Genomic DNA, 56,310 nt, shown 5'->3' with positions numbered 1-56,310 from the left:
GCGCGGACGTCTCCGGGGCGACTCCCAGAACGGGGAGCCGCCCCGGCTGCTCACGCGGAGCCTCATCCGCTGCCGCCGCCGCAGCGACCGGGGTGACCGCATATTGGTTTGCCGCAGGCCGGGGCGGACGGATAGGAAGCTCGCATGCTACGAGGCGGCAAGGTCGGGCTCAGGGCCCGGCACGAGGACGACATCCCGATCCTGCGGGCCGAGCTGTACGACGACGTGGTCAACTCCTCGCGGGCCGAGAGCGGGCCGTGGCGGCCGATCGCGCCCGGCGCGAAGGATCCGCGGCTCGTGGCGGACGACACGGAACAGGGGCACGTCCGGTTCTCCGTGGTGGAGTTGGAGGGCGGCACGCTGGTGGGCACCGCGACGCTGTGGGGCATCGACACCCACCACCGGTCCGCACACGTCGGGCTGGGGCTGCGGCCGTCCTTCCGTGGCAAGGGCTACGGCACCGACGTGGTCGCGGTGCTGTGTCACTACGGCTTCGTCGTGCGCGGCCTGCACCGGCTGCAGATCGAGACGCTCGCGGACAACGCCGCGATGCTGCGCTCCGCCGAGCGCAACGGCTTCGTCCGCGAGGGCGTGCTGCGCTCCTCGGCCTGGGTGATGGGCGAGTTCCTGGACGAGGTGCTGCTCGGGCTCCTCGTCCGGGACTGGAAGCCGGACTCGAAGCTCCAGGTCGCCGCCTCACCCGACCGCGAGGAAGGGCAGGAGAAGGTCGAGCAGGGCGGCCGGGCGGTGCAGCGGGATGATGTGGCCGGTATCGGCGAGCAGGTGTGAGGTCAGGTCGTCGGTGACCGGAGCGAGCTGCCGGGCCAGCGCGTCCCCGACGGGGTGGGCGCCGATCGCCAGGGTGGGGACGGTCAGCCGGGAGCGGGCGGTGGCGGCGGCGATCTGTGCGGCGCCGGTGGGCAGCGCGCGGTAGTAGGAGAAGGCGCAGCGCAGGGACTCGCGGCCGGTGTACGCGGCGACAAAGGCGTCGCGGATCTCGGGTGCGACGCCTTCACCGAGCGTGCCCTGGGCCAGGAACCAGCCGACGTACTCCGCCTCGTGGCCGAGCAGTACGGACTCGGCGAGTCCGTACCCGGCGTCCGCCCCGGGCACGGGCGGTGCCGCGGGGGCGGCGTGGAAGCCGAACCACCAGGGCGGGCCGGCCGACAGGAACGACTCCGCGCCGGCGAGCCGGCCCAGCAGCGACTCCATGAGCACCAGGCGGCGTACGAGGGCGGGGCGTTGCAGTCCGAGCAGGAAGGCGGGCGGTGTGCCCGCGTCGATGGCGACCACATCGGCGGAGGTTTCGCCGAGCTCGGCGAGCAGCGCCTCGGCGTCGGCGGCGAGGGTGCCGGCGCCGTATCCGTCCGCGGCCCGCTGGCTCGCGCCGAAGCCGCGCAGGTCCGGGGCGATCACCCGGTGCGCGGGCGCCAGCGCGCCGATCACGTGCGTCCATACCTGCCAGGTGTGGGGGAAGCCGTGCAGCAGCAGGACGGCGGGGCCGTCGCCGGCGAGGGCGACGTTCAGCTCGACGCCGTTCGCGGTGACGCGGCGGGTCTCGATGCCGGCGGACGGCGGGACGGCGGCAGGCGGGAAGGCCGTGCTCATGGCAACTCCGGTGCAGGCATAAGTGGTGGGAGTGGTCACCTTTGGTGACAACCTCACGTTAGGCGACTACGCTGACTCGCCCAAGAACGCACCGACACGTCAGGTGGTGAGCGCGAGGTGACCATCCCACCGCCCGGACACGGGGCCTCGGGCCGCGCGAACGGCCCCCGGGCGCAGGGCCGCACAGCGGAGGGACCCGGCGGGGACGGTCGGCGGGAGGGGCCGGTGTCCGGTGCCCGCGGTGACCTGTTCGACCCGCTGTGCCCGACGCGGCGGCTCCTGGACCGCATCGGCACGAAGTGGATGTCCATGGCGGTGAAGGTGCTGGCGGAGGCCGCGCCGGACGAGGTGCGGTTCGCGGAACTCCAGCGCCGGATGCCGGGGGTGTCGCACAAGATGCTCTCGGCGACGTTGCAGAACCTGGTACGGGACGGACTTGCCGTGCGCCGCGTCGAGCCGACGGTGCCGCCGCGCGTGCACTACCGGCTCACGCCGCTGGGCCTGTCGCTGGACGGGCCGCTCGCCGCGGTGCGCGCCTGGGCCGAGGAGCACATGGCCGAGATCGACCGGGCCAACCGCCGCGCCGACGCCGCGACCGACGCTTCGGCCGCGCCCCTGCCGCCCTCGCCCTGACCGTCGGCTCGATCAGAACGGAACGCTAGGTGGCCTTTTGGGAGGTCGCCGCGTCGGGCTGCAGGTCGTCGAGCGTGAGCCGGTGTGCCGGGGGATCCGGCAGGACGACCTCGTGGCTGACGTGCAGGTCGGCCTCGACGTGGAGCAGTTCGCCGGGCTCCATCCGGCGCCAGTGGGGATTGTCGTCCATGCGCTCGCTGGCGACGACGACAGCGGGGTGGTCGGCGAGGTGCGCCGAGTGGACGCGCATACGGCCGTGGCTTCCGCTGTGGTCGAGATGCCGGCCGCCGTGCTGGCCGCCGGCCGGGCGCTCGAGGACGTACAGGTCGTGGGTGTCCGGGTAGCGCAGCGCCCACAGTTCCCGCGGGGTGATGAGGATCAGGTTCAGGGCGTAGACGGGAAGGTTCGCGGCGATCCACCCGGCGGCCTGCCGGATGCCCGCGGTGACGTCACCGCCGTGCCGCCGGGTCTCCCGGGTGATCAGGGCGAAGAGCCGCTCGGAATCGGTGTCGCCCCGGACCAGGGACCGGTCCTCGCCCAGGTGGTCGTCGAGTTCGCCGAGGCCCTCGATCACCCCGTTGTGGGCGAAGAGCCGCCCGTCCTGTTCGAAGGGATGGGTGTTGCGCATGTCCAGGCTGCCGGTCGAGGCGAAGCGCACATGGGCGACGAAGGTCGTCGACTCCACCTCCCGGGCCTCCTCGGCGAACGCACGGTCGCGGTAGGCGGCCAGCGGTGCCTTGTCGACGTGCGGGACGCCGTCCGCCGCGAAATACCCCAGGCCGGTCCCGTCGGGATCGCGGTGGCTTTGCCGGCTGAGGCTGTCCGGGGCGTCCAGCAGCCAGAAGGTCGCGTGGGTGCGCAGCGGCGCGCTACTGAGGCCGAACAGGCGACACATGGTCCTCTGCCTTCACTTGGAGGCTCCCTGGTAGCCGTGGAGCGCCGAGTTGATCTGCGCCTGCATGTACGTGAGTGCCTGGGCCACGGACAGATTGCCCTTGAGTGCCGCGAACGCGTTCTCCTGAACGGCCGACGTGACACCCGGGTAGAACGGTGTGGCCGGGCGGGTCCTGGCGGTGGCAAGGCTCTCCCCGAGGGTGCGCAGGTAACCCAGAGCGGGATCGGCCAGCAGCTTCGGGTCGGTGTAGAGGGATTTCAGCACCGGGGCGTATGCCCCCTTGACGAGCAACTCACGCTGGATCTGCGGGCTTTCGTAGAACTTCATGAAATCCAGGGCGGTCGCCTTGTGCTTGGAGTAGACGCTCAGTCCGAGACTGTGTCCGCCGAGTGTGCTCACGCCGGGGCCCGATGGGCCGGGCTCGCGGGTGACGGCGAATTTCCCCTTCACCCGCGAGGTGGGGTCATTGGCCGCGAGGTTGTAGACGTACGACCAGTTGCGAAGGAAGAGGAGCTGTCCCGCCTCGAATGCCTTCCGTCCTTGTTCTTCCTGGAAGGTGAGGGCCTCTTTCGGGATGTCCCCGGTGCGGAAACCGTCGACGAGGAAGGACAGCCCTTTCGCGGCGTGGGGCGTGTCCACGTCGGCCCTGCTCCCGTCCGGGGTGAGGATCGTGCCGCCGGCGGAGTAGATCGCTTCGGAGACGTTCACGGTCAGCCCTTCGTACGGCGCGAACTGACCCGCGTAGCAGCCGATGTGATGCGCCCGCGCGATACGGCAGTCCGCGGTCAACTCCGCCCACGTGGTCGGCGGTTTCGGCACCAGGTCCGTCCGGTAGTAGAGCATGCCGCCGTCCGTGGTGCCGGGAGCCGCGTAGAGGGTTCCCCGGTAGGAGGCGGCCTCCACGGACGCGGGCAGCAGGGGCCCGGTGTCGACGGCGAAGGCGCCGGTGAGCGGTTCGAGCCACCGCTGCGCCGCGAACTCCGGGGTCCAGATCACATCGACGCCGACCACGTCGTAGCCGGGGTCCTTGGCCCGGAAGTGCTGGACGAGGTCGTCGTGCTGTTCGTCGGCGTTGTCCGACTGCTCCTTGAGCGTGACCTTCTCGTCCGGGTGCAGGGAATTCCACTGCGCGATGATGGTTTTCAGGACGCCGGTGTTGTCCTTGCCCTGGACATACGTGATCGGCCCCCGGTCGCCGGTGTCCGGCCCGGCGCCGTTTCCGTTCACGGAACGCCCGCACGAGACGAGCAGGCCGCTGACAGCGATGATTCCGGCGAGCCACCACAGACGCCGCACACACATCGTCATACCGTCTCCGAAATCAGCCGGGGCGAGCCCGCTCGCTGCTCGAAATCATTGTGATTTCTCTTTCCGCAGCAGTATGCAGGTGCCGCTCGGCGCGCCCGTATTTCCTCGCCTGCTCGGTGGTGTCGGCGTCAGTCGGATGGGACTCGCCGCACGGGTGGTCCCCGCCGGCGGCTCCGGCACCGGGCGGTGGCCGGAGCTCCGCCGCTCGTGTACGTTAACGATAACGTAGATGATCGGCCGCGATCCGCGGGCATCGGTGCGTTAACGTCAACTCACAGGACGGGTGACATGACCGCAGGACCGCTGACGAAGACCCGGGCGCCGGGGTACGACCCGACGCCGTGCTACCCGCTCGCCGACGGCACGGTCGAGGCCGGTTGGGAGGCCGCCGCTCTCACGCTGCCGGCGGGCACGCGGGTGCTCGCCGTCGACGGGCCGGCCGTACTCGACTGGGCGGCGGTCGCCGGCCGGCTGCACGACGTGCTGAGTGCTCTGCGGCCGCGCGTGGAGATCGTGGACGTGCGTGCGGCCGCCCGGGACTGGGAGACGGTGTGCCGGCTGACCGAGTCGGAGGAGTTGCGGGACGATCCCGACTTCGCACGACTGGCCGGCGGCGCTCTCGCGGACCTGATGGATCCGGACGCTCTGGCCGCCGCGGCCGCCGCGGCCGCCGGGGCCGCCGGGGCCGCCGGGGACGCCGGGGACGGCCTGCGGGTCCTGATCGGGCCCGGCGCCGCCCTGGCCGGGCCGGACGTGCTGTGGTGGGCGGATCTGCCGAAGCGGTACGCCGAAGCGTCGGTCGCGCACGGCACCGGCCGCAACCTCGCGGCCCCGCCCGGGCGACAGCCCACGCTGCGCCGGCTGTTCTACATCGACTGGCCGCTGCTCGACCGGCACCGCGACGCCATGGCCGAGCGCATCGACCGCTGGCTGGACGTCACCGACCCCGCCGCGCCCACGTCGGTCGACGGGGCGGCGCTGCGGGCGACGTGTCGCATGCTCGCCGGCCGTCCCTTCCGTACCCGGCCGACCTTCAACTCCACGCCCTGGGGCGGACACTGGGGACAGGAGGTGCTCGGTCACAACCCCGAGGCCCCGAACACCGCGCTCGGCTACGAGCTGATCGCCCCGGAGAGCGGCGTCCTGCTCGGCGACGGCCCGGGTCGCAGCGTCGAGGTGCCCTTCCAGCTCGTCGTCGCCCTGGCCCCGCGCGAGCTGCTCGGGCCGGTCGTGCACGAGATGTTCGGCACGTCCTTCCCGGTGCGCTTCGACTACCTGGACACGGTCGGCGGCGGCAACCTGTCCGTGCACTGCCACCCGCAGCCGGACGAGATGCGCACCGTGTTCGGCTGGCCCTACACCCAGCACGAGAGCTACTACCTCATGCGGGCGGGCACCGGAAGCAAGGTGTTCCTCGGCCTGCGCGAGGGCATCGGGATCGACGACTTCCGGCGCCAAGCACACGCCGCTGACGGGCACGGCACCCCGTTCGACATCGAGAATTACGTGCAGGCCTTCCCCGCCGAGGCCGGGCAACTCTACCTCGTGCCGGCGGGGACCCCGCACGGCAGCGGCGAGGGCAACGTGGTACTGGAGGTCAGCGCCACCCCGTACCTGTACTCGCTGCGGTTCTACGACTGGCTGCGGCGGGACGCGGCGGGCCGGCAGCGCGCCGTCCACGTCGAGCATGCCTTCCGCAACCTCGATCCGGCACGGTCGGGAGACGCGGTCGCCCGCGATCTGGTCCAGCACCCCCGGGCGCTGGGCGGGGGCGACGGCTGGCGGGAGGAACTGATCGGCGCGCTGCCCGAGATGTTCTTCCAGGTACGCCGGATCGCCGTCGAACCGGACGCCCTCGCCGAGCAGCACACCGACGGCCGCTTCCACGTCCTGACCCTCGTCGACGGGCAGGAGGCGTTGATCACCACGGCGGGCGGGGACACGCACGTCCTGCACTACGCCGAAACCCTCGCCGTCCCGGCGGCCGTCACCGCGTACCGTGTCCACAACCAGGGGCCGGAACCGCTCCGGCTGGTGAAGGCACAGGTGGCATGAGCGCACAGCAGGGACCCGAACAGGCCGTCACCATGCGGGACGTGGCCGAGCGGCTCGGCGTGAGCACCATGACGGTCTCCCGTGCCCTGCGCGGCCGGCCGGGGATCGGCGAGGAGACCCGCCAGCGAGTGCTGGCCGAGGTCGCCGCCCTTGGCTACCGCCCCAACAAGCAGGCGCGCAGCCTGCGTTCGGGCGGCCCGAGCGAGCTGGTCGGCCTGGTCGTCACCAACCTGGCCAACCCCTTCTACGCCCGGCTCGCCATCGGCCTGGAGGAGGTCTGCCTGCGGCAGGGCGCGCGCGTTGTACTCGGCAGCACCGGCGGGGACCAGGCCGTCGAACGCGAGGTCGTCGCCGATCTGCTGGAGCGCGGCGTCGACGGCCTGGTGGTCGTCCCTTCCGGACACGACCACAGCCACCTGGGCGGCGAGCAACTGCGCGACACACCCGTGGTGCTCGCGGCCGGCCCGCCGATGGGCATCGAGGCCGACTGCGTCCTCGTGGACGACTTCGGCGGCACCCGCGCGGCCTGCCGGCAGCTCATCGCCCGCGGCCACCGGCGCATCGGCTTCCTCGGCCTGCCGCCGTCGCTGTGGACGGGATCCGAACGCTTCCGCGGCTACGCCGTCGCGCTGGAGGAGGCCGGCATCGCGCTGGACGAACGGTACGTCAGCCGGCACCGCGGCGACAGCGCGCTGGCCGAGGAGACGGCACGCGCCATGCTCGTCCTGCCGGATCCGCCGACCGCGCTGCTGACCGCCAACAACCGCAATACGGTGGGGGCGCTGCGCGCGGTGCGGGCCGGTGGATACCCGGTGGCCCTCGCGGGCTTCGACGACATCGAACTCGCCGACATGCTGGACGTTCCGCTCACCGTGGTCTCCTACGACCCGGCCGAGGTCGGCCGGGCCGCCGCGGCACTGCTGTACGAGCGGCGCGAGGCCGCTGCTGCCGCCCAGCCGCGGCGGGTGATCGTCGCGACCACTCTTGTCGATCATCCGCGGCCGCGGCAGGTGCGCGATGACTCTTCTTTCTGACCTGGTCCCCGTCCTCGAAGTGGGCGGCTCCCACGTCACCGCGGCGGCCATCGATCTCGGGGCGGCCCGGATCCTGGCGGGCACACGGCGCCGTCTGCCGTTGCGGCCCGACACCGACGCCGAGACCTTCCTCACCGCTCTCGCCGAGGCAGCCGGCGGCCTTCCCCCGGAAATCCGCGATGCGACGTGGGGTATCGCCGTGCCGGGGCCGTTCGACTATGCGACCGGGGTCGCACGCTACCGCGGCGTCGGCAAGTTCTCGGCCCTCGACGGCCTCGCCGTCGGGGAAGCCCTCGCAGAACGTCTGCGCCTGCGTCCGGACCGGCTGCGGTTCCTCAGCGACGCCGTCGCCTTCGCGCTCGGCGCCCGCCGCACCGATGACCCACAGCCCGGGCGGATGGTCGCCGTCACACTGGGAACGGGTGTCGGTTCCGCCTTCCTGGACGAGGGCGCCGCGGTGACGCAAGGCCCGCGGGTGCCCCCCGAGGGGAGGCTGGACCTGCTCACGGTCGACGGCGGCCCGCTGGAGGACACCGTCTCCACCCGGGCCATGGCCGGCCGTTACGCCCGCCGCACCGGACGAACCGTCGACGGGGTACGCGGTCTTGCCGAACTCGCCGGGCAGGGCGACGCGACAGCCCGTGCGGTGGTCGAGTCGGCCCTGCACACGCTCGGTGCCGCGCTCGCGCCGTGGCTGGCCGCCTTCCGCGCCGACGCGCTGGCCGTAGGCGGCTCCATGACTGCCGCCTGGCCGCTGCTCGGCCCTCCGTTCCTCACCGCCCTCGCCGAGCACTCACCCGTCCTGGCCCGGCTGCCGGTCCGCGTCCACCACGACGGCGAGACCCCGGCGCTCCTGGGCGCGGCCCTGTACGCCGCACAGGCGCGCCCTCGAATACACCCGGCCGGGTAGTACTCCGGTGCGGTCTCGCGTTCCATGCGCTTACGACTTGGTGCGCGATTGAGGTTTGGGCGTGCGGGAGCCCGGCGCGCAGGTGGACCGGGGTGACGAGCAGGCGGTCGGTGGGGACCAGGTCGTGCTTCGGGCCGGCACCGGCCTCCCGCTGCCGCTCGGCGCCACGCCGCTCGTGAAGCTCCGACCCGCACCGGGCGAGCCACAGATCGGCAAACGCATCCGGACCAGCACCGGCCCGGGCATCAGGGCCTCAGCAGTCCGCCCACCCACCAGTCGTGCGGCTTGCCGTCGTTGGCGATGCCGCGATTGCGCAGTGTCCCTTCGACGGTGAAGCCGAGTTTCTCGGCGACGGCACGCGAGCCGGTGTTCCCGGCCATGGCCCACCACTCGATGCGGTGGACGTCGAGGGTAGCCCAGCCCCAGTCGCACAGGGCCCGAGCGGCCTCCACCGAGTACCCGCGTCCGCGCTGTTCCTTGACGGCCCAGTAACCGAGTTCCCAGACGCCGCGGCTGACGAGGGTCAGGCAGTACGAGCCGACCAGGGCGCCGGTGTCCTTGCGGAACGCGCCGAGGGTGTAGTCCCTGTCCTCGGCCCACTGAGCGGGCAGCTTCTCGCCGACGAGCTTCTCCGCGTCCGCACGCCGGTACGGCACCGGCACGGGTGTATAGAACTGGATGTCCTCGTCCTGGCAGGCTTCGTACACCGCATCCACGTCGGCAGGTGTGAGGGCCCGCAGCACCAGACGGTCGGTCTCAAGAGTCACCGGATCCATCGCGGCAGTATGACCACCCTCGGCAAGCGGCGACCATCGAATATCCCGACCGCCGCCCGTCGCAACACTCCGGTCAACGGTCATCGCAACACCCCGGATCAGCTGACCCCGAGAGGGAGCCGCACCCACCATCAATCGCGGACCGAGCCGTTGGCTGTGGGTGGGAAGTACCAACTCGGACGCCATGTCTGGTGGTTGCGATCCTCGGTCGGCAGGGGTCAGCCCCTGGCGGTCGAGCGGGACAGGCGGATCGCCGAGACGAGGAAGAAGATCCCGCCTAGCGTCGCGTAGCCGGCGAGGGCGGTCAGCGATGGGTTGTCCTGCGAAGCGCTTCGGACGAAGGACGCGCCGGCCAGCACCGAGATGCCGCCGCTGACGATCATGGCCCACTGGCCGCCGAGCGGCCGGCGCGCGACGCCCACGAGGAGCTGGACCAGGCCGGAGACGATCGCCCAGGCGCCCCAGACGCGCAGCACGTCGGCGGTGCCCGAGGCGCCGGCGATCGCGACGCCGACGGCGGCCAGCGTACTGATGGCCATGTTGGCGTACAGGCCCTTGACCGGCCCCGTGGCACGCGCCGACCTGGCGTCGACGACGGCCGCGACCACGTCGAAGGCCGGATAGACGAACAGCAGCAGCTTGGCCCCGGTGGTGAGGTCGGAGCCGGACACCAGCAGGAGCGCCGCCCACGCGGCGGCGAAGACGAAGCGGACGACGTACAGCCGGCGCAGGGCGGGCATGGTGCCGACGTGCTGGGCGGAGGCGGCGGATGCCATGGGGTTCTCCAGTGAATGCGGGAGGTGTACGGGGATGGGTACGGGACGGGTCGGCCGCCCGGGCCGGGGCAGGCGGGCTCCCCCGGCCCGGGCGGCGGGTGTGTCAGCGGGTGCCCTGGTCCGCCTGCTCGACCAGGTTCGCGACCGCGGCGGGGTGGCTGACCATGACCGCGTGCGAGGAGTTGACCTCGACGGTGTGCGCTCCGGCGCGCTGGGCCATCCAGCGCTCGAGGTCCGGGCTCAGCGCGTGGTCCTGCTTGGCGACCAGGTACCACGAGGGGATGGACCGCCAGGCGGCCGCGGTGGCGGGCTCGGTGGTCGTCTCGGAGTTGGCCGGTTCCTGCGCGTCGGCCATGTCGGCCGCCTGGACCGGGTTGACGTCGGCGGCGAAGGTCTCCCGGAACTGGGCCGGGTCGATGTAGAGGTCGGTGCCGGGGGTTCCGTCCGGCTGCGTGACGGCCACCTGCTGCAGCGGCAGGGGCGGCACCGGGTGGGCGACGGGGCGGGCGGTCAGGTCACCGATCGTCTCGCCGGTGTCCGGCACCAGCGCCGCGACGTACACCAGCGCCTTGACGTTCGGGTCGCCCGCGGCGGCCTCGCTGATGACGCCACCGCCGTAGGAGTGGCCGACCAGGATGATCGGCCCCTTGATGCTGTCGATGAATTGGCGGACGTAGGCCGAGTCGCTGGTCAGGCCGCGCAGCGGGTTGCTCGCGGCCCGGACGGGATAGCCGTCGCCGCGCAGCCGGTCCATCGCCCCGTACCACCCGGCGGAGTCGGCGAACGCGCCGTGCACGAACACGACGGTCGGTTTCGGGCCGGTGGCCGAGTCGTGGTGCGCGGCGGCGTCGGCGACGGGCACGCAGAACGCCGCGGCCGCGGCGAGGGACACACCGACGAACGCGGAGCGCCGGAGCGCGGGACGGACGGCAGGAAGGATCACGGGAACCTCATCTCGAAGTAGAGAGAACGATCGCTCTCGTCGAGCAGCCTGGCACACTCGCGCCGCCAAAACAAGAGAGAACGTTCTGCATCGTAGATAGAGAGACCGTTCTACCTGCTACGATGGGCGACATGACACAGACGGAAGCAGGCACCGGCAGAAGGGTCTCCGAGGCCAGAGAGCGGCTCCTGAGGACCGCCGGGCAGCTCTTCTACGCGGAGGGCATCCACACGGTGGGCGTCGACCGCCTGGTCGCCGAATCGAAGGTCACCAACGCCACCTTCTACCGCCACTTCCGCAGCAAAGAGGACCTGGCCGTCGCCTACATCGAGAGCGTCGACCAGGCGATCCGGACCCAGGTCGGCGCCCTGATGGCCGCGGACCTGCCGGCCGACGGCATCCTGCGGGGCATCGGCGCGGCCCTGGTCGAGCAGATCCGCTCCCCCGGCTACCGCGGATGCACCTTCCTCAACGCGGCGGCGGAATTCCCCGCTCGCGACCACCCGGTCCACCGGGCCGTCGTCCAGCACCGCGCGTGGTTCCTCCAGACGATCACCGGACTGTTCGCCGAGACCGCCGACGCGCCCGCCGAACACGCCGGACGGCACTTCGTCATGCTCCGCGACGGCGCGATGAGCGCCGGCTACCTCGGCGACCCCGTCCAGGCCGGCGAGACCCTGCTGCGCGGCATCGAAGGACTGCTCCGGGTGCACACCGCCCGCGGCCTCGACAAGGACGCCGCCCCCACGCCTTCGGCTGCCGCGCCGATCTCCGACATCGATTGCGCGCCGCCCGTCGCGTAGCCGTACTCGGGTCGCGCCCGGCCGGCACCTTCCGCCGTACCCCCGTCATGGGCGCGGGCTGCCGCTGCTCCAAAGCTCGTCGAAAGGCACGCAGTGCTGGGATTGCTGGGCTTCTACGACGAACTCGGCAGCCGCTCCGGCCGGCCGAACGGATCGATACACGATGCCGTCCAGCCCGTCGGTGAGCCGGACGAGATGGACTTGGTGGCCTACCTGGACGCCGGCCACGTCCTCGTCGAGGTCATGGAAGGCGGACACGACGTCATCACCGGCAGCGTCCACCGGCACTCTTCCGGATGTTCCTCCCTGGTGACCGACGGAGCATGGCTGTGGCGCCAGGACTTCCCGCACTACCTGGAAACCCACCACGTATCGCTGCCCGAGACGTTCCTCGAACACGTCCGCCGCCTGAACTACCGGATGCCCAATATCACCGTCGCGCAGTTCGCTCCGCACTACGACGAGACCATGCCCCTGGTCGGGTGGGCCTCGGCTGTCCCGTGGCGATCGACGGCGACCACGCTCGTACCTGAACCACGAGCAGTGACCAGCAAGGCCCAGTTCGAAGCGACGATGCCGGCCCAGGAGCGAGCCAGGCCCCACGGCAGCCGGGGCAAGCGACGCAAGCCGCGGAGCGCATAGGCACCACCGGCCCAAGAGCGTTCTACGGGCGGGTGGGCGGAAATGGCCGGTGGGTTGGCGGAGGGCGACTGGGAATCACATCGTCCCGCTGTCTTCGGGGCGGCCCATCGGATCCTGGGCACCGGGGCCGAAGCGGAGGACGTGACGCAGGAGGTCTGGTTGCGCGCTGCCGCCGCGGACCTGTCGAAGGCGCGGGATCTGCGGGCCTGTACGAGCCGGAGCCGGACCTGGCGAAGGTCGAACTCAGCAGGGTCCTGGGGCCGATCGGCGTGGAGCACCTGCGTGCCTCGGTGAACACCATCGACACCGACCGGCGGGTGGTGGTGGCCGACGGCGAGGAGATCGACCACGACCGCCTGGTGCTGGCGGCCGGCAGCAACCTCGTTCAGCCCCGGGGCCTGCCCGGCGCCGAGCGGCTTTTCGACATCGACACCCTGGAGGGGGCCCGGCGGCTCACCGACCACCTGCGCGGCCGTAAGGACTGCTCCGCGGTGGTCGTCGGTGCCGGGTTCGTCGGCCTGGAGATCGCGACCGAACTGGCCGCCAGGGGCCGGGTGCTGCTGGTCGACCGGTCGCAGGTGGTCGCGGACCGGCTCGGCCCGGGCCCACGCACGGAAATCGAGGCGGCGCTCGACGAGTTGGGCGTCGAACGCCGCCTTGGTACCTCGGTGACGGAGGTCGGCGACGGTTACGCCGTCCTGTCCGACGGCGCAAGGGTCGAGGCGGACGCGGTGGTCCGGTCCGTGGGGATCAGGGCCAGCGAGCTCACCCGGCGGATCTACGCCGACCTCGACCACCTGGGCCGGGTGCGGGTGGACGCGCGGCTGCGCGCCCTTCCCGAGGTGTTCGTCGCCGGGGACACCGCCGCGACGGCCTTCGACGCCGAGCACACGGTCATGCAGGGCCTGCCAGCACGCCACCCCACTGGGCAAGGTCGCCGGCTACAACGCGGCGGCCGACCTGCTCCGGATACCGCTGCGTGACTTCACCCCCGGCCCGTACGTCACCTGCCTGGACCTGGGCGGCGCCGGTGCCCTCTTCACCCGGGGCTGGGACCGCAGGGTCATGGCTTCGGGCGCCGCCGGCGCGGACATCAAGAAGCGGATCAACCAAGCCATCCAGCCGCCACTCGACGACGCCCAGCAGATCCTCGCCGCCGCCGACCGCGTCTACATCGAACTCCCCTTCTTCCCCCGCGACGAGCAGAAACCCGCCCCCGCCGCATGAGCCCCGCCGCCGAGGTTCACGCCGCTGCGGTGTGGAATTCGCTGGCGCCGCGGAGCGTCGTGCGCAGAATCCGCTGGGTCGCGCGGGGCTGCACCACTGCCGAGTCCGCGCCGTCAGGACGACCACTCGTCGTTGTTCCGGTGTGCGCCAAGGCCCGCGGCCGTGAACTCGTCATCCTCGCCGGCACTGACGCCGAGCGCACGCAGCGCCTGGCGGACAGGGGTTCCTTCAACTGGCACCGGTTCACCTTCGGCAAGGTGGAGCGGTCCAAGGACGAGTTCCCCGTCACGCCAGACCGCCGCGTTCTCCTGGCCCACGCCTCCGAAGTACTCAGCTTCCACATAGGCCACGGGACCGGTCCGCGACCACTCGACCAGCACCTGGTCGAAGCCGGCCGGGAGGCTCCAGAAGGCCGGATGGCGAGCCCGGGACGCATCGGTCAACATCTCCGACAAGGCATCGGTCATGGGCAGCAGCGCCAAACCCTGACGCAAGTCCACGAGGCGGGCGGCAGACACATCACCCGTCAGCGCATCCAGCAAGCCGCGCCCCGCGATCACTGCCTTGAGGTCGTAGCTCAACCCGTCTCACCCCCAAGCGAGTCTTCACGCTGCCGATCCTGGCAGCAAGGGCCGCCCCCATGACGCTCAGAGAAGCACCAGAGCCCGTGAGGGGTCGTGGTGTCGGTGGTGGATGCGAGGATCCCGGCGAAGCCACCCGAGGAGATCGACATGGGCACCTGGGGCACGGGTCCCTTCGACAACGACACAGCTGCGGACTTCGCCAACGCTCTTGACGACGCCGAACCCGACGCACGCGAATCCCTGATCCGAGGCGTCCTCGTCCGGACGGTCGACCGCATTGGCTACCTTGTAGAAGCAGACGAAGCGGTGGCTGCGGCCGCACTGATCGCGGCGCAATGCCCTGGAGGCGAACCCGTCGACACGCCCTACGGTCCGGAGAAACCTCTGCCCACGTTTCCCACCGACCTTCGAACACTCGCCGACGAAGCCCTCGCCCGCATTGCCGGCGACGAGGCCGGGCCGGCCTCGAATTGGGTGGACCCGGAGGACTGGAAACAATGGCAGGCGATGCTCACTCGCCTTCGCGGAGTACTCGCCCCACCGCCGTCTTCCCTCCGTCTCTTCGATATCGAGCCTTGACCTGCTTCGGGACCGAGAGGCATCGAGCCTGGCCGCTTGGCCGAGCGATCGGGGAGCTGGTCGGCCCCATGGCGAGCAGGGGTGACACCGGTGCGCCCAAGTACCACCCCGTGTGAACAGAGCCGGCCCCCTGCCGTGGGGACCCGTACGGCCTCTCCCCCGCTGCCTGGGGCCGGGCCGAACGGGTCATGCCTCACCGAGGAAGCCGGGGGTGGACGGGCCCATTTGGGTGGCGAAGTCGGCTGCGACTCCGAGGACTTCGCGCATCGGGACCGCGCGTCGGCTCGTGGCAGCGAGATCCGCGTGGGCCTCTTCGGTCCACAGGAAGGGGACGACTGAGATGCCCTGGGAGGGGGTCAGGGCGGCGGCCTCCTCGCGCCAGCCGGGCCAGCGCAGGCCGTCGTAGAAGGTCTCCAGGCGGCCCGACAGGAGCCAGGAGACCCAGGCGGAGTGGCCCATCCTCAGTGGCTCCCAGGCGAGGGTGTCGGGGGCGAAGTAGGTCAGCTGGCCCGGCGCCCCCGGGCGGCCCGCTGCCGCGGGGTCGTGGCCGTTCAGGGCGAAGACGCCGCCCACGACGTCGTGGCCGACGACGAGTCCGGCCGCGGGGCGCCAAGCGGGATCGAAGGCCGCGGGAAATCCGTTGACCTGCCCCAGGCTCGGCAGACTCCGGTCGGCCGGCGAACCGCCGCCGAATACGCGTACCCATCCGTCGTCCAGGAGCAGCCCGCCCGTGTTCAGTACGAGGGCGCCGAGCACCGATCGCGCGGTGATCTGGATCTGCAAGAGGCAGCGACGCGCTTCGTCGCGGTCGGCCGGAAGTACCCGCACCGGCACGGGGCCGGCTGCGAGCGCCTCCTGGAGTCCGGGCCACGCCGGATCGTCGACATCGGCCAGCTCATCGATCTCTCGCATTGGAGGATGATCGCACCAGCGCATTCGGCTCCCGCAATCAGGCCGGACCGAACGCCGACGTCACGGGGCATCCGCCGCCTCGACCGGAGCGGCCGGGCGCGGCGGCAGGGGCGAGGACGCGTCCGGGCTGCGGAGGGTGCGGACCTGCGGGGCGAGCAGGGCGGCGAGCGTGGCGGCCACGACCAGGGCCGCGCAGGTGAACAGGGCCCGGTCGGTGCCCCATGCGGCCGCCGCGGGACCGGCCACGAGCAGGCCGAGGGGGGCGAAGGCGAGCGAGCCGAACCAGTCGTAGGAGCTGACCCGGGACAGCGCCTCCTCGGGTACTTCGCGCTGGATGGTGGTGGACCACAGGACGGCGAAGACGTCGGAGGAGACGCCGGCGGCGAACATCGCGGTGGCGGTCGCCCAGACGGGAGCCCCCGCGCCGAGCAGGGCGATCGGCAGGGCCGAGGGCAGGGTGGCCAGGACCGCGACCAGGACCGGCCGGCGGACCCGTACCCGGGCGGCGAGTCCCGCGCCGGCCACGGCCCCCAGCGCCTGGGCGGCGACGATCAGCGACCAGGCGCGGGCGCCGCCGAGGTGGTGACGGACGGCGAGCGGGCCCAGGACGCCGACGTTGGCGTTGAGGGCGGCGACGACCACGGTGTACTGGGCGACGACGGCCCACAACCACTGCCGCGAGGCGAACTCCCGCCAGCCCTCGCGCAGATCGGCCCAGCCGGAGGTGCCCCTGCGCGGCCGGTCCGCGACGCCGAGCCGAGCCGTCAGCACCGCGCTGACCACGAAGGAGCCGGCGTCGAGGGCCAGCGCCCAGCCCGCGCCGAGCCAGGCCACGGTGACGCCGGAGAGGGCGAGCCCGAGCAGCAGCGAGATATTGGTACCGACCCGGAGCAGGCCGTTGGCCTGCTGGAGCCGGTCGGGCGGCACGACGAGCGGGACCACGCCGTCCATCGCCGGGGAGAACAGGGCGGTGGCGGTACCGGCGGCGACGGCCAGCAGGCACATCGCGGTCAGCGGGGCGTGCCGGGTGAGGACCAGGGCGGCCAGGCCGGCATAGGCCGCGGCTCCGATGACGTCGGAGGTGGCCATCAGCCGGGACCGGGACATCCGGTCGGCGACGACACCGCCCACCAGCACGAAGGCGAGCTGCGGCACGGCCTGGCAGGCCAGTACGAGTGACAGGCGTCCGGGGCCGGCGCCGGGCAGCGCCAGGACGGCGAACGCGAGGGCGACCCGCGCGAAACCGTTGCCCAGAACGGAGACGACCCGGGCGCAGGCAAGCAGGACGAACGGCCGGTTGCGCCACAGCGGCGGCCGGTCCGGAGCGGCGGACATGGTCCCGCACTCTACGCAGATGGCGGCGCCTACCTGACGCAATCCGGCCGGGGTTCGGCAAGGAGTACGCCCGGCTGCTCGCGGATCTCAGTCCGGGATGCCAGGTTTCGGACGCCCTTCGGCACGGAGCACGTGCCGCTGCCCGCGGATGTCAGTCGAGGGTGCCTGCGTTTCGGACGGCGTTCAGCACGGTTGCACGCCAACTGGCCGACGGATTCCGGTGCGAGGCGCCGGGGTTCCGGACGCCCTTCGGCAAGAAGTACGCCCCCGCCGCTCGCGGATCTCAGTCCGGGGCGCCAGGGTTCCGGCGGTTCGACAAGAAGCACGCCCCACCGCCCGCGAATCTCAGCCCCAGGTGCCAGGATTCCGGACGCCGTTCAGCAAGGAGCACGTCCGCCCGGCCCGCGCATCTCAGTCCCGGGCGCCCGGGTCCCACCGCAGGGTCATCTCCGGCAGGCCCTCCATGTTGCCGCTCCCGTCGCCGCAGCCGACGACGGCGAAGCCGTGGTGGCGGTAGAAGGCCTGGGCGCCGGTGTTCTGCTGGAAGACGTGGAGGGACAGGCCGGCGGGGCTGAGGTGTTTGGCGCCGGTGAGCAGGAGGGTGCCGAGGCCTTGGCGCAGCACGTCCGGGCGGAGGTAGAGGTGGTCGAGGAGGTCGCCGTCGACGGCCGCGTAGCCGACCGGGCGGGTGCCGCGCAGGGCGACGAGGGTGTGGCAGTCCTTGAGCACGACCTCGCGGACCCACCGGGTCACCTCGTCGTGGGACCGTCTCTGCGGCGGCAGGTAGGGCATGGTCGCCGCCCGGGAGTCCATGTGGATGCGCGCGATGGCCGCCGCGTCGCCGGTCCGCGCGGGCCTGATGAGCGTCTCGTCGCCGGTCTCGTTCTCGCTGGGCATCGCACGGACGCTACAAGCGCGGCCGGACACCGGGCCACCCATTTATTTTGCGGCCGACCCTTTGTTCAAGCTCTGAAATCTCGCCGCACACGCCGGTGCAGCCGAAATCCGACGGCTCTCCGGCGCGCCCTGCACGGCTCGTGGTAAAAGCGGCGACACGGCCGGTACGCGGACCCACCGGGAGGCGCGAGCCCGGGGCCGTCACCTCCCGACGGCCCCGGATCGGCCCTTCCCGACCGTCCGGCGACCAACCGTATTCGGCCACCGCACGGCCGAATCGCCGCCGACCGGGCGCGGCGCGCCCGAGGTCACACCCCCGTACGTTTCCAGTCCGGCGCCAAAGCACACACCATGTAATGCGTCCGGGCCCAGCGCTGCCAGAGGGTCCCGTCCACCGCGACCGGGCCGGCGGCGAATCGGTCGCATTCCACGCATCCTGGGCGCGGTTTCGGACACGATCCGTGGTCGTCGAGAAGGTGGGCGGCCCAGCCGTAGAGAAAAGCGCCCGGGTTGGGAGTGGCCGGATCCCGGAACCGCGCCTCCAGGTCGGCGCACCGCGCACACCCACCCGTCTCGATGACACCGTGTCTCACGAGGCGAGCTTACGTTCCGTGGTCGGGGCGTGTGTGCGTTCGCCGAACACAGCAGGCCAGTCAGCATCGTGACTTGCGTTCAGAATATTGACGCCTCACAGGGTCGAGCGCAGACTGACGCACGTTTGCGTTCATCGGCTGAACGCGAGTCCCCCCACGCATGTGAACCCGCAGGTCCGTACGCCCATTTGGAGAACCTGTATGCGCATGGCTCGTCTCGCGGTCGCGGTGGCGGCAGCCGCCGCTCTGGCCGTGCCGGTCGCGGTACCCGGCGTCGCCGGTGCCGTCACCGGAAACGATTCCGGTGGGTCCAGACCCTGGCTGGACTCCTCCCTCCCGCTGGAGCAGCGGGTCGACCTGCTGCTGGGGCAGATGACCAACGCCGAGAAGGCGAAGCTGATGACCGCGGTGGGTGTGCCGAGCGGTTCGCACGCCACCGGCTACATACCGGGTGTCGACCGCCTGGGCGTCCCCGGGATGCAGTTCACCGACGGCCCGGGCGGCGTACGCGACGGGCAGCCCGCCACCGCGCTGCCCTCGCCGGTGTCGCTGGCCGCGTCGTTCGACCCCTCGCTCGCCAAGGGCTACGGCACCGTGATGGGCACGGAGGCCAAGTCCCGCGGCTACCAGGTCATTTACGGGCCCATGGTGAACATCGTGCGCACCCCGCTGGGCGGCCGCGACTTCGAGACCATGGGCGAGGACCCGGAGCTGGCCGGCGACATCGCCTCGGCGGAGATCCAGGGCATCCAGGCCCAGGGCGTGGCCGCCCAGGTCAAGCACTTCGCGGGCAACAACCAGGAGAACGCCCGCATGACGTCGAGTTCCAACATCGACGAGCGGACCCTGCACGAGATCTACCTGCCGGCCTTCGAGAAGGCGGTCAAGGACGGCAAGGTCTGGTCCGTGATGTGCGCGTACAACAAGGTCAACGGCACCTACGCGTGCGAGAACGCGCAGATCCTGCGGGACATCCTGATCGACACCTGGAAGTTCGACGGGGTCATCGACACCGACTACCCGGCCAACCACAGCACGGTGGCCTCCGCGCTGGCCGGCCTGGACCAGGAGTTCAGCGGCACCACCTACTTCCAGCAGCTGCCCGCCGCCGTCGCGGCCGGGCAGGTGCCGCAGTCGGTGCTGGACGACGCGGCCCGCCGCATCCTGCGGCTGGAGTTCCGCACCGGGCTGTTCGACCCGCAGACGCCGGTGACAGCCGACTTCGAGGCCGACAGCGCCTTCGCCCGCAAGGCGGCCGAAGAGGGCAGCGTGCTGCTCAAGAACGACAAGGCAACGCTGCCGCTGAACCCGGGCACGCTCAAGTCCCTCGCGGTGATCGGCCCGAACGCCGAGACCGCGGTCACCGGCGGCGGGGGCAGCTCCGCGGTGACGCCGTACAAGAAGGTCGACCCGGTCAGCGGTCTGAAGGCCCGGCTCGGCGACTCGGTGGCGGTCACCTCGGTCAAGGCGGGCGGCGCGAACATGCCGCCGATCCCGGCCTCGGCGTTCACCGGGCTCCAGGGTCAGTACTTCACGAACATGACGCTGTCCGGCACGCCGGCCCTCACCCGGGCCGACAGCGCCGTCGACTTCGACTGGGGCACCGGCGCGCCCGCCCCCGGGCTGCCCTCCGACGGCTTCTCGGTGCGCTGGACCGGCACGGTCACCGCGCCGGCCACCGGCTCGTACACCTTCGGCGCGACCAGCGACGACGGCAGCCGGATCTACCTGGACGGCAAGCTGATCGTCAACAATTGGAGCGACCACGGGCCGACCACCGTCAAGAGCACCCCGGTGCAGCTCACCGCGGGCGAGCCGCACAGCATCCGGATCGAGTACTACGAGAACGGCGGCGGCGCCTCGGTGAGCGTGGGCTGGTCCGCGCCTGGCGTGCCCGACCCGACGATCGCGGCGGCGGCGCAGGCCGCAGCCCAGTCGGACGCGGCCGTGGTGGTCGTGGGCGACTCCTCCAGCGAGGGCTCGGACCGCACCACGCTGGCGCTGCCCGGCAACGAGGACGACCTGATCCGCGCGGTCGCGGCGGCCAACCCCCGGACGATCGTGGTGGTACGGGCCGGCGCCCCGGTGCTGATGCCGTGGCTGTCGAACGTGCCGGCCGTACTGGACATGTGGTACCCGGGCCAGGAGGACGGCAACGCGCTGGCCGCGCTGCTGACCGGTGACGCGGAGCCGAGCGGCCGGCTGCCGGTCAGCTTCCCGGCGAGCGACACCCAGACCGCGGTGGCCGCCGCGCCCGGCCGCTACCCGGCCGTCAACGGCGTGTACGACTACAGCGAGAAGCTGGACGTCGGCTACCGCTGGTACCAGGACACCGACCAGACCCCGCTGTTCCCGTTCGGCTACGGCCTGTCGTACACCAGCTTCAAGCTGTCCAACCTGCGGATCGGCCCGACCGACCTGATCCAGACCGGGCACGGCACCGCGCCGGTCCACGTGCTGGTGGACGTCACCAACACCGGACAGCGCAGCGGTTCGGACGTGGTGCAGGTCTACCTCGGCCACCCGGCGGGCTCGGGCGAGCCGCCGAAGGAGCTGAAGGCGTTCGCCAAGGTCACCGTGGCCCCGGGCAGCACGAAGCAGGTGGAGCTGACGCTGCCGGCCGAGAGCTTGCGGATCTGGGACAGCAACGCCCACGACTGGACGGTCCAGGACGGGACCTACCCGGTCTACGTCGGCGAGTCGTCGGCGGACACCCCGCTGACCGGCGCGGTGACCGTGGCCAAGTCGGTGGGCGTGCAGTCCGTGGCCGTCGACGCCCCGGCGACCACTGACGCGGGCAGCACGCACACGGTGAAGACCACCTTCACCAACAACGGTGACGACAACGTGGAGAACCTGTCCCTGGGCCTGAACGTCCCGGCGGGCTGGACCGCGGTGCCGGCCGGCGCCCCCGCGCCGCGCCACATCGCCCCGCACACCTCGGTGAGCGCCGACTGGACCGTGACCGCTCCCACCGACGCGGCGCCGGGCACCGACTCACTGACCGGAACGGCCCATTACGTCCTCCAGGGCGAGCAGTCCAAGACCGCGGACGCGACGACCACAGTGCCGTACGCCTCGGTCGCCGCGGCGTTCAACAACGCCGGCATCAGCGCGGACAGCGACCCGTCGACCGGCAAGCTCGACCCGGGCGGCTACAGCCTGTCCGCGACGCAACTGGCCGCGGTCGGCTACACGCCGGGCGCGACCGTGACGGCCGGCGGGCTGTCGTACCAGTGGCCGAACACCCAGCCGGGCCAGCCGGACAACGTGGCCGCGAACGGCCAGGTGATCCGGATCGGCGCGCAGGGCTCGAAGATCGGGCTGCTGGGCACCGGGATCAGCTCGGCGCACTCGGCGACGGTCCAGGTCACGTACACCGACGGGACCAGCGCGCAGATCGCGGTGGACTTCCCCGACTGGTACAGCAACAAGGCCAGCGGCAACTCGCAGCTCGCGGTGACCACCGCGAACTGGAACCGGCCGCCGACCGACACGCTCGGCAACCACGCGGTGAGCCTGTACACCACGGGCGGCGCGCTCGACCCGTCCAGGACGGTGGCGACCGTGACGCTGCCGGCGGACACCGGGATCCACGTGTTCGCGATCTCGGTGGGCTGAGCCCCCGTGCGGGCCGGCGGGCCGACACCCGCCGGCCCGTCCTGACCTCCACGCCGTTCCGCCCCCCGCCGCCTGTGCGGTCGGGCGGGGCGGCGCGGTCGTCACCGCACCCGGACCTCTTCCTCGCCCTCCTCGGACTCGCCGGGGATGTTGACGTCCCGCACGTTGATGTTGATCTCGACGACCTCCAGGCCGGTCATGCGCTCGATGGCGCTGGCGACCCGGTTGCGGATCTCGGTGGCGGCCTCGGAGATGTGGGTGCCGTAGACCACGACGATGTCCAGGTCGATGGCGGCCTGCTTCTCGCCGACCTCGGCCTTGACACCGCGGGTGGGATCGCTGGTGCGGGCGACGCGGTCGCGTACCGCGCCCATGGCGCGGGCGGCGCCGCCCCCCATCGTGTGGACCCCTTCGACCTCGCGCGTGGCGATGCCGGCGATGGTGGCCACCACCGAGTCCGCGATGGTGGTCTTCCCCGCGATGTCCTTCCCCCTGCTGGTCGAGACGGCGGCGTTCGGGCGCGCGGCGGTGGTGGTCATGGGACACCCCTTCGCTTTCGCTGGAGTTCGCTGTGTTGGCTGCGTTCACTGGGTTCGCTGCGTTCGCTGCTGGATTCACTGCGTTCGCTGGGATTCGCTTGTGGGCCGGCCCCGCATTTCACTCTGCCGCCGGTGGCGCCCGGCCGCCACTTCAGCCCTGTGACGGCTGCATGGCGCGGTGCTCCGACCGCGCCGGGTGAGCGGGGACGGCGGGTCAGCCGGCGATTTCGCGGATCAGCGGGATGGCCCGGGACAGGTAGACGGTACTGAGGGTGATCAGGGCCAGGGCCGCGAGTTCGGGCAGGACCCACCAGCCGGTGCGGATGTGCTCGCCGTACAGGCCGACGCCCAGGCACACGCTGATCAGGGCGTCGCCCAGGGTGAGGGCGGGCTGGGAGGCGGCGATGGGCCCGGCCTGAAGGGCGTTCTCCAGCAGGAAGACCGCGGAGATCCCGCAGACGGCGAAGCCGTACGTCTGCCAGGCGGTGAGGAAGGCGCTGCCGCCGTGCTCGGAGAAGGTGTTCGCGGCCGACTTCATCAGGGCCGCGGTCAGGGCGTTGGCGACGGCCGCGGCGGTGCCGAGCAGGGCGGCGCGCGGGGCGCCGGAGCGGCGGTGCAGCGCGAGGAACACGGCGGTCGCGACGATGCCACCGCAGACCACCACCGCCGGGATCCAGCGGGCCATCGCCGCCTGCTTGGCGCCGCCGCTGGGCGCGGCACTCGCCAGGGCGACGGCCAGCCCCACCACCATGCCGCCCACCGCGATCCACCCGGAGGGCGGCAGCTTGCGGCGGAGCACCGGCATGGCGATCAGCAGGGCGAAGGGCAGCTCGAGGATGAACACCGGCTGGGCCAGCGCGAGCGGCCCGGTGACCAGCGCGAGTGCCTGGAACAGCGCGGCGCCGATCACCCCGCAGATGCCGAGTAGCCACACCGGCTGCCGGACCATGTCCACCAGCAGCCGCGGTCGCAGCGCGTCCTCCGGCGGCACGGCGAGCGCCGCCTTGCGCTGGAGCACAGTGCCGGTCGCGTTGCTGGCGGCGCCCAGCAACGCGAACAGGACACTCAGCACCACCAGCAGTGTGGGCCTCCCGCGGCCTTCGTCCCGGACACCCGCCCGGAACGGATCTCGTGCTGCCCAGCATGGCGCCCCTGCCCCTCCCCCGCGAAACCGGACATGCCGCGGCCCGCCCGGTGGGGTCGGGCGGGCCGCGGTGGGAGGGGGTTCCGGGTCGGACCCGGCGGGTGGGGGCGAGGTCAGCTCGTCCAGCCGGCCGGTTCACGGGGGCTGTCCGGGACGTCGCTGCGGTAGCCGGCGCCGCCGCGGGTGACCGGGCCGCGGGCCAGGCGGTGGGCACCGACGGCGAACAGGGCGGCGAGCAGTCCGCCGCCGCCGGTCCACAGCCAGCGCGGCGACCACCAGGTGCCGGCCCAGCCGCCGGAGGGGGCGACCGCGGGGCCGTTCGCCGACACCACGGGGGCCACCGAGCCGTCCACGGCCTGGCTGCCGGCCGTGCCGTCGGAGGTCACCTGGACCGAGGCGGCCACCGGCAGGCCGAGGTCGGCCGGGGGCAGGCTCAGGTCGGTCAGCCGCACGTAGTAGGCCCCGCGCAGCGGATCGTTGGACCACGGCTCGGCCCAGGAGCGGATGGCGCGCAGGTGGCAGGTGAGGGCGACCGACGTGGCATCGGCCGCGGCGGTACGGGTCTGCGAACCGTAACGGCACGCCTGGCGGCGGCGCAGCCCGTCGTAGACGTCGACCTGCCAGGTGGAGGCGCCGTGCCGGGGCGTGGCGGCCGGGAAGGTCACGGTGGCGTTCACGGTGACGTGCTGTCCGGTGTCGGCCGGGAACGTCCAGTACAGGTAGTCACCGGCCGAGGCGCTGGCCGTACCCGTCTGGCCCTGGCGCAGCACCGTGGCGTTGAGGAAGTTCGTGCCGGCCTCGTTCGGCGGCGTGTCGCTGCCGCCGGCGCTCGCCGAGGCGCTGGGGGTGGCGCTCGGGTCGTCCGCGGCGGCGGGCCCGGCCAGCGCGAGCAGGGCCGCGGCTCCGGCCGCCGCGGCGGCGGACAGCAGGCGGGGGATGCGCATCAGCGGGTCCTTCCGGTGTTCAGGCTCCAGCGGGCGATCCAGCCGGTGATCAGGCCGGCCACCACTCCGGTGAGAGCGAGCAGGCCGAGCAGCCACCAGCCGCGGCCGAGCCCGAAGAAGGCGACGTCGGAGGGCTGGTCGGGGCCGTGCACCAGGTCGATGGACAGCTCCACCGGCAGGCCCGGGACGACCTTGACCGAGGCGGGCGCGGAGAAGGAGTTGCCGACCTCCAGGCACACCGTCTCGGCCGGCGTGCCGGAGTCCGCGTGCGGCTTGGGGTAGCGGATGCCGGCCGACACGGCGTCGGTGCGGCCGGTGCCGGCCTCGTCGTCCCGTACGATCTCGCGTCCGCGCTGGGTGACGCCGCGCAGCAGGACACCGTAGTTCGCGTTGACCACCCGGTCGTCGGAGACGCTGGCCGAGGCGCGCAGTTCCTGGCCCGGCTGCACCTCGACGCGGTACCAGCGACTGGTGGCGAAGGTCTCGCGGTCGGTGTAGATGCCCTGCTTGAGCAGCGGGGCGTCCGCGCAGGACGGCGAGCCCTCGGTGGCCACCGGGGTGACCACGGGGGCGGTGCTGCGGTGGACGAGCTGTTTGACCTTGGTGGTGAGCTGCTGGCGGTGCTCGACGCTGGTGTACGTGCCGCCGGTCGCCTCGGCGATGCAGCTGAGCTGATTGCGGGTGGAGGCGTCGGGGATCAGGCCGAGGGTGTCGATGACCAGGTGGATGCCGCGGGCGGCGATGTCCCGGGCGACGTCGCACGGGTTGAGCGGGGCGCAGGTGTCCTCGCCGTCGGTGATGAGGACCATGCGCCGGGTCCCGTTGCCGCCCTTGAGGTCGTCGGCGGCCTTCAGCAGCGCGGGGCCGATCGGGGTCCAGCCGGTGGGCACCAGGGTGGCCACGGCGGTCTTGGCGTCGGTACGGTCCAGCGGACCGACCGGGTACAGCAGGCGGGTGTCCTTGCAGCCGGTCTTGCGGTCCGGTCCGGGGTAGTCGGCGCCCAGTGTGCGTATGCCGAGGTCGACGCCCTGCGGGACGGAGTCGAGCACGTCGTCGAAGGCCTGCTTGGCGGCCGACATCCGGGATTCCCCGTCGATGTCGCGGGCCCGCATCGAGCCGCTCACGTCGAGGACGAGTTCCACCTTGGGGGTCGGCTGCGGGGTGGCCGGCTCGTCCGCCGCGGCCTGCGCGGGCACCAGGCCGCAGGCGAGTACGGCGAACAGCCCGCCTGCCGCTCCCGCGGTCAACAGCTTTCTGAAGATCATCGGCGGATCGTATTGAAGGTCGTGCCGAATCACGAAAGTCGGCTGGTCAACGGGCTGGCGGTGGAGGCGGGCTGACGGCCGTTCGCACAACTGTCGGGGTCGGCGGTCGGGGTCATGGCCGGCGGCCGGCGGTCCTCGTCAGTGGTCGGCGGTCCTCATCAGTGACGAGTGGTGACCGGTCATCGGAAGACGCCGGTGTGGCCGAGGGAGTAGCGGCCGGGCTGCGGGTAGACGCACAGCCCGTGCGGGCCGTGGCCCACCTTGATCCGGGCCAGCAGCCGGCCGTTGCGCGTGTCGATCGCGTAGACCTCGGAGTTGTAGCGGCCGGACAGCCACAGCACCTTGCCGTCCGCGGACACCCCGCCCATGTCGGGGCTGCCGCCGTGTGGGATGTGCCACTTGCCGACCAGCTTCCCCGTCGCGAAGTCCAGCAGGGAGATCGACCCCTCGCCGCGGTTGGTCACGTACAGCAGCCGCGAGTCCCGGCTGACGTACAGGCCGTGCGCGCCGGCGCCGGTGTGCAGCAGGCGCGGGCGGCCGAAGGTGTCGCCGTTCAGCTCCCACAGGCCGCCCGCGGTCATGTCGGCGACGTACCAGGTGCGGCCGTCCGGGGAGATCTTGACGTCCTGCGGCATGGAACCGGGGTACGGCAGCTTCTGGCGGGCCACGATCGCCATCCGGGCCGTGTCGACCTTCAGCAGGTCGCCGGAGAACTCGCAGCTCACGATGAAGTAGCGTCCGTCCGGCGAGAAGTCGGCGTGGTTGACGCCGTTGCAGCCGGCCGGGACGGTCTTGACCACCCGCATGGTGTGGGCGTCGCGGAACACCAGCTGCCGGTCCTGCGAGGCCATCACCACCGCGTACTTCCCGTCCGGCGTGAAGTAGAGGTTGTACGGGTCGTGCACCGGGACCGGGCGGCCCGCCCTGCCGGTGGCCGGGTCGATCGGGGTGAGGCTGTTGCCGAGGTCGTTGTTGACCCACAGCGTCTTCAGGTCCCAGGACGGCACCACGTGCTGCGGCTCGTGGCCGACGTGCAGGGTGGAGATCACCTTGTACGTCTTCGGGTCGATCACGGTGACCGTGTCCGACAGGGTGTTGGGCACGTAGATCCGGGACGGGAAGCCGCGTACCACCGGGGACAGGGCGCCCGGCCGGTCCGCCGCGTACAGGTCGTGCGGGTTCAGCGGCGGCGGCATGCCGGGCAGCAGGTCCGGCGCGGCGTCCAGGCCGGCCGTGGCCGTGGCGGTGGCGGTGGCGGTGGCGGTCGGCGTACGGGTGGGAGCGGGGGCGACGGTGGCCGCGGAGGCGTGTCCGCCGATGGGGCCCTTGCAGGCGGCGGGCGCGAGCATCGCGCAGGCGGCGAGCAGTACGGCCGCGTACGGGCGGCGGGGGCGGTGCGCGGGGCGGGCGGGATCGGGGCCGGCGGGGGCGGCGGGTGCGGGGGCGGGGTGTCGTACGGACGTGGCGGAACGGGCCGGTGCGGTGTGTCGTACGGGCGCCGTGGGAGGGACGGGGGCGGTGCGGTGGGTGGTTCTGTTCATGACCGGAGCAGCTCCGTGGCGGTGACGGCGCGCAGTCCGCGCCGGTGGAGTCCGTCGAGGATGCCGGGGAGGGCGGACAGTGTCCCCGGGTGGCCCAGGTGCATGCTCACCACGGAGCCCGGGCGGGCCGCCGCGAGCACCGTGCGGCGTACCGCCGCGGGGCCGGGATCGGTGTAGTCCAGCGAGTCCACGTCGTAGGACAGGCAGTGCCGGTAGCCGGCCCGGTGCGCCTCGCGCCGCACCAGCGGGGTGGCCAGCGCGGCCTGCGAGGGGCGGAACCAGGTGCCGATCGACCCGGTGAGCCGGCTCAGCCGCCGGGCACAGTCCTCGATCTCTTGGTACGCCCCGGCCGCGTCCATCGCCGAGATGTCGGTGTGGTGCTGGGTGTGGTTGCCCAGGTCGTGGCCGCCGGCGACGATCCGCCGGGCCATCTGCGGATAGGCGTCGAGCCAGGTGCCGACGGCCAGTACGGTCAGCCGGGCGCCGGTGTCCTCGGCGGTGGCCAGTACCTCTTGGGCCAGGGCGGGGTCGCCCTGGCCGTGGAAGGTCAGGGCGACCATCGGGCGGTTGCGGGGGCCGTTGCGGATCTGCTCGGGCAGGTTCGGCGCGAGCCCGGGCACGCCCGGGGTGGCGGCGGTGGACGCGGGAGCCGGGGTGGCCGGGCCGGTGGGGCGGCCGGTGGTGGGCGTGGCCGTACCGGCGGTACCGGTACGTGCCGAGGAGCCGGTACCGCCGCCGGAGCACGCGGCGAGGACGGAGCCGACCGCGCCGGCAGCGGCGGCTCGGGACAGGTTCCGCAGCAGGCTGCGGCGTTCGACCGTCATGGCAGGGACCTTCACGCATTGCCGTGCCCGGCCGGAGTTCCCGGCCGGGTGCGGCCGGGCGCCTCCTGAACACCGGAGGCGCGACCCGGCCCGCACCTCACAGCGTCTGTCCCCGCGATGCGCGCGTACGCCGAAGTCCGGCGCACCGTCGCGGAATCGGCGGCGACCGTCCACGGCTCCGGCGAGGGCTCCGCCGATGGATCCGCCCCGATGGTCCGCCGATGGAGAACCGGTCCGCACCGTGTTGGACATTCGTGTTGGACATCGCCGACCCCGGCGGTGAGAATGTGCACGATTCACAGCCATCAACAGCTCATCAGGATTTCTGCCCGGTGACGGAGTCGGTGCGGGGCGCGTGTCCCCTCTCCGCGCAAGCACTGGACGGTTCCAGGCGGCGACCACGGGTCGGTATTCGGGCACCGACGACCCAGGTGGGCCGCCCCGCCGGGCAGCGAAAAGGACTCGCCGTGTCGTCGGCGAACTACCGTGCCCTGCTGCGTACCCCGGGCGCCGCTGCCTTCTTCCTGCCCGCATCGCTCGGACGCGTCGGCGTCGCGATGACCGGCATCGCCATCGTCTGGCTCGTGCACAGCCACACCGGCACCTTCGCCGCGGCCGGCCTGGTCAGCGGCGCCTTCGCGGTGACCGACGCGCTCGTGGCGCCCCAACAGGCCCGGCTCGTGGACCGGTTCGGGCAGACCCGGGTCCTGCCGCCCGCACTCCTCCTCCACGCCGTCGCGGTGGCCGTCCTCCTGTCCCTGGTCGTCGCCGATGCCCCCGACGCCCTCCTGGCCCTGGGCGGTGCGCTGGTCGGGGCCAGCGTGCCTCAACTCGGCGCGATGTCGGCGGCACGCTGGGCGGCGCTGCTGCGTACCGGCCGGGCGGCGCAACTGCCCACCGCTTTCGCGCTGGAGTCCATCGGCAACGCGGTGGGCTACCTCCTGGGCCCGACGCTGGTCAGCGCACTCGCCGCAGCCGGGCATCCCGTGGCCGGCACGGTGCTGGCCGCCTCCTTGACGGTGGCCGGCGGCCTGCTCTTCGCGGCGCAGCGCGGCACCGCGCCCCCGCCGGCGGTCGAGAGCGCCGCCCACGCCCGTGCGGACCGGTCGTTGCTGCGCGGGGCGGTCTTCGTACTGATGGGCCTCAATCTCGCCATCGGCGTCTTCTTCGGTGCCATGCAGGTGTCGGTGACCGCCTTCGTCGTCGCGCACGGCGCACCGGGCGCCGCGGCGCCGGTCTTCGCCGTCTCCAACTGCGGTGGGCTGCTGGCCGGATGGCTGTACGGGCTGCGCCGGTGGCGTGCCTCTCCCCCGGCGCAACTGCTGGCGGTGACCGGTGCGCTGACGCTCGGCAGTCTGCTGTTGCTCACGGTCCGCTCACCGTTCGGGCTCGGACTGGTCGTCGTACTCACCGGTGCCACGATCCCGCCCCTTCTGGCGCTCTTCTCCGTGCTCACCGAGTCGGCCGTCCACCCCACCGTCCTCACCCAGGCGTTCTCCTGGCTCGGCTCCGCCGGCGCGGCGGGCTCGGCCGCCGCTGCAGCGGTCTCCGGCTGGGTGATCGACTCCCTCGGCCCACGCGGCGGCTTCGCACTCACCGCCGCGGCCGCCGCCGCGATGACCCTCCAGAGCCTCGCCGCCCTGCGCCTGCTCCAACATCGTGGCCGGCGATGAGTTTCCCCGCCTGCCTCCGTCCTATCTGGCGAACACCAAAGAAGCGGAGGCAAATATGAGCAGGACCACCCACATCACCCATGTGGCCACGATCGGGATCCGAGTCACCGACCAACAGAAGGCAATCGACTTCTACGTCGGTGAACTCGGCTTCGAAATACGCCGGGACGTCCCCTTCGGCGACAAGCGCTGGATCGAGGTGGCCCCACCCGGAGCAACGACGACTGTCGCACTCGTCCCCGAAGGAATCCCGCTCGGCATCCGCCTCACAACCCGCGATGCCGACGCCGACCACGAGGCCCTGCGCGCCCACGGCGTCGACACGGATGCGGAAGTCGTACGGATGGGCCCCGCGGTGCCCCCCATGTTCGCCGTGCGCGACCCGGACGGCAACAACCTCATCCTCATCGAAGGCTCCTGACAGGCGGCATCCGTCTGCCTGGAGAAGCGGGTTGCTACCGACGTTCGCAACGCTGAAGTTCCGTCCGTGATTGAGTCCGACTGGTCCGAAGAGGACGAGGAGAACAACCTCAGCCAGGCGGAACAAGTCTTTCTGGCACATCTTCGCGCGCTGCCAGTGCGTGGCCCCGCGAGCCCGTCCGGTGGAGCGGCGCGAGTGGTGGTCCCGCGACGGACTTACGTACGACTACGTCTTCTCAGACACCGGGACCGGGCTTGTCTGCGGCGGGGCGGCGGGCCCTGAAATGTTCCGCCCCCCGCCGGATCGCATCATTCACGCCCGCGGGAAATCCCCTCACACGGCGGACTGAGGCACCACGGCTCACACGGGCAGCGGACTTCCGACCCAGCGGAGGCCCAGCCGTGGAAGTAGCTCACGCCGTGGGTGCGGTGACAGGTCGCGGGGAGTCGTTCGGGCCGGACCACGCGCACAGGATGCGGATCGGATCGGTGTCAGCAGATAGCCGAGGAGTTCAGTGACGCTCTTTTACGAGGACCTGGCGTACGAAGATCTGTGCGACTGGGCGGGAGAGGAGCACGTGGAACGTGCCGACCCGGACGGTGTCCGTGACTGGGACCTGCCCGACGCGGACAAGGCAGTCCTTACGAGGGTGGGCGTGCCGCACCTCGACCGCCTCGTTTCGCGTACGTATCTGCGCGACGGCAGCTGTCCGATGATCCGGACGGACAGCGGCGGCCTACTTTATCCCCTGGCCGAGTTTCGGCACCCCCGCTTCCCCGACAGGGCCTGGGGTCTCTTCGGAGCGGAGCCTGGGACCGGGGTCGTCCATCACGTCGGAGCCGACGGGGTATCCCGCCGCGCGAACTCCTCCGTAGTCCTGTGGGTGCAGTGTCTGCACCACTGCGGGATCCGAACAGATTCCAGCGACGTCCTGCTCAACCCCGACCGGCGCGAGGAGGAGGACGTACTGACCGAACTGCAACGCCTCAAGGGTGAACTGGGCGAATTCGACCCGGCCGCAATCGGCGACTCCAACGACGGACTGTGGGCCGTCCATTTGGATCGCTGGCTCTGGTAGAAAGCGGCCGCCGCTCGTACGGCCGGGTCGTGGTCTCGCCTGGGTGCGGGGGCGGTCAGATGAAGTAGTGGCCCTGTTCGATGTCCTCGATCAGGCCGGGGTGGGTGGGCTTCCAGCCCAGGAGGTCTTGGGTGATGGTGCTGGAGGCGGGTGCGTCGGTGGTGAGCAGGGGCACGTGGATGCCCTCGTATTCTCCGGCGGGCAGGGAGCGGGCGGGCAGGTTCAGGTGTCGGCCGATGGTCTCGGCGATCTCGCGGACGGGTACGCCTTCGTCGCCGACGGCGTTGAGCACCGCGCCGGCGGGAGCCTGCTCGACGGCGAGCCGGTAAAGAGTCGCGGCGTCCTTCACGTGGACGGCGGGCCAGCGGCTCGTCCCGTCGCCGATGTAGCCGGAGACGCCCTTGGCCCGGGCCATGGCGATGAGCTGGGGGACGAAGCCGTGACGTTCTCCCCGGCCGTGTACCGAGCGGGGCAGCATGACCAGGCAGGAGCGGACGCCGTTGTCCGCGGCCGCGAGGGCGGCGCGCATGGTGGTGATGCGGGCCGCGACGGGTCCGGCGGCGATGAGTTCGTCGCGTTCGGTCGAGGGCCGGCCGGGCGTGACCATGGTTGCGCCGGAGATCACCAGGGGCTTGCCAGAGCCGGCGAGTCCGGTGGCGAACGTCTCGATGGCCCTGGCATCGGTCTGCGTCGCCTGCGTGCCGCGCTCGAAGGCCAGGTGGATGACGCCGTCGCTGTCGAGGGCCCCGGCGCGCAGGGTGGCGGTGTCGTTCAGGTCGCCGCGCAGCACTTGGGCGCCCATGTCGGCGACTGCTGCGGCGGAGGCGTCCGAGCGGGCCAGCCCGAGGACCTGGTGGCCGGCGCCGATGAGTTCGGGGACGACGGCCGAGCCGATCCAGCCGGAGGCGCCGGTGACGAAGATTCGCATGAAAGGTCTCCCTGGTCGCGGTTCAAGTGAGGAAGATGCGCGGCGCAGTCGCCGCGGCCGGAAGGCCGATGCGATCCGGTCGCATCAACCCTAACCCACATATGCGACTGCGTCGCATCGCCCGCCGAAGGTGATGCGATTCGGTCGCCTCGCTTATGCTGTGCCGGTGAGCAGATGGGCACCGGACGCGCGCAAGCGCCTGGAGACCGCAGCGCTGGACCTCTTCGTGGAGAACGGGTACGAGGAAACGACCGTCGCGCAGATCGCGGATCGCGCCGGTTTGAACCGCGCCACGTTCTTCCGGCACTTCGCCGACAAGCGGGAGGTCCTGTTCGGCGGGGAGGACGTGCTGGCCGAGTTGTTCGCCGACGCCATCCGGTCCGCCTCTGCGGATGCGACGCTCACCGAGTACCTGCAGGCGGCGTTCGCGGCCGCCGAGCCCGCGATGACCCCGCAGCGGCGGGCCGAGGCCGCCAAGCGTGTACTGGTCGTCGCGGCGAACAGCGAACTGCAGGAGCGGGGACTGCTCAAGCACGCCCGGATCGCCCGGTCGATCAGCGCCGCCCTGCGCGAACGGGGCACGGACGAGCTGACCGCCCGACTGGGGGCGGAAGTGGGGATGCTCGCCTTCAGGGTCGCCGTTGAGCGCTGGATGACGGCGGACCAGGACGAACCGTTCCCGCTCCATGCCGCAGCGGCCTTGAGCGACCTGCGGGTGCGCGCTGCCGAACTCGACTCCGCGCCCCGCCCTCAGCCTGACGTGGGTTCAGCGAAGTAGGCCGTCTCAGCGGGGAATCACCCGGGGTACGGGACGACGGCCTCCCGGGTGCCGGCCGGGTGGGACAGGACGGGGCCGTCCGGGCCGCGCAGGCGCAGCCGCCAGGGGTGCGGGCTGTCCGTACCGATGTGGAGCCGTCCGCCCTGGCGGCGCACATGGAAGCGCGCGCTCTGTCCGGGGCCGTCCGGGCTCGGGACGACAAGCGTGCGCTCCGCTGCGTCGGCGAAGGCGTGCACCCGCAGTTCGATGCCGTCCGCCCAGGCGGAGACCGGGTGCTGGTCGTCGGCGGCGAGCGGGACGACGGAGTCGGGGCGGGCGAGCAGCGGCAGCGTGTGGAATCCGTGCCGCTCCCGGACCCAGCGCGGGCCGGTGACCTGGTCACCCGTCAGGAAGTTGGTCCAGGTGCCGGCCGGGACGTAGTACTCGACGGTGCCGTCGTCGGTGAAGACCGGGGCGACCAGCAGGTCCTCGCCGAGCAGGTACTGCCGGTCCAGGGCGGCCGCGGCCGGGTCGTCCGGGAACTCCAGCACCATGGCGCGCATCACCGGTACGCCGGTGGTGTGCGCCTGCTGGGCGGCCCGCTGCAGGTAGGGGGCGAGGCGGTGCTTGAGCAGGGTGAACTCGCGGGTGACCGCGACGGCTTCCTCGCCGTAGTCCCAGGGCACCCGGTAGGACTTGCTGCCGTGCAGCCGGCTGTGCGAGGAGAGCAGGCCGAACTGCACCCAGCGCTTGAAGACGGCCGGGGTGGGGGTGCCCTCGAAGCCGCCTATGTCGTGGCTCCAGAAGCCGAAGCCCGACAGGCCCAGGGACAGGCCGCCGCGCAGCGACTCGGCCATGGCGTTGAAGTGCGATTCGCAGTCCCCGCCCCAGTGCACCGGATACTGCTGGCCGCCGGCGGTGGCCGAGCGGGCGAAGAGCAGCGCCTCGCCCTCGCCGCGCTCCTCGCGCAGCAGCTCGAACACTGCCTGGTTGTACAGGTGGGTGTAGTAGTTGTGCATCCGCTCCGGGTCGGAGCCGTCGTGCCAGACCACGTCGGTGGGGATGCGCTCGCCGAAGTCGGTCTTGAAGCAGTCCACGCCCTGGTGGAGCAGGGTGCGCAGCTTGCCGGTGTACCAGTCGCGGGCGGCCGGGCTGGTGAAGTCCACCAGGGCCATGCCGGGTTGCCACAGGTCCCACTGCCACACGCTCCCGTCGGCGCGCCGGACCAGGTGGCCCTCGCGCATGCCCTCCTCGAAAAGTGCGGACTTCTGTGCGATGTAGGGGTTGATCCAGACGCAGATCCGCAGGCCCTGCTGTCTGAGCCGGGCGAGCATGCCCTCCGGGTCGGGGAAGGTGCGCGGGTCCCAGGTGAAGTCGGACCACTGGTACTCGCGCATCCAGAAGCAGTCGAAGTGGAAGACGCTCAGCGGGATGCCGCGCTCGGCCATGCCGCTGACGAAGCGGCCCACGGTCGCCTCGTCGTAGTCGGTGGTGAAGGAGGTGGTCAGCCACAGGCCCAAGGCCCAGGCGGGGGGCAGCGCCGGCCGTCCGGTGAGCGCGGTGTAGCGCTCCAGGATCCGCTTCGGGGTCGGCCCGTGGATCACGAAGTACTCCAGCGACTGGTCCTCGACGCTGAACTGCACCTGGCCGACCGACTCGGAGCCCACCTCGTAGCTCACCTGGCCCGGGTGGTTGACGAAGACGCCGTAGCCGCGGTTGGTCAGGTGGAAGGGGACGTTCTTGTACGCCTGTTCGCTGCTCGTGCCGCCGTCGGCCTGCCAGATGTCCACGCTCTGGCCGTTCTTGACGAACGGGGTGAAGCGCTCGCCCAGACCGTAGACGAGTTCGCCGACGCCGAGCGCCAACTGGCCGAGCATGTGGTGCCGGTCGTCGGCGTCGGTGACGAACCCCGTGCCGCGTGCGCCGGCCGAGGTGAGCACGCGGCCGCCCGCGGCGAACTCCAACTGCCAGGGCGCGGCTGTGTCCACCCGCAGCGTCAGCTCGCCGGAGCGGAGCTCGACGACGGTGCCGTCCCGGCGCACTGTGCCGCTCCCCTCCCCCGCGCCGGGCAGGGCGAAGTCCGGGCCGCGCCGTACCGAGCCCGCGTGGTGGGTGGTGCGCACGCCGATCACGCCTTCGGCGGGCGACCAGCACTCCACGGTGAGCAGCGGGCCGTTGAGGGTATCGCCGCGGCCGGCGATCCGCCGCACCGGCGCGTAGAGCGTCATCCGGCGCCCGTCCTCGCGGATATCCGCGACCTGGGTCGCGTAGTGCGCGGTGCGGCCCGGCCGCATCTGCCAGTGGCCGTCGGTGAACTTCATCAGGCGGGATCCTCCGTGGATGAGGTGGGGGCCGGCGGGTTCACTTGAGGGCGCCGCCGGAGACGCCGGCCGCCACGTACTTCTGTGCCACGACCAGCAGCACCGCGGCGGGTACGGCGGCCAGTACGGCGGTGGCCATCACCGCGCCCCAGTCGTCGACGTGCGCGCCCATGTACTCGTACATGCTGAGGGTGATCGGCTTGACGTCGTCGGTGGTGTTGAGGGTCAGCGCGAACAGGAAGTCGGACCAGGCGAAGAGGAAGGTGAACAGGCCGCAGGTGATCAGCGCGTTGCGGCTCATCGGCAGCACGATCCGCAGGAACGCGGTGAAGCGGTTGGCGCCGTCGACCCAGGCCGCCTCGATCACCTCGTGCGGGAGGGCGGCCATGAAGGAGCGCAGCAGGACGACGGAGAAGGGCAGGCCGAGCGAGGCGTCGGCCAGGATCAGCCCCAGGTAGGTGTTGACCAGGTGCAGGTCCACATAGCTGCTGTAGACCGCGTTGGCGATGACCATGCCCGGCACCATCTGGGTGATCAGGGTGCCGAAGACGATGGTGCGGGTGCCGGGCAGCCGGAAGCGCGCCAGCCCGTACGCCGCGGGCGCGGCCAGCGCCAGGCACACCGCTACCGCGCCCAGGGCGACCAGCAGGCTGGTGAGCAGGGAACTTCCCTGACTGTCGAGCACCCGGCGGAAGTTGCCCCAGTCGGCGTGGACGGGGAACCAGTCGGTCGCGGCGAGGCCGGTACCGGGCTGCAGGGCGATATCGATCATCCAGTAGAGCGGGAAGAGCAGCACAGCCAGGACGAGAACGGCGGCGGCGGTCCGCACGGCGCGCCGGGCGCCGCTGCCGCTCGTGGCGCCGCGGTACGGGGTCCTGCCGCGCGGAGTGCGGTTGACGGGTGTGGCGGACATGGCCTCACTGCTCCCCTGCGAACTCGGCCCGGTTGGCGCGAAGGTAGAAGACGGCGAAGACGGCGCTGATCGCGACCAGGAGGGTGCCGACCACGGCGCCCTGCCCGAAGTCCAGGGACTGGAAGGAGAGTTGGTAGGTCAGCGTGCCCAGGGTCTGGGTGGAGTCGGCGGGCCCGCCGCCGGTGAGCGCCAGGATCAGGTCGAGGATCTTGATGGTGGACATGAAGCCGAGCACCAGCACCACGGTGATCACCGGGCGCAGCATCGGCAGGGTGACCCGGCGGAAGGTCTGCCAGGGCCCGGCGCCGTCCAGCGCCGCCGCCTCGTACACCTCCCGCGGGATCTCCTGGAGCCCGCCGTAGAGGATGACCATGTTGAACGGGATGCCGATCCAGATGTTCACCAGGATCGCGGAGAGCAGCGCCAGGCTCGGGCTGCTCAGCCAGTGCACCGGGGAGTGCGCCAGGTGCACGTCCTGCAGCGCGGTGTTGACGACGCCGGTGTCCTGGTCGAGCAGCTTGCGCCAGACGACCGAGGACACCACCATCGGCACCAGCCAGGGCAGCAGCAGCACGGCGCGGGCGAACCCGGCCAGCCGGAAGCGGCCATTGAAGAACACCGCGAGCGCCAGCCCGATGCAGAACTGCCCGGCGAGCGAGCCCACGGTGAAGACCAGGGTGTGCCAGAGCGCTTGGCCCAGCAGCGGGTTGTCGAGAACGGCCCGCCAGTTGCCCAGTCCGCTGAAGGGCGCGGAGCCGGTGAAGAAGGTCTTCGGCGTGTAGTGCTGGAAGCTCATCAGCACGTTGCGCACCAGGGGGTAGCCGAAGAACGCGGCCATGTAGACGACGGCCGGGGCGACAAAGCCCCAGCGCAGCCAGGCCGCGGTCGGGCGGCGGCGCACGGCCGGGCGCGGCGGGACGAGCGCGGTGGAGGTCGGGGCGCTGGTGGTCATGGGGGGCCGGCTCCTTACTTGCTCGCGGCGTCGACGGATGCCTGGGCCCGCCGCAGGGCCCGCTCGGGCGCGGCGGATCCGGTGAGCACGGACTGGAATGCCTGGGCGAGCGCGGTCTGCACGCCGGGCCAGCCGGCGCCGACCAGCGCGGTACGGGAGCGGGCGGTGGCGACGGCGTCGGCGAATCCGGCCAGCTTCGGGTTGTCCTTGCGGTATTCTGCGGCGGCCGCGGTCCGGGTGGGGATGTTGTTGACCGCCTCGCCCCAGGCGACCTGGTTCCGCTCGGTGTTGAGGCAGTCGATGACCTTCGCCGCGAGCGCCTGCCGGTCCCGGTGGCCGGTCCTGGGGATGGTCATCACGGTGCCGCCGATCGGCGGCTGGGTGCTGCCGCCCGCGGTGGGGGCGGGGATGGTGGCCACGGCCCAGTGGATCTTCGTCTGCGCGTCCAGCGCCGGCACCTGCCAGGGACCGTTGACCATCATCGCCGCCCGGCCGGCCAGGAACTGGTCGTTGACGTCCTGCTGGGTCCAGGTCACGGCGGCGCTGGAGGCGGAGCCGTCGGAGATCAGCGTCTTCCAGAGGTTCAGCGCGGCGGCGCCTTTGAGGTCGTTCAGGTGCGCCTCGTCGCCGCCGCTGGACCAGAAGAAGGGCAGGAACTGGTAGACGCCGTCCGCGTCCGGTGTGGCGCTGAAGGCCATGCCGTAGGTCTTGCCGCTGGTCAGACGCTTGGCGGCCGATAACAGCTCGTCCCAGGTCCGCGGCACCGGGACGCGGGCCCTGGCCAGCAGGTCGGTGTTGTAGACCAGCGCGAGCGAGTTGACCGAGCGGGCGATGCCATAGAACGTGCCCTGGAAGCTGCCCATGGACAGGGCGCCCCGGGAGAGCCCGGCGGTGTCCACGCCGAGCGGCTTCAGCGGCTCCAGCCCGCTGGTGGCGGCGAAGGCGGGCAGGTCGGAGCCGTCCAGCTCCAGGATGTCGGTGAGCGAGTGCGAGGACGCCATCCGCAGCGCCTTGGAGACGACCTGGGTCGCCGGGACGCTGGTCTGGCGCACCTTCAGGCCGTATTCGGCGCCGCAGCGGTCGAAGAACTTCTGGTTCTGCGCGTGCTCGGCGGTGTCGGTCGCGGAGTTGAGCACGGTGAGCGTGTGCGGGTCCGGGGAGGCGGCGCAGCCGGTCAGCGCGACCGCGCACAGGGTGAGGGTCGACGCGACGGCGAGGAGCGCGGCCCGGCGTCTGCCCGGGGTGGGCCTCGGAGTGTGCCTCGGGTTGGGCATGGGTGGGGGCTCCGATCGGTTGCGGCTCTGAACGGGGCGCGGGGTGCCGGGTCGGTGGCGGTGGACGCGGGGTCCGTCCGCGTCATCCGGCGTGCAGCAGTTGGGCGTCGAGGAGTGCCGGGCGGATCAGCCGGTGGCCGACGGCGCCCGGGTCCTCTCCCGCGCCATGCGCCGCGATGGCGGCGACGACAAGCTCGGTGACAGCGGTGGTCATCTCGGTGACGGGCAGTTCGATACGGGGCAGCGGGCGCCCGGCCGTGTCGCCCGGCAGCATGCCGATCGGCAGGACGCACAGGTCCTCGGGGACGCGCAGCCCGCACGCCTCTGCGGCGGCCAGCACGGTCGGCACACCGACGACGTGCTGTACGGCGAGGGCGGTCGGCCGCCGCGGATCGCCCAGCAGCGCGAGCAGTTCCTCGTACAGCGCGTCGGGAGCCGGGGGTTCCAGGAGGCGGACCCGGGTGCTCCCGGCCAGCCGTTCGGCGGCGGCGCCGGCTCCGGCCAGGCCCCGGACGGCATAGCCCTTGCGGCCGGCGACCTCCTCGGCGGCGCAGGGCAGGTAGGCGAGCCCGGTGTGCCCGGCCCCGGCCGCGGCGGTGAGCGCCAGTTCGACGGCCGCGGCCCAGTCCAGGTCGGCGAAGGGCGCGGCACCGGAGAAGTCCTCGGCGCCGTCCGCGCCGCGCCCGCCGGGGGCGCGTTCGGTGCCCAGCAGGGCGAAGGGCAGGCCGAGCTCGCGCAGTACGGCGACCCGCGGGTCGTCCACGGCGACCGCCATCAGGATCGCACCGTCGGCCTGACCGCCGCCGGCCATCCGGCGCAGTCCCGGCACGCCCTCCCGTTCGGTCAGCATCAGCACGTCGTAGCCGTGGGCCCGGGCGGCGTCGCAGACCTCGATGGCGAAACGGCCGTCGGTCGGGCGGTAGCCGTCGCCGCCGCGCGGGAGGGCGAGGGCCAGCACCTGGGTGCGGGCGCTGCGCAGCGTGCGAGCGCTCACACTCGGGTGGTAGCCGAGCTCGGCGATGGCCTCCTCGACCGCGAGCCGGGTGCGCTCCGAGATCCGGCGGGAGCCGGTGAGCACGTACGACACGGTGCTCTGCGCCACGCCCGCCCGGGACGCCACGTCCTTCATCGTCACCATCGCGCCCCGCCTGCTCTCTTTTCGATCGCAACGAGTTGTCGATTCGTTTCGTCGATTCGTTTCGACGAAGTGATCGGTGAGGCTAGCGGGCCGCCTCACCGCGTCACAAGAGCGGTGCACGACATTTCTGCGTCTGGTGGTGGGGGGGCGGCGCGCACGGATGTGAGCGCTTGGGTGCGGCCGCGGTGTTCCCCCTGCTCCGGTGCCGCCTCCGCCCCACCGCCGCATGACATCGGCGAGCGGCGGTGGCGCAGCACACCGCGACAAATTGAATACCGTTTACGGCGGGAGTCCAGCAAGTCATGGGAAAACAACGAGTCGTCACACGCATGAAACGCAAGCTGTATACCGTTCGCGGCTATGACTCCCAAGGTGACAGGCCAGACCGTGTGCGACGAGCGTGCTCGCGCCGTCGTCGCCCGGCTGGACGCGGCCGAGCGCGTCGCGGCCGGCGCACTGCCCAGCGATGACCCGCTCGATCCGAACCGCCGGTTCCGGACCGAGGCGACACGGCCGGAACTGCTCGCGCAGCCCGATGTCGTGCGGCGCAATTGGGCCGCCAACGAGGCCGCGCTGGCCGAGACCGCCGCGCGGATCCGCAGGCACGACCCGGACCGGGTGCTGCTGGTGGGGGCCGGTGACTCGCTGGCCGTCATGACCGCCGCCAGGCTGGCCCTCGAGTCGATGCTCGGCGTGCCCTGCGAACCGATGCAGAGCCTGGAACTGGCCTTCTACTACGCCCACGACGTCACGCCGCGCTCGCTGGTCGTCGCACTGTCCAGTTCGGGCGAGACGACCCGCACCGTGCAGGCCCTGCTCGTCGCGCAGGCCGCCGGGGCGATGACGCTGGCCCTGACCAACAAGCCGCACTCGACACTGGCCGCCGAGTCGACCACGACCCTGCTGGTGGACGCAACCCGGGTGGGTTGGCCGACCCAGTCCTCCACCGCGCCGCTGGCGCTGCTGCTGCGGCTGGCCGGGCTGGTCGGCGTCGCCCGCGGGGTGCCGACGGCCGCCGCGCTGCTGGCCGAACTGGAGACCGTGCCCGAACTGATGGCCGACACACTTGAGCGGGCCGACGCGGTGATCGCCGAGCAGGCGGCGGCCGAACGGGCCGGCCGGATGTTCCTGTTCGCCGGGGCCGGCCCCAACCACGCGTCGGCCGTCGTGGGCGCCGCCAAGGTCAAGGAGTGCACCCCCGACCACGCGGTCGCCGTGCAACTGGAGGAGTTCCACCACTACAACTCCCAGAAGGCGGGCGAGCCGCTGTGGCTGCTCGTGCCGTCCGGCCGGGCAACGGCACGCGGGGTGGACACCGTCCACGAGGCCCATCGCCTGGGCGGCCACGTCTACGCCGTGACCACCGACGGCGAGAGCGCCTACGACGGCATCTCGCGCGACGTACTGCACCTGCCGGCGGTCACCGAGGCGCTCAGCCCGCTGATGTACTTCCTGCCCGCGCAGTTGGTCGGCTACCACCTCGCCGCCCAGAAGTTCGCCTCCGCCGAGTCCCCCGAGTCCGCCCGGTCCGCCGAGCCCGCCGACGGGACCGGCCGTGACTGAGACGACGCCCGGACTGGTCTGCATCGGCAACCTCACCGTCGACGAGTCGGTGCAGCCGGACGGAACGCGCACGCAGGCGCTCGGCGGTGACGCGGTGTTCGCGGCACTCGCGGCACGCCTGGCCGGCTGCCGGGCCGGTTGGCTGGCGCCGCTCGGGACCGACCTGCCCGGCGCGCTCGCCTCCCGGCTGGAGACGGCGGGCCTGTCCCTCGACCAGCCACGGCGCGAACTGCCGACCGTGCGCAACGTGGTCCGCTACGCCGCCGACGGCAGCCGGTCGTGGAGCCTGGTGCTCGGCGACGACCACTTCGACCGTATGTCGGTGTATCCCGCCGATGTGCCACCCGCCGTACTGGCCTCGCGTGGCCTGCTGGTGCTGGCGATGAGCCTGCGCGCACAGCTGACGCTCACCCCGTGGCTGCGGCGCAACAGCACCGCGGACGTCTACCTGGACCTGCAGGAGGACTACCTCGCGGGCCACGAGGCCGAACTGCTCGACCTCGTCGGCTGCTGCGACGTGTTCCTGCCCAGCGAGTCGGAGGCCACCCACCTGGCGGGCGTGGACGACCCGGTCGCCGCGGCACGGCACTTCGCCGCGATGGGCGCTCGGGTGGTTGTGGTGAAACTGGCCGAGCGGGGCTGTGTCGTGGTCGAGGAAGGCGTCGTCACCCAGGTGCCCGCCGAGGTCGCCGAGCCGGTCGACCCGACCGGTGCCGGGGACACTTTCTGCGGCGCGTTCGCCGCCGTGCACCTGGCGACCGGGGACGCGGTCGCCGCGGCTCGTGCCGCCGTCCGGATCGCGGCCCTCGCCGTACGCGGCCCCGGTGTCACCCCGCTGCTGGACGCGGTCGCCGCGGGGGTACGGACATGAGCCGCACGATCATGGTGGTCAACCCGAACACCACCCGCACCATGACCGACGCCGTCGTAGCCGCGGCACGAACAGCCGCGACGCCGGGTACGACGCTGGTCGGGGGCACCCCCACCGTAGGCACCGCTTCGGTGGAAAGCCATGTCGACGAGGTGTGGGGCGCAGTCGGCGTGCTCGAACAGGTCCGCGTCGGTGAGCAGTCCGGTGTGGACGGCTACGTGATCGCCTGCTTCGGCGACACCGGCGTGCAGGCCGCCAGAGAACTGGCGCGTGGCCCTGTCGTCGGCATGACCGAGGCGGCCCTGTTCACGGCTGCGCTGGTCGCCGCCCGGTTCACGATCGTCACGCTGCCGCGCCGCACACGGGAGATGTCCGACCGCGTGCTGCGCGACACGGGACTGTCCCACCGGTGCACCGTGCGGGCGATCGACGTGCCGGTTGCCGACATCGCCGAGGGCGCACTGCACGAACTCGACGCCGTCGCCGCCGAGGCGAGCCTGGCGATCGCCCAGGACGCCGCCGAGGCGCTCGTGCTGGGCTGCGCCGGGCTGGCCGACCTCGTCGGGCCGCTGCGGGAGCGGTTGGGCGTGCCCGTCATCGAGGGCGTCGCCGCAGCCGTGGCCATGGTCGACGGCCTGCTGGCACAGGGCGTCACCACCTCGCGCGCAGGCACCTACGCCGCGCCCGACCGCCGGGAGCCGAGCGCATGACCCACCCCGAACTGTCCGCTGAAAACCCTCCGTCCGTGCTGTTCACCGACGTGCTGGTGTACGACGCCACCGCGCCCGCCGCGGTCATCGGCCCCACCGACGTGCTGGTCACCGGGCAACGGATCGCCGCTGTCGGCCCCGCCCTCGACGGCACCGCGCCCGAGGGCACCCGGATCGTCCCCGGGCACGGTCACCACATGCTGGCGCCAGGACTGATCAACGCGCACTTCCACTCACCCGCCAACCACCTGAAGGGGATGCTGCCCAGCCGACCGCTCGAGGTGTTCATGCTGTACGAGTCGCCGGCCGACGAGGCACTGCGGCCCTCACCGCGCGAGGCGTACCTGCGGACGATGCTGGCGGCCCTGGAGATGCTGCGCGGCGGCACCACCTCGGTGCAGGACGACGCGTTCGTCATGCCCACCCCCGAACCCGACGTGATCGACGCGATCATGTCCGCCTACGCCGACGCCGGCATCCGCGCGACGGTCGCCCTGGACCAGCCGGAGATCCCGGAGGCGGAGAAGCTGCCGTTCCTGGCCGAGATCGCCGGTCCGGAACTGGCCGAGGTGATTCACGGGCCGGCGCCGATGGACCGGGCCGACCTGCTGGACCGCTACGCCCACCTGTTCTCCACCTGGCACGGCGCGGCGGGCGGCCGACTGCGCGGCGCTGTCTCGGTGTCCGCGCCGCAGCGGGTCGGCGTCGAGTACTTCGCGGCGCTGGCCGATCTGGGTGAGCGGCACGACGTGCCGATGTTCGTGCACATGCTGGAGACCAAGGTGCAGCGTGTCCTGGCGGGCGAGCAGCCGCGGTTCGCGGGCCGGTCCCTGGTCCGCTACACCGCCGACCTGGGCCTGCTGCGGGAACGCACCAACGTCATCCACGCGGTGTGGGTCGACAGCGCCGACCTGGATCTGATCGCCGAGGCCGGCGCGACCGTCGCACACAACCCGGTCAGCAACCTGCGACTGGGCAGCGGGATCATGCCCTTCCGGGAGATCCGCCGCCGTGGCATCCCGATCGGTCTCGGTGTGGACGAGGCCATCTGCAACGACGCCGTCGACATGTGGAGCGTCGTGCGCGCGACCGGACTGGTGCACAACGTCACCGGCCTGGACAGCGACCTGTGGCCGTCGGCAGCCGAGGTGCTCGACTGCCTGTGGGCCGGTGGCGCCCGGGCCATGGGCCAGGCCCAGGAGCTGGGGGCGGTCGCCGTGGGCCGGCTGGCGGACCTGGTGCTGATCGACCTGCACGCCACGGCGTTCACGCCGCTCAACGACGTCCGGGGACAGCTTGTGTACTGCGAGTCCGGCGACAGCGTGACGCTGACGATGGTCGACGGGCGGGTCGTGGCCGAGGGCGGCCGGGTGACCACGGTGGACGAGACCGCACTCCTGGCCGAGGCCCGCGAACTGTTCGCCGCTCGGCGCCCGGCGTTGCGCGCGGCGCACACCGCGGCCGACCGGTTCCGGCCGGCGTACCAGGAGATGGTGCGCCGTGCCGCTCAACGTGACGTGGGCATGAACCGGTGGGCAGGGGGCAGCGCGTGACCGGCGACCGCTACGCGTACGCGTCGATCGGCCAGCGGCCGCGCGGCTGCTGGCCCAACCGGCGCCGACTGGCCGTCTACATCGCCGTCGGCGTCGAGGAGTACCGCTTCGGCGACGGCCACGTCGAGGACCTGCTGCCCGGGGTGCCGCATCCGGACCTGGTCAACCGGTCCTGGCGCGACTACGGCAACCGGGTCGGGGTGTTCCGGCTGCTGGACCGGCTCACCGGCCTGGGGCTGCCGCCGACGGTGCTGCTCAACACGATGGTCTACGACACCGCCCCCGCCGTCACCGACGCGGCCCGTGCCGCAGGCGCCGAGATCATCGGGCACGGCATCACCAACTCCGACTCGCTGGCCGACATGACCGAGGCCGCCGAACGCGAGTACCTGCGGGCGGTGGCGGCGCGGGTCAGGGCCGAGGAGGGCACGGCGCCCGGCGGCTGGTCCAGTCCGTGGCTGGCGCACACGCCGCGAACGGTCGACCTGCTCGCCGAGACCGGCTACCGGTACCTGCTCGATCTGCGCCCGGACGACCAGCCGGTGTGGCTGGCCTCGGCAGGCGGACCGGTGCTCGCCATTCCCTACGCACTGGAGCTCAACGACAGCAGCACCATCGTCGGCCGTCAGGCGTCGGCCACCGAGTTCGCCGACATGATCGTGGACGAGTTCGACGAACTGCGGGCCGCAGCCGAGGACCGGCCGCTGGTGATGAGCATCGTGGTGCACTCGTACATCTCCGGCGCGCCGTTCCGGCTGCGGCAACTCAGCAGGGCGCTGAGCCACCTGGCCGCGCACGCCGACGGCGTGTGGTTCACCCAGCCGAGGCACATCCACCGCGCGTTCGCGTCGGCCGTGCCTGCCGCACCGGCCGCGCCCGCCGCCGGCGGCACCACCGAGGATCAGGAGGCCAGCCATGTCCGCCCATGACATGCCGACGCCCGACACCGCGCCGGCGACGGCGACCGGGCCCACGACCGACGCCCTGGCCACGGCCGCCGCCCCTGTGGCGTCGGTGCGGGGACTGACCGTCTCGCTGCGCCGCCAGGGCGTGCGGTCACCGGTGCTGCGCGGCATCGATCTGGACATCGCGCCCGGCGAGATTCTCGGCCTCGTCGGGGAGTCCGGTTCGGGCAAGAGCGTCCTGGCGATGACCATGCTCGGCCTGGTGCCGCGTTCCGCACGGCCCAGGATCACCGGCACCGTGCATACTGCGGGCACCGACATGCTGCACGGGTCGGCCGCGCAACTGCGTGCCGTGCGCCGCACCCGGCTCGGCGTGATTTTCCAGGACCCGATGACGTCGCTGAATCCGACGATCCGCGTCGGCCGGCAGATCACCGAGGTCACCGGCGACAAGGGCGAGGCCATCACCCTGCTGGGTGCCGTCCGGGTACCCGAGCCCGCCAAGCGGATGCGGTCGTTCCCCCACGAACTGTCCGGCGGCCTGCGCCAGCGTGTGATGGCGGCGATCGCGCTGGCCGGCAGGCCGCGCCTGATCGTGGCCGACGAGCCGACCACTGCGCTGGACGTCACCGTGCAGGCGCAGTTGCTGACGCTGCTGGCCGACCTGCGCGACGAGTTCGGATGCAGCGTCCTGTTCATCACCCACGACCTGGCAGTGGCCGCCCAGATCACCGACCGGATCGCCGTGCTGTACCAGGGCCGCGTCGCCGAGATCGGTCGGTCGGCGCACCTGCTGCGCCACCCGACCCACCCCTACACCGCGGGTCTGCTCGGCTCACGCCTGTCGCTGTCCACCCCGCGCGGAGTCGCACTGCCCACCCTGCCCGACGACAGTGTCCCGGTCACCGAACGCCTGCGAGGCTGCGCCTACCACACCCGTTGCCCACTGGCCGTGGACCGCTGCGCGACGCAGCAGCCACCGCTGGAGCAGGTCGAGGACACCGGCGGGCAGCGGGCCTGCTGGCGCGACAGCGGGGCCGTGAGCGACGTGCACGACGCCGTCGTACCCGCCGGGGGGCTGGCCGCGCACGCCGAGCCGCTCGGCGCAAGGGCCGCCGACCCCCCGGGCGTCGCCATCGAAGTGCGCGGGTTGACCTGTCAGTTCCACACCCGGTCCGGGTTCGGGCCGCGGCACACGGTGCACGCGCTGCAGGGCGTGGATCTGGACGTCCGCGCCGGCGAGGCACTGTCCGTCGTGGGCGAGAGCGGATCGGGCAAGTCCACGCTGCTGCGGGTGATCGCCGGGCTGACCAGACCGACCGGCGGCTCCGCCGTGCTGCGCGGTACGGCGCAGATGGTCTTCCAGGACGCCGGATCCTCCCTCACGCCGTGGCTGACCGTCGGCGACCTGCTGCGCGAACGGCTGCGCATCGCGAAGGTCCCCCCGGCCGCGGCCACCGGGCGGGTCGACACCGTGCTGGCCGCCATGGGCCTGCCGTCCTCGGTGCTGTCGGTACGGCCGGGTGAACTGTCCGGCGGCCAGCGCCAGCGCGTCGCGCTGGCCCGCGCCGTCGTCGTGCCGCCGACCGTGTTGCTGTGCGACGAGCCGACCAGCGCACTGGACGCGTCGCTGGCGGCAAGTGTGCTGAACCTGATCCGCGAGATGCGGCGGGAACTGGCGATGACGGTCGTGTTCGTCACGCACGACCTCGCGGTGGCGCGGCTGATGGGCGACCGCATCGCAGTGATGGCGCACGGGCGGCTCGTGGAGGAGGGCGACGCGCAGGACATCGTCACCGCCCCGGCCGATCCGCGCACACGCGCCCTGCTCGACGCCGTGCCCCGTATCGACGGCCCGGCCGACCGCCCGGAGGCGACGCGATGACCGGGATGACCGTGCCGCGCCGCCGTTTCTCCCTGTCGGCCGGCGAGAAGTTCCTGCCCGCCGACCGGATCGTCAACTGGGCACTGGTCGGCGTCCTGGTGCTCACCACGCTGGTCGCGGTGTTCGCCTCGGTACTGGCCCCGGACAACCCGATCCAGCCCGTCGGCGATCTCAACCTCCCGCCGCTGTCGCCGCACCATCTGCTCGGCACCGACAACCTCGGCCGGGACCTGCTCAGCCGCACCCTGATCGGCCTGCGTGCGAGCTGGTTCTCGGCGCTCGCCGTCGTGGTGATCGGACTGCTGTCCGGTGGCCTGCTCGGTGTGGTGGCCGGAGCGTTCGGCGGCTGGGTCGACGGACTGCTGATGCGGTTCACCGACCTGTTCCTGGCGCTGCCCGGCGCGCTGGTCGCCATCGCGGTCAACGCCGCCCTCGGTCCCGGCCTCATCCACACCCTGATCGGCGTCTCGGTCGTGTGGTGGCCGTACTACGCACGGATCATCCGCGCCGAAGTGCGCGGCCTGGCCGGCAGACCGCATGTCGAGGCGGCCCGGCTGGCCGGGGTCGGCCGTCTGCGGCTGATCCGCAGACACATCCTGCCCGGTGTGGTGCCGACCGCGGTCGTCACCGCGAGCCTGGACATCGGCAACGTCGTGGTGCTGCTGGCCGGCCTGTCGTTCCTGGGCCTCGGTCAGTCGGCACCGGCCCCCGAACTGGGTGCCGATGTCCAGAACACCCTCTACCTGCTGCTCGAACAGTGGTGGATCCCGATCATCCCGGCGTTGACGGTCATGCTGCTGAGCCTGATCGCCAACCTGGGCGGGGACGCGCTGCGCAACCTCCTGGAAGGCGACCGGTGAACCGATTCGTCCTCTGGCGCACCGGCGCCACCGCCGTCCTGCTGGCCGTGCTGTCCGCACTCGTCTTCGTGCTCCAGCAGATCTCCCCGGGCGACCCGGCCCGCGCCTACGTGGGGGGCAACGCGTCACCCGCCGCCGTGGCGGCGGCCCACCACCGGCTGGGCCTCGACCAGCCCTGGCTGCAGCGGTACGGCCGCTACCTGTGGCACGCGCTGCACGGTGACCTGGGCATCTCGCTGCGCACCCACCGGCCGGTCACCACCGACCTGGGGCAGTTCCTGCCCGCGACAGCCGAACTCGTGCTGTTCTCCTTCGTGCTGGCCCTGTTGCTGGCGCTGCTGTTCGCGCTGTCCGGCGCGCTGCGATGGCCAGGCACGGGCGTCTACCGGGGCCTGTTGCTGCTGGCCGGAACCGCGCCGGCCTTCCTGCTCGGCCTCGGCGGCATAGTGCTGTTCTACGGCCACCTGCACTGGCTGCCGGAGGCCGGGCGAGGCGTGGACACGAGTTCACCCACCGGGTTCGTGCTCGTCGACAGCCTGCTGCACGCCGACCTGACCGGGTTCGTCGCGGGGCTGCGGCACCTGGTGCTGCCCGGCCTCGCGCTGGCCATCGCCCCGGCGATCAGCATCGGCCGCATCCTGCGCGCCGGCCTGGAACGCGCCTACCGGTCGGACTACGTACGCACCGCCCGGTCCAAGGGCATCCGCGAGATCACGGTGCTGTGGCGGCACATCGTACGCAACTCGCTCGACGCCACGCTGTCCATGGCCGGCCTGCAACTGGGCTTCATGTTCGCCGGCGTGGTGATCGTGGAGGACGTGTTCACCTGGCCGGGCATCGGCTACTACCTCGCGCAGAGCATTCCCCAGTCCGACTTCCCGGCGATCGCCGGGGTGACGCTGCTGCTCGGCGGCGTCTACATCGTCGTCAACGCTGTCGTCGATGTCTTGCAGGCGGTCGCCGACCCCCGTCTCACGGTGTGACCGGCGCTCCCGATTTCCCGATTCACCGCTATTCCCCGGGCACTGAATGGAGATCAGCGTGTCCATCATCCGCATCAGACGCAGGTGGCGCATCGGCACGATGGTGCTGGCCATGGCCCTCGGTGCCGCCGCCTGTTCCGGCAGTGGCAGCGGCGACGCCGGCGCGGGCAGCAAGCCGCCCACCGACGGAGTCCTCACCATGGGCCTGCTGGGCGACATCGGCCAGCCACCGGACCCCGACATCTACTACGCCAACAACGGCACCGCGATCATGATCAACGTGTACGAGGGCCTTGTGCAATACCAGAACAACACCGACCAGGTGAAGATCGCGCCGCGCCTGGCGACGTCGTGGACGGTCAGCCGGGACAACAGCGTGTACACCTTCCACCTGCGCCACGGCGTGACGTTCCACGACGGCACGCCGTTCACCTCGGCGGCGATCGAGCCGTCGTTCCAGCGGCGCGTGGCCGTCAAGGGCGGCGCGGCCTACATGGTCGCGGGCGTCAAGAGCGTGCAGACACCTGACCCGTACACCGCGGTCATCACCCTCGACAAGCCGAACTCGGCGTTCCTGAGCTACCTCGCCTCGCCGTTCGGCCCGAAGATGGAGTCGCCCACGGCGCTCACGAAGTACGCGGGCGGCGACCACGACCAGAAGTACCTCAGCACCCACGACGTCGGCACCGGACCGTACGAGCTGACCTCGGCGGTGTCCGGCACGAAGTACGTGCTCACGCAGTACAAGGGCTACTGGGGACCGAAGTCGCCCATCACCACCGTGAACCTGCCGGTGTACAGCAGCGCGGCGCCGTTGCAACTGGCGCTGGACAACGGTGACGTGTCCGCGGTCGTCGCGGCGCTGCCCTCGTCGAGCCTGTCGCACTTCGCTTCCGACCCGAACGTGCGCAACTACTTCCTGCCGACGCTCCAGTCCTCGCTGCTGACGCTGAACCCGAGCAAGAGCTTCTTCGCCTCGAAGCAGGCGCGGCTGGCATTCCTGCGCTCGGTGGACCAGCAGAAGCTCGTGTCGCAGGTGTTGGGCAAGCGCTCCTCGGTGGCGACCACGCTGTACGCCAAGGGCATGATCCCCGGCGACGCCGACAAGCAGGACATCACCTATGACCCGTCGGTGATGGCCGGCTACGCCAAGAACCTGCCGTCGGGCACCACGATGACGATCGGCTACGCCAACGGCAACCCGAACGCGCAGAACATCGCGGAGATCCTGGTCGCCCAGATGCAGGCCGACGGCATCAAGGCCACCGCGCAGGGCTACGACACCGCCACGGTGTTCTCCTGGCCGCAGCAGCCGACGAAGGGCCCGGACGCGTTCGTCGACGGCAACAACGGCCCGGACGGCGGAGACCCGTACATGTGGGGCCACGTCTTCTGGGACGCCTCCGGCGGCATCGACTACTTCGCGTGCGACGTACCGCAGGTGGACGCGGAACTGAACCAGGCGGTGAAGACCGGGGACACGGCCCTGTACGTGAAGGCGGCCGAGCAGTACTCGGCAGGCGGCTGCTACATGAACCTGTCGTACAACAAGGACTGGATCGTGGCGCAGAAATGGCTGACGGGCGTGCCGCAGTCGCAGAACCTCGGCGCGAACGAACTGAACTTCAGCCTGCTCGGGATCGCCAAGTAATCCGGCCGGTCGCGTGGTCCGCACCGGTGTGGCGGTGTGGTGGTGCGGCCGGAAGGTCGCACCACCAGCCGGTCAGGCCGTGTCCTGAATGCCGCTGTGCTTGGCCAGCACGGCCATCGACTCGGCCCGGTCCCGTTCAATGTGCATGTACGCGACGGACTCGGCCAGCCGTCCGTTGCCGGAGCTGATGGCCTCCAGCAGTTCTTCGTGCCCGGCCAGCGCGTCCAGCGGGTCGAGGCCGGAAGTCAGGTAGAACAGCCACATCATCCGCCCGGACACCGACCGCATCAGCGACCGCATCAGCGCGTTGCCGGTGAGTTCGACGATCACCTCGTGGAAGAGGGTGCTGTTCGCGGCGATCAGGTAAGGGTCGTTGATCGTGACCCCCTGCCGGGAGCGCTCCAGCGCCGCGCGCAGCGGGTCCGGTGACGCGCCCCCGGCGATCTGGCGCGCGGCGAATCGCGCCGCGCCCACCTCAAGGCACAGCCGCAGGTCGAACAGATCGTGGGCGGACCGCACAGTCCAACTGGACACCACGGCGCCACGGCGCGGCAACGTGTGGACGAACCCGTCGACCTCCAGCAGCGGCACCGCCTCGCGCAACGGCACCCGGGACACCTGGAGTTCCTCGGCCAACCGCTGCTCGGCCAGCCGACTGCCCTGCGGGTACCGGCCGCGGATGATGCCCTCGCGCAGCCGGTCGTAGATCTGTCGCGACAGCGGGTCCGCCCTGCGCTGCGTCGATTCCTGCGCCCCCACCGTGCACCTCCGTTCGCGGCGCCGTCCTCGGGTGGCGCAGGGCCATTTTCCCATGGAACGGCAGGCGGCAACGCCCACGGACCGGCGTCATTCGCTCCAGGTGGGGCCCGGCGCAAGTCCGGTCGAATCCGATCAAGGCATCACGGACTTCGCGGAGTTCCACAGCACGCCGCGGTTGATCCGGCCGGGGTGGAGGGCGACCATCGCCTCGTACAGGTCCATTGCCCCCGCGGTCACGCACGCGCCGGACACCCTCAAAAGATCTGCCCACGCCGATCAGTTCGTGTAGACCTCGGCCCGGTCGACACTCACGAACGACCCCTGGGAGCCGGTGGAATGCTCGCCGGTCACGCGGACCCGCAGGGTGTGGCGGCCGTAGGCGAGCCGGGGGCTGACGTACTGGAGGGTCTCGCCGGTGCGGATCGGGCCGTAGAAGTCGACGCGTTGCTCGGGGCCTCCGTCGACGCTCATGGCGGCGATGCCGTTCCCGGTGTCGCGGACGGACAGCAGGGCGATCCGGGTTCCGGTGAAGCCGTAGGTGGCGGTGTTGCCTGCCTGGTCGCTCCAGTGGTCGTCGCCCCAGAAGCACTGGGTGGCGCAGCCGGTCCCGGAATTCCAGGCGCCCGTGTACGCGAGGGTCCCGTCACCGCCGGCACGGCCGTCGTCATTGATCCAGTAGGTGCCTGATCCGGGGTCGCCGGAGGGCAGGTCCTGAGTCGCGCCCATGGCCAGCGGCCGGCCGAGGTCGGGGCTGCCGTCGGCGTTCCAGGTGATCTTCTGAGCGCGGGTCGTGCGGTTGGTGTAGGTGAACACGGATGTGGTCTTCGCGTGGTAGATGATCCAGTCCTGGGTGCCGTCGGGCGAGCGGAAGAAGGCGTGGTGACCGGGGCCGAAGACCCCGTTGTCGTCGGCGCGGGAGAACACCGGCCCGGAGTGCTGGGTCCAGTTGCCGGGCACCAGCGGGTCGGCGCCGTTTGGCAGGGACATCATCCAGATCTGGTAGTCCGGCTTGCCGGTGTCGCAGGTGGAATACGTCATCCAGGACCGGCCGTTGCGGTTGAGGAACTCGGGGGCCTCGCGGACCTCGGGGCAGCCGCCGGCGGCGTCGATGGCGGCGGAGTCACCCGAGACCGTGTACGGGTTCGACAACGGAGCGATGTTGATGCCGTTGTGCTGGTACTGGTTGATGCCGGCGTAGGCGAGATAGAGGCGACCGTCGTGCTTGAGGATGCTGGGGTCGATCGCGTAGTCCGACGCATGGTTGGGCGGGGCGAGTTCGGCCTTGAAGTGGTACGGGCCGGTCGGGTCGTCGCGGTCGGATTCCACGACGTAGATCCTGTGGTGGTCGTCGGTGCCGTCATCGGCGGTGTAGTAGATGTACCAGCGGTCGCCGAACCGGTAGAACTCCGGCGCCCACATGTGGCGGTTGCGCGAGGCGTCCGAATCCGTCCAGACAGTCACCGGGTCGGCGGTGAGCAGGGTGCTCAGAGAAGGTGAGCGCCACATCCGGATGGCGTCGCCCTGGGTGGTGGTCAGGTAGTACGACCCCCTCCAGTACGTCATGAACGGATCCGGGCCCGTGTTGAGCGGGTTGCGGAATGTGTGCGCAGTCGCGGTCGCGGTGCGCGGGACCACCGTGGCGGCGGGGGTGCGCGGGACCACCGTGGCGGCGGCCGAGGAGGCGGAGACGATGCCGAGAAGGGAGACCATGAGGGCTCCGACAACTGCTGCGGTGCGGGGGCCAGCACGCAAGGACGGCTCCTTCCATCGTTGCAAACGCTACGCGGGACGACGGTAAAGACCGGAGACAACGGTGTCAACGAGAAGTGAACAGCGGTGATTTGACCCGCCACGGACCAGCCGCGCCCAGTGGCAGCCCGCGACACAGGCACGCGTCCCCCGCCGCAGATCGCCTCGCCCGAACCGATGAGGTGCGCCACCGGTCGCGGTGGACGCCGGTGGCGACGTACACCCGGGTGGTACGGCTCCCCCTCGTTGCCGTGGAACTCCTTGCTTCCCGTTCACGCGGTGTCGGACGTGCGGGGTTCTTCGGGAACCCGTCGGGAGCGTACGCGGCGGCTCCCATTCGATTACCCAGAACCTGGTCCGAGGTCATATCGTCCCCTGCATGGCGCAGAAGGTAGTGACTCTTTACACCGACGACCTCACCGGGGAAGAGTCCACAGAGATCGACACGTACACGATTCTGGTCAATGGCGCGGGAGTGGAGATCGATCTCACCCCCGAGAGCCACGACAGGCTCATGGAGGCGCTGAGTCCGTTCCTGCACGCCCAGGGTGCCCGGCGAGTGCGCGGCACTTCCACCGGTGCGGTCCGTCGCACGCGCGGGCCGGCGACCGCATCGCCGAAGGGTGCCGACTCCTCGGCGATCAGGGCCTGGGCCAAGGAACAGGGGTACGAGGTCAACGACCGCGGCCGGGTGTCGGCAACCGTACGGGAAGCATACGAAAAGGCCCACTGACGACATCCCCGTCAAGGGCGAGATCAACCCGCAAGGGCCCCGCCTTGCGAGCCTCTCCCCCTCGACCGGGGGGAAGACCGGCCCGTAACCCTTCGCGGCGGCAACCAGACGCATCCGCTGCGGCCGTCAACTCGTTCGAGCCGTGCCCGCATGGGTCATGCCCGTCTCGCAGGTCGCCGAGATGGTGCAGCCCAAGCGAAACACCGTCGATGTGGTGATCGTCGACGAGGCGAGTCAGGCAGGTATGGACGCACTGTTCCTGCTGTGGCTGGCACCGCGCGTCGTCGTTGTGGGGGGGGACGACAAACAGTGCGCGCCCCCGCTTCGCCAGTACGGAGGTGAGCGCCTACCCAGCTGGTGAAGGAATCCGCCTGCCAGGGCAAGACCATAGGCGTCATCACCCTCCAGGGCCCCGTCGGCCAGGTCAAGCTGCCAGGTCAAGCTTCTGGATCAGCTGATCAACGAGCGGATTCCGGCACCGGTACGCGCGCGTCACGGGATCCGTGCGGGCAGTCCTGCGTCGTTCCAGGGAGACGAGCGGCACGTCGTCCTGCTGTCGATGGTCGCCGAGTTGTCTGCGTCGACGACCACCTCTGTTGTCGCCACACCACCACGCGCGACCGTCGGCTCTGGCGCTGCCCCGGCTTGAGCAGCCCGGCCGTCGCCAGCAGGAGCAGCCCGTCGACGGAAAAAGGCCACAAGGCCGCTCTCACCCCGTCTGCGCCCCCCTTGCCGGGCGAACGCCCGCTGGCCCGCTGGTGGACATAGCAGGCGTAAGCGGCTGAGCGATCGCCGGCGGGTCAGGAGGGCGGTCGCTGGACCGCCACCATGGCCACGTCGTCGCTGAGCCGGGATTCCGCGGCGTGGCGGATCAGGTCGTCGCGTACGGTGCGCAGCAGGTCGTCCGGGCCGGTGGGCGGGTGGTCGGCGAGGCGTTCGGTCAGCGGGTAGAAGGCGCCGTCCACGTCGCGGGTCTCGATCACGCCGTCGGTGTAGAGCAGCAGGATGTCGCCCGGGTCCAGGTCGTAGGAGTCCACGGGCTGAACGGCGGGGCCGAGGTCGCCCAGGCCCAGCGGGAGCGCGGGGACCGCCGGATGGAGCGTGAGCACCTTGTCGCCGCGGATCAGCAGCGGCGGCGGGTGGCCGCAGTTCACCACGGTGAGCGTGTCGCCGTCGCCCGACACGTCCGCCACCACGGCGGTGATGAACCCTTCCAGCGCGCCGGGGCCCGCCCGCGGGGCCGCCGGGCCGTCCGGGTCGAAGCGGGGCTGGCCGGCCGCGGCCAGGTCCGCCATGTCCTCGCGCAGGTGCCGGTCGAGATAGCCGGGCAGGTCGGGCAGCGGCACTCTGTGGCGGACCGCCCGGCGGAACGCGGTGAGCAGGAAACCGGCCACTTCGATCGCGCCGAGCCCCTTGCCCTGGACGTCGCCGATCAGCACGCGCGCCCCGCCGTCGTCGGTCGGCACGGCGGCGTAGAGGTCACCGCCGATCGCCGACTCCTCGTCGGCGGCCAGGTACATCGAGGCCACGCTGAGCCGGCCGAGTCTGCCCGGCAGAGGTTTGAGCAGCACCCGCTGGGTCACCGCGGCGACCCAGCGGGCCTGGGCGAGCTGGTGTTCCCGGCGGTCGCGGATCGCCGACGCGGCGACCGAGGCGGCGCTCACCAGGACCACCGTGGCCAGCACGATGGGGAAGTTCGCGCTGTGCAGTTGCCGGTTCTCCTGTTCGGCCAGGACCACGCAGATCACTGTCACGACGGCCACGATCAGGACGGAGAGCGGGGCGAGGAAGACGGCGGACAGGGCGGGGGCGGCGACCAGGAGGTCGCCGAGCGCGATCTTGGGGCCGGCGGCCTCGTCGATGATCAGCAGAGCGACGACCGCGAACAGTGGGACGGCGACCTTGGCTGCGGGGGTGCGCAGCAGCCGTGCCACTCGGGATGCCGCTCGGGGTCGGTTCCCCGTGCCTGTCGGCTCCATGCATCAAAGTTACGTCGGGGCGGGGCGGGGCGCCGTAGGTCTTTTCCGGGGGCCATGGGGTCGGGGCCTCCGGGGTGGGGGTCCGAAATCTCATATTTACGGGCCTGGCGGCCCACACATATAAGTCAGCATTTCGGACCCCCACCCCTCCGGCCCCTCCCGGCCGGGGCGCGTCCGGGGTCCTCGGCCGGTGCCGGACTCCGGCGTCCGGCCTCTGGCCTCAGACGTCCGGCGCCTGTCGGCTGTCGGCTGTCGGCTGTCGGCTG

Annotated in this window: 51 protein-coding genes and 1 pseudogene; 27 read left to right on the top strand and 25 right to left on the bottom strand. The window is 71.7% G+C overall.

What is annotated here, in order from left to right:
- Positions 1 to 144: 144 nt before the first annotated feature.
- Positions 145 to 681, top strand: a pseudogene (locus tag ITX44_RS05825) (GNAT family N-acetyltransferase); the annotation flags it as partial.
- Between the two features lie 15 nt (positions 682 to 696).
- On the opposite strand, the gene ITX44_RS05820 reads toward ITX44_RS05825, so the two are convergent.
- Positions 697 to 1,608 (bottom strand): alpha/beta fold hydrolase, encoded by a 912-nt coding sequence (locus ITX44_RS05820; protein ID WP_205355951.1) that lies wholly within the window; start codon positions 1,606 to 1,608, stop codon positions 697 to 699.
- Positions 1,609 to 1,833: 225 nt separating this feature from the next.
- Here ITX44_RS05820 and ITX44_RS05815 point away from each other — a divergent pair, with 225 nt between their 5' ends.
- Complete coding sequence (locus tag ITX44_RS05815; RefSeq protein ID WP_205355950.1) at positions 1,834 to 2,241, top strand: winged helix-turn-helix transcriptional regulator; 408 nt, start codon at positions 1,834 to 1,836, stop codon at positions 2,239 to 2,241.
- Positions 2,242 to 2,266: 25 nt separating this feature from the next.
- Here ITX44_RS05815 and ITX44_RS05810 read toward each other — a convergent pair whose 3' ends face one another.
- Together ITX44_RS05810 and ITX44_RS05805 are read right to left on the bottom strand one after the other, a co-directional pair.
- Complete coding sequence (locus ITX44_RS05810; RefSeq protein WP_205355949.1) at positions 2,267 to 3,136, bottom strand: class II glutamine amidotransferase; 870 nt, start codon at positions 3,134 to 3,136, stop codon at positions 2,267 to 2,269.
- 12 nt (positions 3,137 to 3,148) lie between these two features.
- Positions 3,149 to 4,438, bottom strand: coding sequence for an ABC transporter substrate-binding protein (locus ITX44_RS05805; RefSeq protein ID WP_205355948.1), 1,290 nt, complete (start codon positions 4,436 to 4,438; stop codon positions 3,149 to 3,151).
- Between the two features lie 294 nt (positions 4,439 to 4,732).
- Between ITX44_RS05805 and ITX44_RS05800 the strand changes: the two genes are divergently transcribed.
- The 3 genes from ITX44_RS05800 to ITX44_RS05790 are packed head-to-tail and all read left to right on the top strand — an operon-like array spanning position 4,733 to position 8,443.
- Complete coding sequence (locus ITX44_RS05800) at positions 4,733 to 6,499, top strand: class I mannose-6-phosphate isomerase (protein WP_205355947.1); 1,767 nt, start codon at positions 4,733 to 4,735, stop codon at positions 6,497 to 6,499.
- Complete coding sequence (locus tag ITX44_RS05795; protein ID WP_205355946.1) at positions 6,496 to 7,533, top strand: LacI family DNA-binding transcriptional regulator; 1,038 nt, start codon at positions 6,496 to 6,498, stop codon at positions 7,531 to 7,533. The genes ITX44_RS05800 and ITX44_RS05795 overlap by 4 nt, the downstream gene beginning before the upstream one ends.
- Positions 7,517 to 8,443 carry an ROK family protein gene (locus ITX44_RS05790; RefSeq protein ID WP_205355945.1) on the top strand — a complete coding sequence of 309 codons (927 nt, stop codon included), beginning with the start codon at positions 7,517 to 7,519 and terminating at the stop codon, positions 8,441 to 8,443. The genes ITX44_RS05795 and ITX44_RS05790 overlap by 17 nt, the downstream gene beginning before the upstream one ends.
- A gap of 245 nt (positions 8,444 to 8,688) precedes the next feature.
- Here ITX44_RS05790 and ITX44_RS05785 read toward each other — a convergent pair whose 3' ends face one another.
- The 3 genes from ITX44_RS05785 to ITX44_RS05775 all read right to left on the bottom strand — a co-directional run bounded on the left by ITX44_RS05785 (position 8,689) and on the right by ITX44_RS05775 (position 10,938).
- Entirely contained in the window at positions 8,689 to 9,219 is a 531-nt protein-coding gene (locus tag ITX44_RS05785; protein ID WP_205355944.1) for a GNAT family N-acetyltransferase, read from the bottom strand.
- 218 nt (positions 9,220 to 9,437) lie between these two features.
- Positions 9,438 to 9,995 (bottom strand): hypothetical protein, encoded by a 558-nt coding sequence (locus tag ITX44_RS05780; RefSeq protein ID WP_205355943.1) that lies wholly within the window; start codon positions 9,993 to 9,995, stop codon positions 9,438 to 9,440.
- A 103-nt stretch (positions 9,996 to 10,098) separates the two neighbouring features.
- On the bottom strand, positions 10,099 to 10,938 hold the full coding sequence (locus tag ITX44_RS05775; protein WP_307795119.1) for an alpha/beta fold hydrolase: 840 nt from the start codon (positions 10,936 to 10,938) through the stop codon (positions 10,099 to 10,101).
- A 122-nt stretch (positions 10,939 to 11,060) separates the two neighbouring features.
- On the opposite strand from ITX44_RS05775, the gene ITX44_RS05770 reads away from it, so the two are divergent.
- The 5 genes from ITX44_RS05770 to ITX44_RS40795 all read left to right on the top strand — a co-directional run bounded on the left by ITX44_RS05770 (position 11,061) and on the right by ITX44_RS40795 (position 13,610).
- Positions 11,061 to 11,741 (top strand): TetR/AcrR family transcriptional regulator, encoded by a 681-nt coding sequence (locus ITX44_RS05770; protein ID WP_205355942.1) that lies wholly within the window; start codon positions 11,061 to 11,063, stop codon positions 11,739 to 11,741.
- Positions 11,742 to 11,834: 93 nt separating this feature from the next.
- A complete protein-coding gene (locus ITX44_RS05765; protein WP_205355941.1) occupies positions 11,835 to 12,383 on the top strand; it encodes a hypothetical protein in 549 nt (182 codons plus the stop codon).
- A gap of 42 nt (positions 12,384 to 12,425) precedes the next feature.
- Positions 12,426 to 12,677: a sigma factor gene (locus tag ITX44_RS05760; RefSeq protein ID WP_372440839.1), complete on the top strand. Its 252-nt coding sequence runs from the start codon at positions 12,426 to 12,428 to the stop codon at positions 12,675 to 12,677.
- Positions 12,653 to 13,366, top strand: a complete 714-nt coding sequence (locus tag ITX44_RS05755) for an NAD(P)/FAD-dependent oxidoreductase (RefSeq protein ID WP_307795118.1) — start codon at positions 12,653 to 12,655, stop codon at positions 13,364 to 13,366. The genes ITX44_RS05760 and ITX44_RS05755 overlap by 25 nt, the downstream gene beginning before the upstream one ends.
- Before the next feature lie 82 nt (positions 13,367 to 13,448).
- Positions 13,449 to 13,610, top strand: coding sequence for a hypothetical protein (locus tag ITX44_RS40795; protein WP_236060140.1), 162 nt, complete (start codon positions 13,449 to 13,451; stop codon positions 13,608 to 13,610).
- Between the two features lie 113 nt (positions 13,611 to 13,723).
- Here ITX44_RS40795 and ITX44_RS05750 read toward each other — a convergent pair whose 3' ends face one another.
- A complete protein-coding gene (locus ITX44_RS05750) occupies positions 13,724 to 14,191 on the bottom strand; it encodes a hypothetical protein (RefSeq protein WP_205355940.1) in 468 nt (155 codons plus the stop codon).
- Positions 14,192 to 14,341: 150 nt separating this feature from the next.
- Between ITX44_RS05750 and ITX44_RS05745 the strand changes: the two genes are divergently transcribed.
- Positions 14,342 to 14,773 (top strand): DUF4259 domain-containing protein, encoded by a 432-nt coding sequence (locus ITX44_RS05745; RefSeq protein WP_205356282.1) that lies wholly within the window; start codon positions 14,342 to 14,344, stop codon positions 14,771 to 14,773.
- Positions 14,774 to 14,959: 186 nt separating this feature from the next.
- Here the strand turns inward: ITX44_RS05745 and ITX44_RS05740 are convergent, their stop codons facing one another.
- From ITX44_RS05740 to ITX44_RS05730, 3 genes are all read right to left on the bottom strand, one after another.
- A complete protein-coding gene (locus ITX44_RS05740; protein WP_205355939.1) occupies positions 14,960 to 15,685 on the bottom strand; it encodes a DUF2625 family protein in 726 nt (241 codons plus the stop codon).
- A 60-nt stretch (positions 15,686 to 15,745) separates the two neighbouring features.
- Complete coding sequence (locus ITX44_RS05735; protein WP_205355938.1) at positions 15,746 to 17,020, bottom strand: MFS transporter; 1,275 nt, start codon at positions 17,018 to 17,020, stop codon at positions 15,746 to 15,748.
- Between the two features lie 411 nt (positions 17,021 to 17,431).
- Positions 17,432 to 17,917, bottom strand: coding sequence for a GNAT family N-acetyltransferase (locus ITX44_RS05730; protein WP_307795117.1), 486 nt, complete (start codon positions 17,915 to 17,917; stop codon positions 17,432 to 17,434).
- Between the two features lie 800 nt (positions 17,918 to 18,717).
- On the opposite strand from ITX44_RS05730, the gene ITX44_RS05725 reads away from it, so the two are divergent.
- A complete protein-coding gene (locus tag ITX44_RS05725) occupies positions 18,718 to 22,131 on the top strand; it encodes a glycoside hydrolase family 3 C-terminal domain-containing protein (RefSeq protein WP_205355937.1) in 3,414 nt (1,137 codons plus the stop codon).
- A 101-nt stretch (positions 22,132 to 22,232) separates the two neighbouring features.
- Here ITX44_RS05725 and ITX44_RS05720 read toward each other — a convergent pair whose 3' ends face one another.
- The 6 genes from ITX44_RS05720 to ITX44_RS05695 form a co-directional block, all read right to left on the bottom strand.
- Positions 22,233 to 22,670, bottom strand: coding sequence for an Asp23/Gls24 family envelope stress response protein (locus ITX44_RS05720; RefSeq protein WP_205355936.1), 438 nt, complete (start codon positions 22,668 to 22,670; stop codon positions 22,233 to 22,235).
- A gap of 214 nt (positions 22,671 to 22,884) precedes the next feature.
- Entirely contained in the window at positions 22,885 to 23,748 is an 864-nt protein-coding gene (locus ITX44_RS05715; RefSeq protein ID WP_205356280.1) for a DMT family transporter, read from the bottom strand.
- Between the two features lie 179 nt (positions 23,749 to 23,927).
- Positions 23,928 to 24,758: a hypothetical protein gene (locus ITX44_RS05710; protein ID WP_236060139.1), complete on the bottom strand. Its 831-nt coding sequence runs from the start codon at positions 24,756 to 24,758 to the stop codon at positions 23,928 to 23,930.
- Positions 24,758 to 26,023 carry a VWA domain-containing protein gene (locus tag ITX44_RS05705; protein ID WP_205355935.1) on the bottom strand — a complete coding sequence of 422 codons (1,266 nt, stop codon included), beginning with the start codon at positions 26,021 to 26,023 and terminating at the stop codon, positions 24,758 to 24,760. Before ITX44_RS05705 ends, ITX44_RS05710 begins: the two co-directional genes overlap by 1 nt.
- 179 nt (positions 26,024 to 26,202) lie before the next feature.
- Entirely contained in the window at positions 26,203 to 27,564 is a 1,362-nt protein-coding gene (locus ITX44_RS05700) for a YncE family protein (RefSeq protein ID WP_372440838.1), read from the bottom strand.
- Positions 27,561 to 28,388, bottom strand: coding sequence for a polysaccharide deacetylase family protein (locus ITX44_RS05695; protein ID WP_205355934.1), 828 nt, complete (start codon positions 28,386 to 28,388; stop codon positions 27,561 to 27,563). Before ITX44_RS05695 ends, ITX44_RS05700 begins: the two co-directional genes overlap by 4 nt.
- 467 nt (positions 28,389 to 28,855) lie before the next feature.
- Here ITX44_RS05695 and ITX44_RS05690 point away from each other — a divergent pair, with 467 nt between their 5' ends.
- The 3 genes from ITX44_RS05690 (at position 28,856) to ITX44_RS05680 (ending at position 31,560) form a co-directional block, all read left to right on the top strand.
- Positions 28,856 to 30,061 (top strand): MFS transporter, encoded by a 1,206-nt coding sequence (locus ITX44_RS05690; protein WP_205355933.1) that lies wholly within the window; start codon positions 28,856 to 28,858, stop codon positions 30,059 to 30,061.
- A gap of 55 nt (positions 30,062 to 30,116) precedes the next feature.
- A complete protein-coding gene (locus ITX44_RS05685) occupies positions 30,117 to 30,482 on the top strand; it encodes a VOC family protein (protein WP_205355932.1) in 366 nt (121 codons plus the stop codon).
- A gap of 514 nt (positions 30,483 to 30,996) precedes the next feature.
- Complete coding sequence (locus ITX44_RS05680) at positions 30,997 to 31,560, top strand: SUKH-4 family immunity protein (protein ID WP_205355931.1); 564 nt, start codon at positions 30,997 to 30,999, stop codon at positions 31,558 to 31,560.
- Positions 31,561 to 31,615: 55 nt separating this feature from the next.
- Here the strand turns inward: ITX44_RS05680 and ITX44_RS05675 are convergent, their stop codons facing one another.
- Positions 31,616 to 32,488 (bottom strand): SDR family oxidoreductase, encoded by an 873-nt coding sequence (locus ITX44_RS05675; protein WP_205355930.1) that lies wholly within the window; start codon positions 32,486 to 32,488, stop codon positions 31,616 to 31,618.
- A 166-nt stretch (positions 32,489 to 32,654) separates the two neighbouring features.
- On the opposite strand from ITX44_RS05675, the gene ITX44_RS05670 reads away from it, so the two are divergent.
- Positions 32,655 to 33,266, top strand: coding sequence for a TetR/AcrR family transcriptional regulator (locus ITX44_RS05670; RefSeq protein WP_205355929.1), 612 nt, complete (start codon positions 32,655 to 32,657; stop codon positions 33,264 to 33,266).
- Between the two features lie 17 nt (positions 33,267 to 33,283).
- Here the strand turns inward: ITX44_RS05670 and yicI are convergent, their stop codons facing one another.
- From yicI to ITX44_RS05645, 5 genes are all read right to left on the bottom strand, one after another.
- A complete protein-coding gene (gene yicI, locus ITX44_RS05665) occupies positions 33,284 to 35,566 on the bottom strand; it encodes an alpha-xylosidase (protein ID WP_205355928.1) in 2,283 nt (760 codons plus the stop codon).
- A 40-nt stretch (positions 35,567 to 35,606) separates the two neighbouring features.
- A complete protein-coding gene (locus ITX44_RS05660) occupies positions 35,607 to 36,479 on the bottom strand; it encodes a carbohydrate ABC transporter permease (RefSeq protein ID WP_205355927.1) in 873 nt (290 codons plus the stop codon).
- A gap of 4 nt (positions 36,480 to 36,483) precedes the next feature.
- A complete protein-coding gene (locus ITX44_RS05655) occupies positions 36,484 to 37,431 on the bottom strand; it encodes a carbohydrate ABC transporter permease (protein WP_205355926.1) in 948 nt (315 codons plus the stop codon).
- A 14-nt stretch (positions 37,432 to 37,445) separates the two neighbouring features.
- Positions 37,446 to 38,705 (bottom strand): sugar ABC transporter substrate-binding protein, encoded by a 1,260-nt coding sequence (locus tag ITX44_RS05650; protein WP_205355925.1) that lies wholly within the window; start codon positions 38,703 to 38,705, stop codon positions 37,446 to 37,448.
- An 82-nt stretch (positions 38,706 to 38,787) separates the two neighbouring features.
- Positions 38,788 to 39,843, bottom strand: a complete 1,056-nt coding sequence (locus ITX44_RS05645; protein ID WP_205355924.1) for a LacI family DNA-binding transcriptional regulator — start codon at positions 39,841 to 39,843, stop codon at positions 38,788 to 38,790.
- Between the two features lie 360 nt (positions 39,844 to 40,203).
- Between ITX44_RS05645 and ITX44_RS05640 the strand changes: the two genes are divergently transcribed.
- Genes ITX44_RS05640 through ITX44_RS05600 form a run of 9 tightly spaced genes read left to right on the top strand, consistent with a single transcriptional unit; the run spans position 40,204 to position 50,824 of the window.
- Positions 40,204 to 41,406 (top strand): SIS domain-containing protein, encoded by a 1,203-nt coding sequence (locus ITX44_RS05640; protein WP_205355923.1) that lies wholly within the window; start codon positions 40,204 to 40,206, stop codon positions 41,404 to 41,406.
- Positions 41,399 to 42,277 carry a carbohydrate kinase family protein gene (locus ITX44_RS05635; protein ID WP_205355922.1) on the top strand — a complete coding sequence of 293 codons (879 nt, stop codon included), beginning with the start codon at positions 41,399 to 41,401 and terminating at the stop codon, positions 42,275 to 42,277. Before ITX44_RS05640 ends, ITX44_RS05635 begins: the two co-directional genes overlap by 8 nt.
- Positions 42,274 to 42,987 carry an aspartate/glutamate racemase family protein gene (locus tag ITX44_RS05630; RefSeq protein ID WP_205355921.1) on the top strand — a complete coding sequence of 238 codons (714 nt, stop codon included), beginning with the start codon at positions 42,274 to 42,276 and terminating at the stop codon, positions 42,985 to 42,987. Before ITX44_RS05635 ends, ITX44_RS05630 begins: the two co-directional genes overlap by 4 nt.
- Positions 42,984 to 44,540, top strand: coding sequence for an amidohydrolase family protein (locus ITX44_RS05625; RefSeq protein WP_205355920.1), 1,557 nt, complete (start codon positions 42,984 to 42,986; stop codon positions 44,538 to 44,540). The genes ITX44_RS05630 and ITX44_RS05625 overlap by 4 nt, the downstream gene beginning before the upstream one ends.
- Positions 44,537 to 45,469, top strand: coding sequence for a polysaccharide deacetylase family protein (locus ITX44_RS05620; RefSeq protein ID WP_205355919.1), 933 nt, complete (start codon positions 44,537 to 44,539; stop codon positions 45,467 to 45,469). The genes ITX44_RS05625 and ITX44_RS05620 overlap by 4 nt, the downstream gene beginning before the upstream one ends.
- Positions 45,456 to 47,330 carry an oligopeptide/dipeptide ABC transporter ATP-binding protein gene (locus ITX44_RS05615; protein WP_205355918.1) on the top strand — a complete coding sequence of 625 codons (1,875 nt, stop codon included), beginning with the start codon at positions 45,456 to 45,458 and terminating at the stop codon, positions 47,328 to 47,330. The genes ITX44_RS05620 and ITX44_RS05615 overlap by 14 nt, the downstream gene beginning before the upstream one ends.
- Positions 47,327 to 48,190 carry an ABC transporter permease gene (locus ITX44_RS05610; protein ID WP_205355917.1) on the top strand — a complete coding sequence of 288 codons (864 nt, stop codon included), beginning with the start codon at positions 47,327 to 47,329 and terminating at the stop codon, positions 48,188 to 48,190. Before ITX44_RS05615 ends, ITX44_RS05610 begins: the two co-directional genes overlap by 4 nt.
- On the top strand, positions 48,187 to 49,173 hold the full coding sequence (locus ITX44_RS05605; RefSeq protein ID WP_205355916.1) for an ABC transporter permease: 987 nt from the start codon (positions 48,187 to 48,189) through the stop codon (positions 49,171 to 49,173). Before ITX44_RS05610 ends, ITX44_RS05605 begins: the two co-directional genes overlap by 4 nt.
- A gap of 58 nt (positions 49,174 to 49,231) precedes the next feature.
- The gene (locus tag ITX44_RS05600) at positions 49,232 to 50,824 is read left to right on the top strand and encodes an ABC transporter substrate-binding protein (protein WP_205355915.1); all 1,593 of its coding nucleotides are present in this window, start codon (positions 49,232 to 49,234) and stop codon (positions 50,822 to 50,824) included.
- 72 nt (positions 50,825 to 50,896) lie between these two features.
- On the opposite strand, the gene ITX44_RS05595 is transcribed toward ITX44_RS05600, so the two are convergent.
- The gene (locus ITX44_RS05595) at positions 50,897 to 51,583 is read right to left on the bottom strand and encodes a GntR family transcriptional regulator (protein ID WP_205355914.1); all 687 of its coding nucleotides are present in this window, start codon (positions 51,581 to 51,583) and stop codon (positions 50,897 to 50,899) included.
- Between the two features lie 276 nt (positions 51,584 to 51,859).
- Positions 51,860 to 53,293: a glycoside hydrolase family 43 protein gene (locus tag ITX44_RS05590; RefSeq protein ID WP_205355913.1), complete on the bottom strand. Its 1,434-nt coding sequence runs from the start codon at positions 53,291 to 53,293 to the stop codon at positions 51,860 to 51,862.
- A 418-nt stretch (positions 53,294 to 53,711) separates the two neighbouring features.
- On the opposite strand from ITX44_RS05590, the gene ITX44_RS05585 reads away from it, so the two are divergent.
- Both ITX44_RS05585 and ITX44_RS05580 read left to right on the top strand, forming a co-directional pair.
- Positions 53,712 to 54,065, top strand: a complete 354-nt coding sequence (locus tag ITX44_RS05585) for a histone-like nucleoid-structuring protein Lsr2 (RefSeq protein WP_205355912.1) — start codon at positions 53,712 to 53,714, stop codon at positions 54,063 to 54,065.
- Between the two features lie 142 nt (positions 54,066 to 54,207).
- A complete protein-coding gene (locus tag ITX44_RS05580; protein ID WP_236060137.1) occupies positions 54,208 to 54,426 on the top strand; it encodes a DEAD/DEAH box helicase family protein in 219 nt (72 codons plus the stop codon).
- A 439-nt stretch (positions 54,427 to 54,865) separates the two neighbouring features.
- Here ITX44_RS05580 and ITX44_RS05575 read toward each other — a convergent pair whose 3' ends face one another.
- Positions 54,866 to 55,999: a PP2C family protein-serine/threonine phosphatase gene (locus tag ITX44_RS05575; protein WP_205355911.1), complete on the bottom strand. Its 1,134-nt coding sequence runs from the start codon at positions 55,997 to 55,999 to the stop codon at positions 54,866 to 54,868.
- Positions 56,000 to 56,310: the final 311 nt, after the last annotated feature.

It is taken from the genome of Actinacidiphila acididurans (assembly GCF_016918855.1).
Lineage (GTDB): Bacteria > Actinomycetota > Actinomycetes > Streptomycetales > Streptomycetaceae > Actinacidiphila > Actinacidiphila acididurans.
Note: the sequence above shows the minus strand (reverse complement) of the source record. Positions and strands in the feature narration are given on the sequence as shown.

What these genes read in the sequence shown, in the direction of transcription:
- ITX44_RS05820 (WP_205355951.1), bottom strand. Translation starts at nt 1,608, where the DNA reads ATGAGCACGGCCTTCCCGCCTGCCGCCGTCCCGCCGTCCGCCGGCATC.
- ITX44_RS05810 (WP_205355949.1), bottom strand. Translation starts at nt 3,136, where the DNA reads ATGTGTCGCCTGTTCGGCCTCAGTAGCGCGCCGCTGCGCACCCACGCG.
- ITX44_RS05805 (WP_205355948.1), bottom strand. Translation starts at nt 4,438, where the DNA reads ATGTGTGTGCGGCGTCTGTGGTGGCTCGCCGGAATCATCGCTGTCAGC.
- ITX44_RS05800 (WP_205355947.1), top strand. Translation starts at nt 4,733, where the DNA reads ATGACCGCAGGACCGCTGACGAAGACCCGGGCGCCGGGGTACGACCCG.
- ITX44_RS05795 (WP_205355946.1), top strand. Translation starts at nt 6,496, where the DNA reads ATGAGCGCACAGCAGGGACCCGAACAGGCCGTCACCATGCGGGACGTG.
- ITX44_RS05790 (WP_205355945.1), top strand. Translation starts at nt 7,517, where the DNA reads ATGACTCTTCTTTCTGACCTGGTCCCCGTCCTCGAAGTGGGCGGCTCC.
- ITX44_RS05785 (WP_205355944.1), bottom strand. Translation starts at nt 9,219, where the DNA reads ATGGATCCGGTGACTCTTGAGACCGACCGTCTGGTGCTGCGGGCCCTC.
- ITX44_RS05780 (WP_205355943.1), bottom strand. Translation starts at nt 9,995, where the DNA reads ATGGCATCCGCCGCCTCCGCCCAGCACGTCGGCACCATGCCCGCCCTG.
- ITX44_RS05770 (WP_205355942.1), top strand. Translation starts at nt 11,061, where the DNA reads ATGGGCGACATGACACAGACGGAAGCAGGCACCGGCAGAAGGGTCTCC.
- ITX44_RS05760 (WP_372440839.1), top strand. Translation starts at nt 12,426, where the DNA reads ATGGCCGGTGGGTTGGCGGAGGGCGACTGGGAATCACATCGTCCCGCT.
- ITX44_RS40795 (WP_236060140.1), top strand. Translation starts at nt 13,449, where the DNA reads ATGGCTTCGGGCGCCGCCGGCGCGGACATCAAGAAGCGGATCAACCAA.
- ITX44_RS05745 (WP_205356282.1), top strand. Translation starts at nt 14,342, where the DNA reads ATGGGCACCTGGGGCACGGGTCCCTTCGACAACGACACAGCTGCGGAC.
- ITX44_RS05740 (WP_205355939.1), bottom strand. Translation starts at nt 15,685, where the DNA reads ATGCGAGAGATCGATGAGCTGGCCGATGTCGACGATCCGGCGTGGCCC.
- ITX44_RS05735 (WP_205355938.1), bottom strand. Translation starts at nt 17,020, where the DNA reads ATGTCCGCCGCTCCGGACCGGCCGCCGCTGTGGCGCAACCGGCCGTTC.
- ITX44_RS05730 (WP_307795117.1), bottom strand. Translation starts at nt 17,917, where the DNA reads ATGCCCAGCGAGAACGAGACCGGCGACGAGACGCTCATCAGGCCCGCG.
- ITX44_RS05725 (WP_205355937.1), top strand. Translation starts at nt 18,718, where the DNA reads ATGGCTCGTCTCGCGGTCGCGGTGGCGGCAGCCGCCGCTCTGGCCGTG.
- ITX44_RS05720 (WP_205355936.1), bottom strand. Translation starts at nt 22,670, where the DNA reads ATGACCACCACCGCCGCGCGCCCGAACGCCGCCGTCTCGACCAGCAGG.
- ITX44_RS05710 (WP_236060139.1), bottom strand. Translation starts at nt 24,758, where the DNA reads ATGCGCATCCCCCGCCTGCTGTCCGCCGCCGCGGCGGCCGGAGCCGCG.
- ITX44_RS05705 (WP_205355935.1), bottom strand. Translation starts at nt 26,023, where the DNA reads ATGATCTTCAGAAAGCTGTTGACCGCGGGAGCGGCAGGCGGGCTGTTC.
- ITX44_RS05700 (WP_372440838.1), bottom strand. Translation starts at nt 27,564, where the DNA reads ATGAACAGAACCACCCACCGCACCGCCCCCGTCCCTCCCACGGCGCCC.
- ITX44_RS05695 (WP_205355934.1), bottom strand. Translation starts at nt 28,388, where the DNA reads ATGACGGTCGAACGCCGCAGCCTGCTGCGGAACCTGTCCCGAGCCGCC.
- ITX44_RS05685 (WP_205355932.1), top strand. Translation starts at nt 30,117, where the DNA reads ATGAGCAGGACCACCCACATCACCCATGTGGCCACGATCGGGATCCGA.
- ITX44_RS05675 (WP_205355930.1), bottom strand. Translation starts at nt 32,488, where the DNA reads ATGCGAATCTTCGTCACCGGCGCCTCCGGCTGGATCGGCTCGGCCGTC.
- yicI (WP_205355928.1), bottom strand. Translation starts at nt 35,566, where the DNA reads ATGAAGTTCACCGACGGCCACTGGCAGATGCGGCCGGGCCGCACCGCG.
- ITX44_RS05660 (WP_205355927.1), bottom strand. Translation starts at nt 36,479, where the DNA reads ATGTCCGCCACACCCGTCAACCGCACTCCGCGCGGCAGGACCCCGTAC.
- ITX44_RS05655 (WP_205355926.1), bottom strand. Translation starts at nt 37,431, where the DNA reads ATGACCACCAGCGCCCCGACCTCCACCGCGCTCGTCCCGCCGCGCCCG.
- ITX44_RS05650 (WP_205355925.1), bottom strand. Translation starts at nt 38,705, where the DNA reads ATGCCCAACCCGAGGCACACTCCGAGGCCCACCCCGGGCAGACGCCGG.
- ITX44_RS05645 (WP_205355924.1), bottom strand. Translation starts at nt 39,843, where the DNA reads ATGGTGACGATGAAGGACGTGGCGTCCCGGGCGGGCGTGGCGCAGAGC.
- ITX44_RS05640 (WP_205355923.1), top strand. Translation starts at nt 40,204, where the DNA reads ATGACTCCCAAGGTGACAGGCCAGACCGTGTGCGACGAGCGTGCTCGC.
- ITX44_RS05630 (WP_205355921.1), top strand. Translation starts at nt 42,274, where the DNA reads ATGAGCCGCACGATCATGGTGGTCAACCCGAACACCACCCGCACCATG.
- ITX44_RS05625 (WP_205355920.1), top strand. Translation starts at nt 42,984, where the DNA reads ATGACCCACCCCGAACTGTCCGCTGAAAACCCTCCGTCCGTGCTGTTC.
- ITX44_RS05615 (WP_205355918.1), top strand. Translation starts at nt 45,456, where the DNA reads ATGTCCGCCCATGACATGCCGACGCCCGACACCGCGCCGGCGACGGCG.
- ITX44_RS05610 (WP_205355917.1), top strand. Translation starts at nt 47,327, where the DNA reads ATGACCGGGATGACCGTGCCGCGCCGCCGTTTCTCCCTGTCGGCCGGC.
- ITX44_RS05590 (WP_205355913.1), bottom strand. Translation starts at nt 53,293, where the DNA reads ATGGTCTCCCTTCTCGGCATCGTCTCCGCCTCCTCGGCCGCCGCCACG.
- ITX44_RS05585 (WP_205355912.1), top strand. Translation starts at nt 53,712, where the DNA reads ATGGCGCAGAAGGTAGTGACTCTTTACACCGACGACCTCACCGGGGAA.